General features: G+C 56.3%; 52 protein-coding genes (1 of these 52 only partly in view). 28 read left to right on the forward strand and 24 right to left on the reverse strand.

The genetic code is table 11. The annotated features are described in order from the left end of the window. Window positions 1–915: 915 nt before the first annotated feature. The 3 genes from ACRWA7_RS34605 to ACRWA7_RS34615 all read right to left on the reverse strand — a co-directional run bounded on the left by ACRWA7_RS34605 (window position 916) and on the right by ACRWA7_RS34615 (window position 3,509). Window positions 916–1,188, reverse strand: a complete 273-nt coding sequence (locus tag ACRWA7_RS34605) for a hypothetical protein (RefSeq protein WP_438397369.1) — start codon at window positions 1,186–1,188, stop codon at window positions 916–918. Window positions 1,189–1,566: 378 nt separating this feature from the next. Next, complete coding sequence (locus ACRWA7_RS34610) at window positions 1,567–2,742, reverse strand: NADH:flavin oxidoreductase (RefSeq protein ID WP_438397371.1); 1,176 nt, start codon at window positions 2,740–2,742, stop codon at window positions 1,567–1,569. Between the two features lie 128 nt (window positions 2,743–2,870). Further along, window positions 2,871–3,509: a glutathione S-transferase family protein gene (locus ACRWA7_RS34615; protein ID WP_438397372.1), complete on the reverse strand. Its 639-nt coding sequence runs from the start codon at window positions 3,507–3,509 to the stop codon at window positions 2,871–2,873. A gap of 655 nt (window positions 3,510–4,164) precedes the next feature. On the opposite strand from ACRWA7_RS34615, the gene ACRWA7_RS34620 reads away from it, so the two are divergent. Then, a complete protein-coding gene (locus tag ACRWA7_RS34620; RefSeq protein ID WP_438397373.1) occupies window positions 4,165–5,742 on the forward strand; it encodes an MFS transporter in 1,578 nt (525 codons plus the stop codon). An 89-nt stretch (window positions 5,743–5,831) separates the two neighbouring features. After that, complete coding sequence (locus ACRWA7_RS34625) at window positions 5,832–6,737, forward strand: LysR family transcriptional regulator (protein ID WP_438397374.1); 906 nt, start codon at window positions 5,832–5,834, stop codon at window positions 6,735–6,737. Window positions 6,738–7,017: 280 nt separating this feature from the next. On the opposite strand, the gene ACRWA7_RS34630 is transcribed toward ACRWA7_RS34625, so the two are convergent. The 8 genes from ACRWA7_RS34630 to ACRWA7_RS34665 all read right to left on the reverse strand — a co-directional run bounded on the left by ACRWA7_RS34630 (window position 7,018) and on the right by ACRWA7_RS34665 (window position 17,054). Further along, window positions 7,018–7,239, reverse strand: a complete 222-nt coding sequence (locus ACRWA7_RS34630; RefSeq protein WP_438397375.1) for a hypothetical protein — start codon at window positions 7,237–7,239, stop codon at window positions 7,018–7,020. Between the two features lie 76 nt (window positions 7,240–7,315). Then, complete coding sequence (locus ACRWA7_RS34635; RefSeq protein WP_438397376.1) at window positions 7,316–8,866, reverse strand: efflux transporter outer membrane subunit; 1,551 nt, start codon at window positions 8,864–8,866, stop codon at window positions 7,316–7,318. Between the two features lie 10 nt (window positions 8,867–8,876). Continuing rightward, complete coding sequence (locus ACRWA7_RS34640) at window positions 8,877–12,152, reverse strand: efflux RND transporter permease subunit (RefSeq protein WP_438397377.1); 3,276 nt, start codon at window positions 12,150–12,152, stop codon at window positions 8,877–8,879. 18 nt (window positions 12,153–12,170) lie between these two features. Then, window positions 12,171–13,346 carry an efflux RND transporter periplasmic adaptor subunit gene (locus tag ACRWA7_RS34645; RefSeq protein WP_438397379.1) on the reverse strand — a complete coding sequence of 392 codons (1,176 nt, stop codon included), beginning with the start codon at window positions 13,344–13,346 and terminating at the stop codon, window positions 12,171–12,173. A gap of 188 nt (window positions 13,347–13,534) precedes the next feature. Then, entirely contained in the window at window positions 13,535–14,320 is a 786-nt protein-coding gene (locus ACRWA7_RS34650) for an alpha/beta hydrolase (RefSeq protein ID WP_438397381.1), read from the reverse strand. A gap of 172 nt (window positions 14,321–14,492) precedes the next feature. Continuing rightward, window positions 14,493–15,521, reverse strand: a complete 1,029-nt coding sequence (locus tag ACRWA7_RS34655; RefSeq protein WP_438397382.1) for a LysR substrate-binding domain-containing protein — start codon at window positions 15,519–15,521, stop codon at window positions 14,493–14,495. Window positions 15,522–15,571: 50 nt separating this feature from the next. Beyond that, window positions 15,572–16,300 carry a gamma-glutamylcyclotransferase gene (locus tag ACRWA7_RS34660; protein ID WP_438397383.1) on the reverse strand — a complete coding sequence of 243 codons (729 nt, stop codon included), beginning with the start codon at window positions 16,298–16,300 and terminating at the stop codon, window positions 15,572–15,574. A gap of 175 nt (window positions 16,301–16,475) precedes the next feature. Next, a complete protein-coding gene (locus ACRWA7_RS34665) occupies window positions 16,476–17,054 on the reverse strand; it encodes a DUF3331 domain-containing protein (RefSeq protein WP_438397384.1) in 579 nt (192 codons plus the stop codon). Window positions 17,055–17,701: 647 nt separating this feature from the next. Here ACRWA7_RS34665 and ACRWA7_RS34670 point away from each other — a divergent pair. Both ACRWA7_RS34670 and ACRWA7_RS34675 read left to right on the forward strand, forming a co-directional pair. Further along, the gene (locus ACRWA7_RS34670) at window positions 17,702–19,543 is read left to right on the forward strand and encodes an ATP-binding protein (RefSeq protein WP_438397386.1); all 1,842 of its coding nucleotides are present in this window, start codon (window positions 17,702–17,704) and stop codon (window positions 19,541–19,543) included. Window positions 19,544–19,762: 219 nt separating this feature from the next. Further along, a complete protein-coding gene (locus tag ACRWA7_RS34675) occupies window positions 19,763–20,065 on the forward strand; it encodes a response regulator transcription factor (protein WP_438397387.1) in 303 nt (100 codons plus the stop codon). A 17-nt stretch (window positions 20,066–20,082) separates the two neighbouring features. On the opposite strand, the gene ACRWA7_RS34680 is transcribed toward ACRWA7_RS34675, so the two are convergent. After that, complete coding sequence (locus ACRWA7_RS34680; RefSeq protein WP_438397434.1) at window positions 20,083–20,802, reverse strand: response regulator transcription factor; 720 nt, start codon at window positions 20,800–20,802, stop codon at window positions 20,083–20,085. A 254-nt stretch (window positions 20,803–21,056) separates the two neighbouring features. Between ACRWA7_RS34680 and ACRWA7_RS34685 the strand changes: the two genes are divergently transcribed. The 9 genes from ACRWA7_RS34685 to ACRWA7_RS34725 all read left to right on the forward strand — a co-directional run bounded on the left by ACRWA7_RS34685 (window position 21,057) and on the right by ACRWA7_RS34725 (window position 32,407). After that, the gene (locus ACRWA7_RS34685) at window positions 21,057–22,088 is read left to right on the forward strand and encodes a helix-turn-helix domain-containing protein (RefSeq protein ID WP_438397389.1); all 1,032 of its coding nucleotides are present in this window, start codon (window positions 21,057–21,059) and stop codon (window positions 22,086–22,088) included. Between the two features lie 976 nt (window positions 22,089–23,064). Next, entirely contained in the window at window positions 23,065–23,610 is a 546-nt protein-coding gene (locus ACRWA7_RS34690; protein WP_438397391.1) for a hypothetical protein, read from the forward strand. Continuing rightward, a complete protein-coding gene (locus tag ACRWA7_RS34695; RefSeq protein WP_438397393.1) occupies window positions 23,603–25,123 on the forward strand; it encodes a phage integrase family protein in 1,521 nt (506 codons plus the stop codon). The genes ACRWA7_RS34690 and ACRWA7_RS34695 overlap by 8 nt, the downstream gene beginning before the upstream one ends. Window positions 25,124–25,194: 71 nt before the next feature. After that, the gene (locus ACRWA7_RS34700; protein WP_438397395.1) at window positions 25,195–25,425 is read left to right on the forward strand and encodes a tyrosine-type recombinase/integrase; all 231 of its coding nucleotides are present in this window, start codon (window positions 25,195–25,197) and stop codon (window positions 25,423–25,425) included. A 346-nt stretch (window positions 25,426–25,771) separates the two neighbouring features. Next, window positions 25,772–27,622, forward strand: coding sequence for an SIR2 family protein (locus ACRWA7_RS34705; RefSeq protein WP_438397396.1), 1,851 nt, complete (start codon window positions 25,772–25,774; stop codon window positions 27,620–27,622). Beyond that, window positions 27,622–29,067, forward strand: a complete 1,446-nt coding sequence (locus ACRWA7_RS34710) for an argonaute/piwi family protein (RefSeq protein ID WP_438397398.1) — start codon at window positions 27,622–27,624, stop codon at window positions 29,065–29,067. Before ACRWA7_RS34705 ends, ACRWA7_RS34710 begins: the two co-directional genes overlap by 1 nt. A gap of 61 nt (window positions 29,068–29,128) precedes the next feature. Then, the gene (locus ACRWA7_RS34715; protein WP_438397399.1) at window positions 29,129–30,304 is read left to right on the forward strand and encodes a PP2C family protein-serine/threonine phosphatase; all 1,176 of its coding nucleotides are present in this window, start codon (window positions 29,129–29,131) and stop codon (window positions 30,302–30,304) included. Window positions 30,305–30,338: 34 nt separating this feature from the next. Next, window positions 30,339–31,337, forward strand: a complete 999-nt coding sequence (locus ACRWA7_RS34720; protein WP_438397401.1) for a serine/threonine-protein kinase — start codon at window positions 30,339–30,341, stop codon at window positions 31,335–31,337. After that, window positions 31,334–32,407 (forward strand): serine/threonine-protein kinase, encoded by a 1,074-nt coding sequence (locus ACRWA7_RS34725; protein ID WP_438397403.1) that lies wholly within the window; start codon window positions 31,334–31,336, stop codon window positions 32,405–32,407. The genes ACRWA7_RS34720 and ACRWA7_RS34725 overlap by 4 nt, the downstream gene beginning before the upstream one ends. 368 nt (window positions 32,408–32,775) lie before the next feature. Here ACRWA7_RS34725 and ACRWA7_RS34730 read toward each other — a convergent pair whose 3' ends face one another. Together ACRWA7_RS34730 and ACRWA7_RS34735 are read right to left on the reverse strand one after the other, a co-directional pair. Beyond that, entirely contained in the window at window positions 32,776–33,618 is an 843-nt protein-coding gene (locus tag ACRWA7_RS34730) for a tetratricopeptide repeat protein (protein ID WP_438397405.1), read from the reverse strand. Beyond that, on the reverse strand, window positions 33,615–34,544 hold the full coding sequence (locus ACRWA7_RS34735; protein WP_438397407.1) for a Ku protein: 930 nt from the start codon (window positions 34,542–34,544) through the stop codon (window positions 33,615–33,617). Before ACRWA7_RS34735 ends, ACRWA7_RS34730 begins: the two co-directional genes overlap by 4 nt. Before the next feature lie 200 nt (window positions 34,545–34,744). Here ACRWA7_RS34735 and ligD point away from each other — a divergent pair, with 200 nt between their 5' ends. After that, window positions 34,745–36,712 carry a DNA ligase D gene (gene ligD, locus ACRWA7_RS34740; RefSeq protein WP_438397409.1) on the forward strand — a complete coding sequence of 656 codons (1,968 nt, stop codon included), beginning with the start codon at window positions 34,745–34,747 and terminating at the stop codon, window positions 36,710–36,712. A gap of 39 nt (window positions 36,713–36,751) precedes the next feature. On the opposite strand, the gene ACRWA7_RS34745 is transcribed toward ligD, so the two are convergent. Beyond that, window positions 36,752–37,093 carry a hypothetical protein gene (locus ACRWA7_RS34745; RefSeq protein WP_438397410.1) on the reverse strand — a complete coding sequence of 114 codons (342 nt, stop codon included), beginning with the start codon at window positions 37,091–37,093 and terminating at the stop codon, window positions 36,752–36,754. A gap of 12 nt (window positions 37,094–37,105) precedes the next feature. Further along, window positions 37,106–37,387 carry a hypothetical protein gene (locus ACRWA7_RS34750; RefSeq protein WP_438397412.1) on the reverse strand — a complete coding sequence of 94 codons (282 nt, stop codon included), beginning with the start codon at window positions 37,385–37,387 and terminating at the stop codon, window positions 37,106–37,108. 119 nt (window positions 37,388–37,506) lie between these two features. On the opposite strand from ACRWA7_RS34750, the gene ACRWA7_RS34755 reads away from it, so the two are divergent. The 3 genes from ACRWA7_RS34755 (at window position 37,507) to ACRWA7_RS34765 (ending at window position 40,271) form a co-directional block, all read left to right on the forward strand. Next, window positions 37,507–37,950 (forward strand): LexA family protein, encoded by a 444-nt coding sequence (locus ACRWA7_RS34755; RefSeq protein ID WP_056361248.1) that lies wholly within the window; start codon window positions 37,507–37,509, stop codon window positions 37,948–37,950. Further along, on the forward strand, window positions 37,947–39,218 hold the full coding sequence (locus tag ACRWA7_RS34760; protein WP_438397413.1) for a Y-family DNA polymerase: 1,272 nt from the start codon (window positions 37,947–37,949) through the stop codon (window positions 39,216–39,218). The genes ACRWA7_RS34755 and ACRWA7_RS34760 overlap by 4 nt, the downstream gene beginning before the upstream one ends. A gap of 93 nt (window positions 39,219–39,311) precedes the next feature. Further along, window positions 39,312–40,271, forward strand: coding sequence for an SOS response-associated peptidase family protein (locus tag ACRWA7_RS34765; RefSeq protein ID WP_438397415.1), 960 nt, complete (start codon window positions 39,312–39,314; stop codon window positions 40,269–40,271). Window positions 40,272–40,335: 64 nt separating this feature from the next. On the opposite strand, the gene ACRWA7_RS34770 is transcribed toward ACRWA7_RS34765, so the two are convergent. After that, on the reverse strand, window positions 40,336–40,737 hold the full coding sequence (locus ACRWA7_RS34770; RefSeq protein ID WP_069638450.1) for a hypothetical protein: 402 nt from the start codon (window positions 40,735–40,737) through the stop codon (window positions 40,336–40,338). Window positions 40,738–40,929: 192 nt separating this feature from the next. On the opposite strand from ACRWA7_RS34770, the gene ACRWA7_RS34775 reads away from it, so the two are divergent. Further along, a complete protein-coding gene (locus ACRWA7_RS34775; RefSeq protein WP_438397417.1) occupies window positions 40,930–41,229 on the forward strand; it encodes an H-NS histone family protein in 300 nt (99 codons plus the stop codon). A gap of 138 nt (window positions 41,230–41,367) precedes the next feature. Here the strand turns inward: ACRWA7_RS34775 and ACRWA7_RS34780 are convergent, their stop codons facing one another. Next, window positions 41,368–41,712, reverse strand: coding sequence for a hypothetical protein (locus ACRWA7_RS34780; protein WP_438397419.1), 345 nt, complete (start codon window positions 41,710–41,712; stop codon window positions 41,368–41,370). A gap of 4 nt (window positions 41,713–41,716) precedes the next feature. Beyond that, complete coding sequence (gene imuA, locus ACRWA7_RS34785) at window positions 41,717–42,427, reverse strand: translesion DNA synthesis-associated protein ImuA (protein ID WP_438397421.1); 711 nt, start codon at window positions 42,425–42,427, stop codon at window positions 41,717–41,719. Window positions 42,428–42,900: 473 nt separating this feature from the next. On the opposite strand from imuA, the gene ACRWA7_RS34790 reads away from it, so the two are divergent. The 3 genes from ACRWA7_RS34790 to ACRWA7_RS34800 are packed head-to-tail and all read left to right on the forward strand — an operon-like array spanning window position 42,901 to window position 43,944. Next, entirely contained in the window at window positions 42,901–43,086 is a 186-nt protein-coding gene (locus ACRWA7_RS34790; protein WP_062173992.1) for a hypothetical protein, read from the forward strand. Between the two features lie 30 nt (window positions 43,087–43,116). Then, on the forward strand, window positions 43,117–43,719 hold the full coding sequence (locus ACRWA7_RS34795) for an LPD29 domain-containing protein (protein WP_438397422.1): 603 nt from the start codon (window positions 43,117–43,119) through the stop codon (window positions 43,717–43,719). A 27-nt stretch (window positions 43,720–43,746) separates the two neighbouring features. Continuing rightward, complete coding sequence (locus ACRWA7_RS34800) at window positions 43,747–43,944, forward strand: hypothetical protein (protein WP_438397423.1); 198 nt, start codon at window positions 43,747–43,749, stop codon at window positions 43,942–43,944. Window positions 43,945–43,994: 50 nt separating this feature from the next. Here ACRWA7_RS34800 and ACRWA7_RS34805 read toward each other — a convergent pair whose 3' ends face one another. Then, complete coding sequence (locus ACRWA7_RS34805) at window positions 43,995–44,270, reverse strand: XRE family transcriptional regulator (RefSeq protein WP_438397424.1); 276 nt, start codon at window positions 44,268–44,270, stop codon at window positions 43,995–43,997. A 320-nt stretch (window positions 44,271–44,590) separates the two neighbouring features. Continuing rightward, window positions 44,591–44,812: an antirestriction protein gene (locus ACRWA7_RS34810; protein ID WP_438397425.1), complete on the reverse strand. Its 222-nt coding sequence runs from the start codon at window positions 44,810–44,812 to the stop codon at window positions 44,591–44,593. Window positions 44,813–45,211: 399 nt separating this feature from the next. Between ACRWA7_RS34810 and ACRWA7_RS34815 the strand changes: the two genes are divergently transcribed. The 3 genes from ACRWA7_RS34815 (at window position 45,212) to ACRWA7_RS34825 (ending at window position 48,034) form a co-directional block, all read left to right on the forward strand. Further along, entirely contained in the window at window positions 45,212–47,239 is a 2,028-nt protein-coding gene (locus ACRWA7_RS34815; RefSeq protein WP_438397427.1) for a ParB/RepB/Spo0J family partition protein, read from the forward strand. A gap of 118 nt (window positions 47,240–47,357) precedes the next feature. Then, entirely contained in the window at window positions 47,358–47,714 is a 357-nt protein-coding gene (locus ACRWA7_RS34820; RefSeq protein ID WP_086382371.1) for a type II toxin-antitoxin system RelE/ParE family toxin, read from the forward strand. Further along, window positions 47,711–48,034, forward strand: a complete 324-nt coding sequence (locus ACRWA7_RS34825; protein WP_086382366.1) for a helix-turn-helix domain-containing protein — start codon at window positions 47,711–47,713, stop codon at window positions 48,032–48,034. The genes ACRWA7_RS34820 and ACRWA7_RS34825 overlap by 4 nt, the downstream gene beginning before the upstream one ends. Before the next feature lie 162 nt (window positions 48,035–48,196). Here ACRWA7_RS34825 and ACRWA7_RS34830 read toward each other — a convergent pair whose 3' ends face one another. After that, complete coding sequence (locus ACRWA7_RS34830) at window positions 48,197–48,694, reverse strand: hypothetical protein (protein ID WP_438397430.1); 498 nt, start codon at window positions 48,692–48,694, stop codon at window positions 48,197–48,199. Between the two features lie 2,051 nt (window positions 48,695–50,745). Between ACRWA7_RS34830 and ACRWA7_RS34835 the strand changes: the two genes are divergently transcribed. The 3 genes from ACRWA7_RS34835 to ACRWA7_RS34845 are packed head-to-tail and all read left to right on the forward strand — an operon-like array spanning window position 50,746 to window position 52,709. Continuing rightward, entirely contained in the window at window positions 50,746–51,936 is a 1,191-nt protein-coding gene (locus ACRWA7_RS34835) for a hypothetical protein (protein WP_438397431.1), read from the forward strand. Window positions 51,937–51,963: 27 nt separating this feature from the next. After that, window positions 51,964–52,311 carry a hypothetical protein gene (locus ACRWA7_RS34840; RefSeq protein ID WP_438397174.1) on the forward strand — a complete coding sequence of 116 codons (348 nt, stop codon included), beginning with the start codon at window positions 51,964–51,966 and terminating at the stop codon, window positions 52,309–52,311. Continuing rightward, on the forward strand, window positions 52,260–52,709 hold the full coding sequence (locus ACRWA7_RS34845) for a hypothetical protein (protein WP_438397175.1): 450 nt from the start codon (window positions 52,260–52,262) through the stop codon (window positions 52,707–52,709). Before ACRWA7_RS34840 ends, ACRWA7_RS34845 begins: the two co-directional genes overlap by 52 nt. 506 nt (window positions 52,710–53,215) lie before the next feature. Here ACRWA7_RS34845 and ACRWA7_RS34850 read toward each other — a convergent pair. Continuing rightward, window positions 53,216–53,974: a hypothetical protein gene (locus ACRWA7_RS34850; protein WP_438397177.1), complete on the reverse strand. Its 759-nt coding sequence runs from the start codon at window positions 53,972–53,974 to the stop codon at window positions 53,216–53,218. A gap of 392 nt (window positions 53,975–54,366) precedes the next feature. Further along, window positions 54,367–55,992: a patatin-like phospholipase family protein gene (locus ACRWA7_RS34855; protein WP_438397179.1), complete on the reverse strand. Its 1,626-nt coding sequence runs from the start codon at window positions 55,990–55,992 to the stop codon at window positions 54,367–54,369. 841 nt (window positions 55,993–56,833) lie between these two features. On the opposite strand from ACRWA7_RS34855, the gene ACRWA7_RS34860 reads away from it, so the two are divergent. Continuing rightward, window positions 56,834–57,176 carry the 5' portion of a M15 family metallopeptidase gene (locus ACRWA7_RS34860; RefSeq protein ID WP_438397181.1) on the forward strand. Its footprint extends 257 nt past the window's final position, so the window shows 343 of its 600 coding nt (coding positions 1–343); it begins with the start codon at window positions 56,834–56,836; the stop codon falls past the right edge of the window.

A 57,176-nucleotide genomic window follows, 5' to 3' on the forward strand; every position in this document is an offset into this window, starting at 1 on the left:
GACCTCCAGTTTTTCTTAGCCATTCGCTTGTTCCCGTGCAGTACGTCGAACAGCTTGAGGAGGTTGTGCATATGCGGGGCGCTGAGGCAGTGTCCGGCCATTATCTGTTACTCGCCACCACACTAAGCACGCTCAAACGGCGACTTCGATATCGACACGCTTCTAGCTGCGTGCCGATTGCAAAACCGATCTACGAAGGCTGCGTGAACAAGAGCCGCGCTGCTCGGCGCTCCATCTTTTGATGCTAAAGGGTAAGATCGCGTCTCTGGCGAAGAAGCCGAAATCACCGAAGTATCTGCATCCGAAAGCGGGAGTGACCTGGACGGTGAATAGCGAGCGCCGGCTTGGATTGCTAACGGCAAAGACCGCAGCAAGTTCCTGATTGTTGACGATGCCGAAACGGCTCCTGCAGTGGGTGCAATACCCGTAAGTAAGACGAGGACCGAGGCCAAGAAGACGTCGAAGACAGTCAGCGGCACGGATGCTCACAGGGGACAACGCACGGGTCCGCAGCCCGCGAAATACTGTGACTCTAAAAGCGGCGCAATTTGGAGTGGCAAAGGCCCGCACCAGCCTGGCTAGCCGCCGTGAAAGACCGAAGCAAGTATCCGATTGATGAGGCGAGCTTCATCACACCAAAGACGACCACTGCGAGCGAAGCTAATAAATCGCTGTTTCGGGCAGCGGCGCAATTACACAGAAAGCCGCGACCTAGAAGATGGTGGCAAAGAATGCAAATTCAGCGAAGGTTGCGACAGCCGTAGCTGAGGCCGAGCCGACAATCTGAGCGCTAAAACGGTCGTGTAAGGTGGGGCAGTAACGAAATGCTGGGTCCCTCGGGTTAGCTCAGTGCGTGCCATTCATCGAGTACTGTCCGACGCATCTCAGAGCAGGTTCTTGCGGGCACAATATTCGTCAATTGAGAATTCGATATCGGTTGGTACGGCCGTGCAGCTCTACTGCGATAAGTTTGTGTTTTTTAAGTACATCAATAGCGACTCTTGTTGTGTCAACGCTTTTATCTATAAGCTCAGAAATCTCCTCAAGGGTTCGCGTCGAAGTTGGAGACTCCTTGGTCGCCGCCGCTGCGATAACAGCCAGAACGGCATATGCCGTTACGCCAATCTTTGCTACTAAGCCATCGAGTACGTCTTGAGGGAAAAATTCTCCGCAATGGTCTTTTTCCATAGAAACCTCGAATTTTGCGGTGGATGCCTGACTGTCGCTTGGACGCATCACCCGAGTTATACGCCGGTTTGAACATGGGCACTTGAGGGGAGGTGCAAGGCAAGCAGAACTTTAGGCAATGGCTTGGTTGTAAGCCAAATTGGTAACTCGGATATGTACTCGCGGGCTCAAAACACGAGATGCTCGCCATGATCGAGATGTTCAGCGCTTCGCTAGTGCGTCGCGATGGTAAGCACATGACTACGCTCCGTAGCAGAGCACCCGCATGCTATAGCGATGCAACCACCTGCTAACCAGAAGTCAGCCTGTTTATTGGGATAAAAGGCGGCACGAAAGTCTCACCGTTCCGAAATTGGCACAAACTAACCCGGTATCGCTTTAAATGAGCTCCTTCAGCACTTCCGGATTCCAATTGTTCAACTCGTCGATACGACCTTCGCGGACTTTATTTGCCCAATCTGGGTTCACCAGCATGCCACGACCCACGGCAATCAAGTCAAAGTCGCCACGGTCGACAAGCTGCAGCAGATTATCGAGCGATGCCACGTTGCTACCTTCGCCCATAAGCGTGTGGATATGCTCTCCCGTCATGCCGACGGAGCCCACTGTAATGGTCGGCTTTCCAGAGAGCTTTTTCGTCCACGCTGCCAAGTTCTGGTCAGAGCCGAATTCGATGTCCCAGAACCGACGTGTCGAGCAGTGGAAGACGTCAACGCCCGCGTCCACCATGATGCTCGAGAATTCCGCAAGCTCTTCAGGCGTGGCGAAGTTCTTTGCCTTGAAGTCCTGCACCTTCCACTGCGAGATGCGCAGCGATATCGTGAAGTCCGGTCCAGTCATGCGACGAATCTCAGCGATGGCATCTGCAGCAAGACGAGCTCTATTTGGTAACGAACCACCCCACTTGTCGGTACGCTTGTTGGTACCCGGCCAGAAAAACTGGTCAAGGAGGTAGCCATGCGCCGCATGGAGTTCAACGCCATCGAAGCCAACCATCTTCGCGTTGATAGCAGCCTTCCCATAAGCTTCAACGATGGAATCCAAGTCTGCGGGGAGAGCCGGGTCTCCGTCGAGCGTAGTCGGCTTGCCAATACCCCCGAAAAGACCAGACGGGCCTACACGACGCGGCGGCTTGTAGTCCTCGCCCTTTGCTTCATATAAACCGTCGACAGCGTGCTGCTTCATCTGGCCAACATGCCAAAGTTGCGAAAGAATGGGCGTGTCTTCGGCGTGTACAGCATCCACGACCTTCTTCCAACCAGCGATGGCTTCCACACCATACATGCGAGGAACATCCACCTCGTTGGCCGCCGCGTCATGCGGGACCCACGTTCCTTCTGTGATGATGAGGCCAACGCCGCCCTCAGCGCGTTTGCGGTAGTACTCGGCATTGGCTTCGCCTGGAACACCCGCCGGCGCCATGGTCCGAGTCATCGGTGACATGACGACTCGGTTTTTCAGAGTCAGGTCACCAATTTGGACGGGCTCGAAAAGCTTGGCGGTACGTTCGGCGGCGATGGCTTCTACCGGTTTTTGAGAGACGTGTGCATTCACGTGAACCTCCTGTATCCAAATCAAAATTTTGTGAACAGGCACCGGACTGGGCCGGGGCATACCGGGGTTTTCCGGGGCCGACTGACAGGCGACGATTGCTACCGGGCGGCATGCGGTGTCCGTGTTTGCTATGCAGCCAGTCGCGCCTTGTGAACTGCGACGACTTCAGCTTCGTCCTTCAAAGCCTTCTGCGCCGACGGCCGAGCGTTGACACGGGCGATGTACACAGCAAGATTTTTCAGATGGTCAAGGCTTACGCCCGAACGCTCGTGCCACAGCGTTGCCCAAACGTACGCGTCAGCAACCGTAAATTGGTCGCCCGTCAAATACGCGCGGCCGTCGGACAATTGCTTGTCGAGCACCCCATATGCTGTTTGAAGCTTCATCGTGTGGAATTCGATGCCTTCCGGAGTCATCAGCTTGCGCATTAGAGGGATATGTTTCTGTGCGATTTCAGTCGCGATGAAAGTCAACAACTGGTCCATGCGGGCGCGTTCAATTGTTCCGTGTTTCGGAATCAGTTTCGATTCCGGATGCTGGTCCGCGAGGTAGGACGAGATGATGACGGTTTCGGTCAAGGCCTCTGTCTCGCCGTCGATTACCAGTGCCGGCACATACAGAAGCGAGTTGACGTCCGAGAAGTTGCTGCCGTCCGAAGTGGACTTACCAAACACATCAAAGTGGACCAGCTCCGGCGAAAGGCCCAGTTCATTGGCGATAGTCTGAGCGGCGAGGGAGCAGGTCGCTTCAGCGATGTAGAGTTTCATTTGAGTCTTCCTAAGGAGAAGATGACCGGCGTGGCCAAGTTTCGGGGGAGTGCGTGTGACCCGCACCGTTGGAAAGAAGTATGGGGAAAATGGAGGCCACGATAAACAGCACTTGGAGCGTCACTCTGTCGAATCGAGAGCGACAATCTTCATGTCTGGTTCCCGCCTTGGGAATTGTGTAAAAACCGCGGACAGGGATAGCGTCAGTGAGTCGCCGCACGGAAGAGAAGCCGTGGTGCCGAGTACCGTTGTAGATGCCGCTGCCTTGGCCGCCTATGAGTACGCCGGCGCAGAAGTGCATGCCGCCGGAGTGTCCGCACCCAACCCGGAACGGCTGCCGCGGTCACTACGTCAGGACGATGGACGACGAAGTAGAGCAGGACGGGACCGATGCGAAGATGCGCTGTGAAGCGAAACCATCCTAAGGGAGCGAGCGGATTAAGAAGTGCGATGAAAAACGCAACGCTGGGAAGGAAGACAAATAGCGAATCTGCCGTTCGGTGGAATGGCATTGTCGCTTTCGCGGAGACGCTCTATCTGCTGTGGCGTTATTTATCTTCGGCGATTCGTTGTTCAGAATGACTCGCTTTGAGCGCCTCATCTCACTGAGCGCGTCGACCCGCTTCGCAATCCAATTACTTCCACGGGTTCGTAGATGAATTCTGCAACGTCATCCGGAACAGGCACTAACAAGCTGCTAATTCTTGCAGCCGTTTGTCTGTCCGCGCTAGTTTTGCCACTTGCATTTTCAGGAGGCGCCGTCGCTACGCCGGCAATTGGGAGAGACCTCGGCGGCAGTCCTGCCATGCTGACCTGGGTGACTAACGCGTTCATGCTGAGCTTCGGTAGCCTACTGATGGCCGCTGGTGCGTTGGCTGACCAGTTCGGTCGCAAGCGACTCTTTGTACTCGGACTTGGTGGCTTCATCATCACCTCGTTCGCGATGAGCTTCGCGCCGTCTGTACTATGGCTTGATATTTTGCGTGGCATACAAGGTATCGCCGCTGCGGCGTCACTCTCGAGCGGAGGCGCCTCCCTTGCGCAGGAATTCGACGGTCATGCCCGTACCCGGGCTTTTAGCATGCTCGGTACGAGTTTCGGCATTGGTCTTGCCTTTGGTCCGTTGATGGCTGGTGTCCTCATCGAGCACTTCGGCTGGCGCTCGATTTTCCAGGTCATCGCCGCCATCGGAGTCATCGCATTCATCTTCGGCGTGCCGCGTATGCGCGAGACGCGCGACCCAGGCGCAACAGGTCTCGACTATCCGGGCACCGCGACCTTCACGGCGACGCTCGCTTTCTTTACGTTCGGTGTGATTCAAGCGCCGGAAAGTGGTTGGGGTAGTCCCCTCGTCGTCACCTTTCTCGCAGCGTCGGCATTCTTCCTTGCCGCGTTCATCCTCGTCGAAACGCGCGTAAAACGTCCGATGCTGGAACTGAGCCTCTTTAAATACCCACGCTTTGTCGGCGTACAGATTCTGCCGGTCGGTACGTGCTATTGCTACATCGTGCTCATAGTTATGTTGCCGTTGCGCTTCATTGGCGCTGAAGGGCTGAGTGAAATCGACGCCGGTGTGCTGATGATTGCGCTGTCTGCCCCGATGCTCGTCGTGCCGATGCTGGTCGCTTCATTCACGCGCTGGATGTCTGCGGGCGTGCTCTCGGGCATTGGTTTCCTGATTGCTGCCGCCGGCCTTTACTGGTTGAGCCTTGTCGACTTCAGCGGTTCGAAGGCTGAGCTCATCATGCCGATGCTGGTGATTGGCATTGGTGCAGGTATGCCGTGGGGTTTGATGGACGGCCTGTCGGTCAGCGTGGTCCCAAAGGAGCGCGCAGGTATGGCTTCGGGCATCTTCAGCACAACTCGCGTTGCAGGCGAAGGTATCGCCCTCGCAATCGCGACAGCGATTCTTGGCGCACTGGCGCACACAAGTCTTTCCCGCATCGTTCCTGACAATGGTGGGGACATCTCCACTCGAGTTGCTGAAGCCGCACAGCGTGTGACAGCCGGCGACATGCTGCATGCCGCATCGACCTTGCCGGAAGTAACCCGGTATGCGTTATCGTCGAGCTACGCGGACGCGTTCACGAGCCTTTTGCACGTGCTGATTGTTATAACGTTGTTATCGGCGTTCGCCACCTTCGCGTTCCTAAGCAAGACTCCGGCGCAGGATGACGAGCCGGATGCGAAGCCTGATAGGAAGGAAGTCGCTGAAGAGGCCGTTAGCGCATAGCGTGCGAGCGGCGGTACTAAACTGGCTGTGCCCTGAACTGTAGGCGCCTGATACAGTTCGGTTTCCACCTTGCGCAACGGGGTTAAGAGATGAGCGAGCGGGTAGATGCACCCATAAACGAGATAGCCGTATTTGTCGCGGTTGCCCAAACCGGTAGCTTCACACGTGCAGCCGAGGACATTGGCACCAGCAAGTCCAATGTTGGTAAGGCGGTCCAGCGCCTCGAAGCACGACTCGGCTCGCAGCTCTTCCAGCGCACGACCCGCGCGGTCCGATTGACCGAAGATGGCGAGACATATCTGCTTGCTGCGCAGGACGCGCTCGAAGGGCTTCGTGAAGCGGAGCATCAGCTCGCATCGAGGCGAGCCGAGCCCGCCGGGCGGGTCAGAATTGACCTTCCGGCAGGATTTGGACGTCTGTTGTTGCCGAGTTTCATCCAGCTCCGGGAAAAGTATCCGAAGCTCACAGTGGAGATGGGGCTGACCGACCGGATGTCGGACCCGGTGGGGGAAGGTTGGGACGTTGTGGTTCGTATCGGCGCACTACCGGACGACAGCGAATTTACCGTGCGCAAACTTTGCGAGCTGAGGCTCGGACTCTACGCATCGTCGGAGTACCTCGCGCGCCGCGGCGAAGTAAAGACGCTCTCGGAGCTGGCCGACCACGAGGCTATAGTTTTCCGTGGCCCGGCAGGACGACTACGTTCCTGGACCGTACGAGAGAACAATGCGCTGCGCGAAATCGCGGCGCAACCTGTCCTTGTGCTTGCTGACGGTCAGGCCCTTGTCGAGGCGGCAGTTGCGGGTTTTGGCATCGCGCAGATTCACGACCGTGTCGCACTTCCGCACGTGCGTGCAGGTCGTCTTGTGCATTTGCTGCCTGAAGCGGATGTCGACGGGCCACCCGTGCATGCCATCATCTCGCTCGGTCAGAAGATGACAGCCAAGACCCGGGCCGTGGTGAATCATCTTGCCGAAACTTTGCAGAATGGATAACAAGCAGGCGTACTGTCGGATGTCTGTGCCGAAATCCGTAACGCGTAACGACGTTTGCGTAGGCTGCTCCAGCGGAGCCAACGCGCGCAATTGCGAGCGATAAGATGGGGCTGGTCTAAGTACTTCCGTCCAGTTGGAACTCGGGCGCGGAGGGTCGCTCACACGCCCTTCTCAATCCGTCGTCCTCTTGAGCTATTCGCTCGTCCACTCGCCAAAATCGCACTATCTTCCTGTCGCTCCCTTGGATTTGTGGCGAGCGGCATAGTCGCGCTCCCGTCCCTTAGAAAAACCATATGCCTCGGACTGCGTTCGCGGACGCCAGCACGATTGCCATGCCTATCGCCAGCACCGCGGAGGCGAAATAAAGAAGCGATGCGATGATGGCGATTCGAAGCACCCTTGCTGCAAAGGAGGCTTTGACCGAAAGTATCAGTTTGCAGATGGCACGATGCACCCAGTTCAATGGTGTTCCGAGAATCGTGTGTGTCACGGTAGATTTCATGTCGACGCTCCATAAAGCGATAGGCCCATTTGATACTGCAGATGGGCCTGTGTCACGCATAGCTCAAACCGCTTCGTTATTTCTGTGCGACCACTGTTTGCACCGGAGCTGCGGGCGCTAGCTGTCCGACCGCCGGCTGCGTAGGTTGGGGAGCCACGTCACCCCAGCCACCGCCGAGTGCGCGAATCAGGTTGACTGTGGAGGCCGCCTGCACACCCTGCAGTTGCACAGCTGCTCGGCGAGCCTGCAAGACCGTGCGCTCCGAATCAATGACGTCCAGATAGTTGACTGCGCCTTCGGTGTACTGCGAGCGCGAGAGGTCTGCTGCGCGTTGTGACGCCGTGACCGCTTCGTTCTGCGTCTTTGTTTGGTCTTCTAGGATGCGCATGTCTGACAGGTTGTCTTCGACCTCGCGGAAAGCTACGAGAACCTGCTGCCGGTAGTTCGCAACGTCCTCTTCATAGACCGCGCGAGCGTTCGCGAGGTTGCCCTTGCGGCGACCACCATCAAAAATCGGGATGTTCAACGCCGTACCAGCAAGCGGACCGAGCAGGAACGCCCGGCTGCTCCACTTGAAGAGGTCGCCGATGGTCGCCGATTCGAAACCTCCCGTACCCGTGATAGTGAGTGAGGGGAAGAACGCAGCCCTCGCGATACCGATGCGCGAGTTTGCCGCAGCCATGGAACGTTCTGCAGCAGCGATGTCCGGGCGACGCTCGAGCAGCGAAGATGGTAGACCCGGCGGCACGCGTAGGTTGACTGGCCTAATTGGGTCAGCCGCCATCGAGAACTCCGCCGGCGCCTTGCCGAGCAACACCGCGAGGCTATGCTCGGAGGCCGCTCGAAGACGCTGTACGGTCATCGCATCCGACTGCGCAGTGGCCAGTTCCGCTTTGGCGCGCGAGAGGTCGAGCTCAGTGATTTCGCCTTCCGTGTAGCGACGCTGCACCAACTTTAGCGCCTGCTGACGCAGCTCGACGGCGTTTCTGAACACCTCAGACTCGGCGTCGAGTTCACGAAGCGCAAAGTAGTTCTGCGCGACGTCAGCCTGGAGAGCCAGCATCACCGAGCGAAAAAGTGCCTCGCTGCGCTGCGTGTCGGCGCGCGCCGCGTCAACTGTCGACGCAACACGACCGAACAAGTCCACTTCATACGAAGCGCTCGCCTGTGCGCGCCAGAACGTCTGCTGCGGCACATTTGTGCCATCGGGCTCGAAGAGGGAGGTGGCGGAGACTCGTTGCCTCGTGGGACCAAAGCCGGCGTCCAGCGAGGGGAGAAGACCCGCGCGCGCTGCCTGGTTCATGGCCCGTGCTTCCTTCACGCGAGCTGCCGCCGCTTTGAGGTTCTGGTTCGCATCCAGCGCCTGCTGCTCGAGGCCGTTTAGCTTCGCATCCTCGAACACTTTCCACCACTCACCACGTGCGACGTCTTCCGACGGTTGCGCCATCCTCCAAGTGCCGGCTTCTTCTGGCGACAACGGCTGCTGAGGTGCCTCTTTTAAGGTCGAAATCGTCGATTTCGAAGGCACTTCGTACTTTGGTGCTAGCGAGCAGCCGGCCAGGACCAGGAGGGTGCTCAGAAGCAAGGAGCCGGTAAATCCATTCTTCATCGAGATAATTCTGTTCATGTCGGTCTCCTTAGTCCTGCAGGGCCGGTTCCGGCGCCTTCGAACCGGGCGCAGGTGAAGCTTTTGGGATACCACGACTGTCGCCATGCCCGCTATGCCCGCCATCGTTGTCGTCAGGACCGTGGATGTGCGGGTGGTTGCCATGCTTGTCGGTGAGCTGTTTGCCGCCCGAGAGCTTGCGAAGAAGCACGTAGAACACGGGCGTGAGCGCCAAACCGAAGAAGGTCACACCTAACATGCCGAAGAACACTGCAATGCCCATCGCGCGTCGCATCTCCGAGCCAGCGCCTGTGGACACAACCAGTGGAATCACCCCCATGATGAATGCAATGGACGTCATCAGAATCGGGCGCAGGCGCAGACGGCAGGCTTCGATGGCGGCCTGAACAATCGTACGACCCTGCATTTCCAGCTCACGTGCGAACTCCACAATCAGAATCGCGTTCTTCGCTGACAGCCCTACAAGCACCATCAGACCAATCTGCGTGAAGATGTTGTTGTCGCCGCGAGTGAGCCAGACACCGAACAGTGCGGAGAAAATGCTCATCGGTACAATCAGCAAAATCGCGAGCGGAAGCGTCAGGCTTTCATACATTGCGGCGAGCACCAGGAACACGAGCAATACGCTAATAGGGAACACCCAAAACGCGGCGTTTCCAGTCAGAATTTGCTGGTAGGTCAAGTCCGTCCATTCGAACTTAATACCGCGCGGCAAGGTTTCAGCTGCAATGCGTTCGACCGCGGCCATCGCTTGGCCAGATGAGTATCCCGGCGCGGGTCCGCCGTTGATGTCGGCCGCAAGGAACCCGTTGTAGCGAATCACGGTTTCCGGGCCGAACGTCGGGGTTACCTTGACGAGTGACGACAGAGGCACCATTTCGCCAGCCGCGTTGCGCGTCTTGAGCTGAAGAATGCTTTCAGCGGAGGAGCGGAACGGCGCATCCGCTTGTGCACGCACCTGATACACGCGACCGAATTTGTTGAAGTCGTTCACGTACAGTGAGCCCAGATAAATCTGCATCGTGTCGGAAACGTCTGTCACGCTCACGCCGAGCTGCTTCGCTTTCGCACGGTCAAGTTCAACGTTCAGCTGCGGAACGTTAATCTGGTAGCTTGAGAACGAGGGCCCAAGTTCAGGGGCCTTTGCTGCGGCAGCTAGAAATGCCTGGACAGACTTGTTCAATGCTTCGTAACCTAGCGCGCCACGGTCCTCAATCTGCAGCTTGAACCCACCGATAGTGCCCAGACCCGAGACCGGAGGCGGCGGGAAAGTCGCAATCACTGCATCCTTGATACCGCCGTATTCCCTGTTCAGGTTGCCGACAATCGCATTTGCCGACTCGTCCTTGCTGCGATACTTCGAGGGACTCATGACAGGAAACACCAGCCCGCTACTGGACGAATTCATTAGGCCGGTAACGTTTAGGCCCGGGAACTCCGGCGAGTGCACGACTCCCGGCTGCTTGCGCGCAATGACGCCCATTTCGTGAACGACTTTTTCGGTCCGGTCAAGCGATGCACCCGGCGGCAACTGGAGGATACTTACGAGGTAGTCCTTGTCCTGACCAGGAACAAAGCCGCCGGGCACAATCTTGCCGAGCAGGAACGTGCCGCCCAGCAGAACGCCGTAGACGGCCATCATCACGACCTTGCGATTGATGATGCTGCCGACACCGGTGCCGTACGCTTCTGACCCGCGGTGGAATACACGGTTAAACACGTTGAAGAACGGCCCAAGAATGCGGTCCATTATTCGCGTTAGCCAGTCCTTGGGCGCGTTATGGTCCTTAAGCAGTAATGCCGACAGTGCGGGCGACAACGTGAGCGAATTGAAGGCGGAAATGACGGTCGAAATAGCAATGGTCATCGCGAACTGCTTATAGAACTGACCCGTCAAACCCGACATGAATGCCAAGGGCACGAACACGGCTACGAGAGTCAGCGCAATCGCGATAATCGGCCCACTTACTTGCCGCATTGCTTCGTATGACGCCTCAAGCGGCGTGAGACCGGCCGCGATGTTCCTCTCCACGTTCTCCACCACCACAATCGCATCGTCGACCACAATGCCGATGGCGAGAACCATGCCGAACAGTGACAACGCGTTGATAGTGAAGCCGAATGCCAGCATCAACGAAAAAGTGCCGACAATCGAGACGGGCACCGCGAGCAATGGAATTAGTGATGCGCGCCAGTTCTGCAGGAAGACGATGACAACGATAACGACAAGGACGATAGCTTCAAAGAGCGTGTGGACAACTGCGTCGATACTTTCCCGGACGAACTGTGTCGGGTCATAGACAATCTTTGCTTGAACTCCCTCAGGCATGTCCTTTTGCAGCTCCGCCGTGATTCGACGCACATCGGTCGAAATCTGCAAAGAGTTTGCATTGGGCTGCTGAAAGATGATGAGCTGCACCCCCGGCTTACCGTCGAGACTTGCGCGCAGGGCATATTCCGCTGCGCCCATTTCCACTCGTGCCACGTCGCTCAGATGCGTCACCGCACCGTCCGGAGACGTCTTTAGGATGATGTTTCTGAACTCTTCCTCGGTCTTCAGGCGACCCTGAGCGTTCACGCTCAGTTGCATCGGGACGTTCGTCGTCATCGGCGCCCCGCCGACGATACCTGCTGCCACCTGAACGTTCTGCTCGCGGATTGCCTTGACCACATCGGTCGCCGTCAGGTTCTGGCGGGCGACCTTGGTCGGGTCGAGCCAGACGCGCATGGAATAGTCGCCAGCGCCCCACATCGCAACTTCACCCACACCTGGAACCTGTGCAAGTCGGTCCTTGACGTTGATAAGGGCGTAATTGCGCAAGTAGGTGAGGTCATAGCGTCCGTTCGGGGACACAAGGTTCACACCCATGGTCAGGGTTGGTGAAGACTTGACGGTTGTAACGCCCAGGCGCTGCACGTCCTCGGGCAGGCGCGGCATGGCCTGTGAGACTCGGTTCTGCACCAGCTGTTGGGCCTTGTCGGGGTCCGTGCCGAGCTTGAACGTCACAGTTGTTGTCATCGCGCCGTCGCTGTTGGCTTGCGACTGCATGTACAGCATGTTCTCGACGCCGTTAATCTGCTCTTCGATTGGAGAGGCAACGGTCTCGGCAATGACCTTCGGATTTGCGCCGGGATACTGGGCACGAACCACGACCGACGGGGGCACGACTTCCGGGTATTCGGCCGTTGGCAATTTTGTCAGCGCGATGAAACCTGCCAGCAAAATCACCACCGACAGAACGGCCGCAAAGATAGGCCTGTCGATGAAAAATTTAGAGATGTTCATGGTGACCTTCTCGCGTGGTTACGCATCAGATTTGGCAGCGTCAGCCATGTTGACCATGTGTGGACTGACGGTGTCGCTTGGCTTGGCGTGCATCATCCCGTTGACCACGATGTGTTCGCCAGGCTTAAGACCTGAGGTCACGACACGCAGGTTGTCATGCAAGGAGCCAAGCTGAACCTCGCGGTAGACGACCTTGTTCGCACCGTCCACAACCAGGACGAACTTCTTTGCCTGGTCGGTGCCCACTGCCGCGTCATCAACCAAAATCGCCGGGTGAGGTTCGCCACCGCCTACCTTGATGCGCGCATAGAGACCTGGAACGAGTGCACCGTCTGTGTTGTCGATAGTGGCGCGCACTCGGATAGTCCCCGAGGACGTGTCGAGACGGTTGTCGACCGATGTAATGGCACCCTTGCGCGAGTAGCCATCTTCATTCGCGAGACCAAGCGACACCGGGACCTTCTTGTTGCGGTCGCGGCCAAGGTATTGCAGATATGTCTGTTCGTCGACATCGAACGAGGCGTAAATAGGCGACACCGAAACCAGCGTTGTGAGGAGAGGTGCATTCGCGCCGCTCGATACGACGTTGCCAACAGTCAGCTCAGCGCGTGATACGCGGCCAGTAACAGGGGCAATGACGTTGGTGTAACTCAGATTAACCTGCGCGGCCTCGAGCGCTGCCTCGGCACCCTTTACGCCGGCTGCGGCTTCGCGTGAAGCGTTTTGCTTTTCATCGTAGTCCCGCTTTGCAATGGCGTTGTCGGTTAGCAGCCGGTCAGCACGCGCGGCGTCGGTCGACGTGTATATCGCCCGGGCTTTCGCTGCCGCGACCTGTGCGGCGGCACGGTCAACTTCAGCCTGGTAGGGGCGCGGGTCAATCGTGAAAAGCGGCTCGCCTTTCTTGACCAGCGCACCGTCCTTGAAGTGAACGGCGACAATGGTGCCAGGCACGAGAGGCCGGACCTCGACGTGGTCGATAGCTTCAAGGCGCCCCGAGTAGCTTTGCCAGTCCGTGATGGTCTGCGAGAGAACGGTAGCCACATCAACGGTGGTAGCCGGCGGTGGCGCTTCAGCAGCGTGAGCTGCACCTACGGAAGCTTCGGTGGTCCCGTGGGTGAAGCCGATGCCTGCGACTGCACTGATAATAGCCAGCGCACCGAGCGCGACGGTAAGCTTTTTTTGATTAGTGAGCATGAGTAGTACTCCTGATAGATGCAATGTGGTCTGTCAAAACATCAAAGCTTTGGACTTCAGTTCATAGCCGCCTCGGCTCCGCATCCCGCCTCGGAAATAGCGTTGAGGAAAGTATGGACGCCGTGTTTCTAGTTATAAAGTAGCCAACAGGGGTTTCTTTGTATCCGCACAAGCGACAATTCGGGTCGTTACATAGATGCGAGCCGCTTGCGAAGGAACTCGACGACATCGTCGAGTGCCGGTGCGTGGGAGATGAGTTCGCCGTGGCAGACACCCTGGTAGCGTGTTATCTGCACGGGCACGCCCGCAGTAATAAGCTCCCGCGCATAAGTTTCGCCGTCTCCGCGCACGAGGTCGTGTTCCGCCGTTGCTATCAACGTTGGAGGCAGGGTGCCAAGGCGTCGGGATTCGAGCGGTGCTGCATAAGGGTGTGTGCGCTGGCTCGCGTTGGGAAGATACGCGCGATATGAGCGCGCACAATCTTCTTGAGCAAGGTCGCTCCTCCCGGGCAGCCCGTCAGCCAGTCGGGTCATGCTCGGGTCAAGCATTGGTGCGAGAAGTGCCTGCGCTGACAGGCGGCGCACGCCGCGGTCACGCGCGATGGCGGCAAGTCCCGCGGCAATGTTCCCACCCGCGTCATGTCCGACCACGGCAATCCGGTTCCAGTCCGCACGATACCGGCGAGCGTGCTCGGTAACCCACGCGAGAGCTAGATGGGCGTCTTCGGTAGCAGCTGGGAATGGGAACTCTGGGGCGAGCGAATAACCCACGGCAATGACCCATGCGGGAATTCGCTCTGCAATTAACGAAGCAGGCATGTTGGCTTCTGCCAGTGAACCCTTGACGAAGCCACCGCCATGGAGATAAAGCACGATGGGCATGTCGTTGTGAGCGCATGGAAGGAAGCTGCGCAACTTAATGTCTTGCGCATGCCCTGCAATCGCAATGTCCGAAATGTCCAGCCTGGCTTTCATCAAAGTATCTGCGCTATGCGCCAAAGGTTATTAGGGTTTAGGCAGCCGGGAGTTTGCATACATCTAACGGCCAGATAAACGTCTCTCTTTCGACATGACAATTCGCTCGCAGCGAATTGTCATGTCAAGGTTTGCGTCCCACCTGCGATGCTTCATAGCTTCACCTGCCCGCTTACATTGGCGCCATCTCCCTGCTATGCGCAGCAGGTGCCTTAGCTGAGCCACGCACACGGCCAATCGAGTTTTCGGACCGACGATGCGTGATGTATTGAGCAATTCCGGAAGGGGGTATGTTGTCGGCGCGAAGCAACTGACAGTTCTCGAACAGTTCGGCCACCCATTCAACGAACACTCGAACCTGCGGGGAAAGGTGACGGTTTTGCGGATATACCGCCGAAATTGGAAAGGGGCTGGGACGCCATTTTCCGAGCACTTCAAGTAGTGCACCCGATTGCAGATGTGGCATTGCAAGGAAATGAGGCACTTGAATGAGTCCGAGGCCTTGCAATCCGCACTGCAGGTAAGCATCTCCGTCATTGGCGGCAAGCTTCGAGTGCATGCGGACTTCGACAGGCTTGCCGTCAACAATGAAATCCATTTCCACTATTCGGCCGTTGCGGCTGGAAAAGTAATTCACAGCGGTGTGTGTTTCCAGTTCTTCGAGTGACACGGGTTCGCCATTACGAGCGATGTATTCGGGGCTTGCGACAGTGACGAACTCCGACACGCCGACCCTTCTTGCAACGAGAGTGGAGTCCTGCATTGGCCCCATGCGGATGGCGCAGTCAACGCTGTCCTGAACCAGGTCGACGGCCCTGTCGCCGACCCCGAGCATGAGGTCGATATCCGGGTAACGTGAGTGAAAATCGTCTAGCGCTGGAACAATTAGCAGACGTCCGATTGAACCGGGCATATCGACTTTGAGCTTCCCGCGCGGGGCAGAGGCTCGCGAAAATGAACTCTCCGAGTCCTCGACTTCGGCGAGAATTCGCGAGCAGCGCTCATAGTAAGCGGCTCCATCTGGAGTGAGACTAATGCGGCGAGTCGTGCGGTTGAGCAGGCGTACCTTAAGATACGCCTCGAGAGTCTGGATAATGGTCGTCACCGACGAACGGGTCATGTGAAGAGAGTCAGCTGCGCCGGAAAAACTGTTGGCGTCAACGACCCGTGTGAAGACCTGCATCGCTTGAAGTTTGTCCATGATTCTCACTTAGGCAAATACACTACGCGGCGGAATCTGCGCCGCTGCGGTCACTCGGATAAATCTTTTACGTCGCAGCAGGCTCGCCGCGACAGGCGCTCAACCTCGCTCGCGAGCTCTTCGATATAGGAGTCCTGCAACCCGCACTCGAACAAAGCCTTGCGCAGCTTTAGCAGGTACTCGGTATTGCTTCCGAACTGCCCCGTTGCAGTGCTAATGAGCGGTGCAACGGTTGCCACTGTTGAATCTTGCTCAAACTGTTCAGAACGCTCGTCTGCAACAAAAGTGAGGCCACGCGTTTCGTTGCCGTCTCCCAGTGTTATGGACGCCCACATCGGCCGGTACGACCCAAGTACCATTTCCCGTATCCAAACGAGCTGAAGCTCTTTATCCAGTGTCGCGTCCGACAGTTTCAATGCGACGCCTTTGGTTTGGTCGCCCTGCCGCAGCGCGAGCATGCGCCCTGGGCCATCGGGAGTGCCGCGGCCTGTGACCATCCGCAGGCAAAAGCTTCGATGCCAACCGTGCAACGTTGCAGTCTGCCGTTTCTCGAACTCGACCATCGGGTTCCACATAAGGGAGCCGTAGGCAAAAATCCATGTTTCTGCCAAATCTACTGGCCTTGCCTGCATGGTCTCGGTGAGCGAATTCTGGATTCGCTCGCGGGTCCACAGGTTTGGCTGCGATTCGAAATGCTCGAGGTATGCGCCTGAGTTAATAGCTTCTCTTGTCAACATCGCCATCTTCCTGTCTAGTTTGAAAGCAGTGGGACGTTGCATGACGGCGTTTCATAAGCCGCAGAAAACCCGTCCCATGTTGCGCGACAGTATGATGGCGGTGCACTACCAGATAAACACTCCCGCGGGCGACGCTTTGGCCACTCAAAAGCGACAATCGTTGGCTCCTTTGTGGGGACTAACGGCAACTCCCGTGAGACCCGTAAGCCGATGATGTTCACGCCTCACCGGTCCGCTTTAGAGCTGCGGCGAGAATCATGGCGTCGCCATTTGCGGGAGTTCTCCCTCCGCGAATCTGTGGGCGATACACCGCGTCGCCTCTTGCGATGTGCGCCTCTGAGAGGGCACATTGCCCTGCGCGGCGAGCAAGCGCTGGCGCCCAGACCTGGTCTTCGTAGTTGCACAAAGTAGGGTCGTGCCATGAAAGACATACCCTTGAGTTGGCCATGTGCTCCAAAATCGTCACGGTGAATGTTTTTATCTGCGCCCCATTCGATGCGGTCCGCGAGGGCTTGCGCCGGGAATCGGGACGGCCGACCACGAGCGGCAGCTCTGAAGGGTCCGAGAATTGCCGGAGGGCAGCAAGCGTGCGTGACCAGGGGTCACTTTCGCGGAAGAAGGCAGTGTCGGAAGAGGAATGAGGCCGGCCAACTTGGCCGTGCTTATGGGGCACGCCAACGGGCGGCGCTTCCGCGCTGGTGCATGAATTTGATGGCACGGACTTTAGAGAATCGAATCTATCCGTTTCGGTAGTGGACTTCGAAAGCCCAATTAGTACTTGAGTGTTCAACATCATTTCCTCTCTTGCAGAGTGAATGCCGCTATCGAACAACGAGTAAGAGGCGCCCGTCTACTGTAGGCAGACCTGTCTCAAGTCCACAGTCCGTCTATAGACGTTTCTATTAAGCCAACTGACGAAGGTGTACTCAACGTAGGAATTTGCGCCGATGAATATCCAGTTATGCAGAGCATGCGACATGGTTAATTCCTTCAAGCGGTCATGCAACGGCGAAGGTGAGACGGTCAAGCGCGGCTGCTCGCAAAGATGTATGCCGGCTTGCGTTATCGCGGCTAGCAAAGGAAGGATGATGACTACAAAAAACTTTGCCGCCATCAGACATGCGCTATCGCGATGACCTAAGAGTAAGTGCGTCAGAGGGGCGAATCTATTCTACGGTGAGGTATGGCACTGCCGCGAAGGCGTACTCCCGATATACAGCCGTATAACGCAACGGCTCGCAATAACTCTTGCGTAGACGTTCAAATAAAGGGGAAACGAGTAGCCGAAGCTCCACCGCGCTTATACGTTTGTATATGATAAAGAGCGTGCATGTTTGGATTGAATGAGCCGTTTTCTTTCATTCGCGTAATGAAAATCGAAAGTCTGGACGTTGCTGACGCGGGCCACCAGGCGGTAAGCCGAGGCCCGCCACAGGAGGGGACGTGGGCGGCAAGATAGGTTCGTCGGACAAGAGCAGCCAGTGGAGTTACCTGGTGCGGCTATGGATTGGCGGGAGCGTCGTCCTTTGCGCCATTGCGTGGCTTTGCCTGAACTTTCAGCTCCGGATTGCCACCACCGGCTTCTGCATGCTGATTGTCATCGTGCTGCTGTCTCTTCTGGACAGCTTCGTTTCATCAGCCATTTTCTCAATCGTCGGCGGCCTGCTTCTGAATGTTTTTTTCACGCCGCCCATATATAGCTTTGCAATCGAGAAGCCGCAGGATGTGCTGCCTATTACGGCATTTTTTATCACGTCGATTGCTATTACTTCGCTCGTGCGACGTATCAGAACGGCTGAACGGCTGCAGAGAGAGCAGGCAAGGCTGTTAGACCTGACTCACGATACCGTATTCGTTCGTGACCGGCAGAACATCATCACCTATTGGAACCATGCTGCGGAAGTACTCTACGGGTGGAACAAGTCCGAAGCTATCGGTAAGGTTGCCGACGACCTGCTAAAAACCGTTTTTCCGATGCCACGTGAGGAGGCAGAGTTGGCACTGTCACGCACCGGATACTGGGAAGGCGACCTTGTGCACATAAAGCGGGACGGTTCATCTGTCACCGTGGCGAGCCGTTGGACGGTACAGCACGACAGCCAGGGCCAACCCTGCGCGACACTGGAAACGAACAACGATATAACACAGCGCCGAGAGGCCGAAGAACTTATCAGGAGGAGTCAGGCCCAGTACCTTGCAGAAGCCCAGCAACTCAGCCGCACCGGCAGTTTCGGTTGGAATGTCGCAACCAAAGAACTCTTTTGCTCGGAGGAGGCATTCCGGATTTTTGAATGCGACCCGTCGTCCGAACCAACGCTCGAGATGGTGCGCGGGCGCCTTCATCCTGAAGATGTTCATATTTTTGAACACATGCTTTCCCAGGTAAGCGGAACGGCGAACGATTTTGACATCGAGCACCGGCTACTTTTCCCTGATGGCAGGGTAAAGCACTTGCACGTCGTGGCACACAGCACCCATGCTGCGGACTTAAGCCGTCAGTTCATTGGTGCCGTCATGGACGTGACCGGAACGCGGGAGACGGAGATGCAGCTTCGGCAGACGCAAAACGAACTCGCCCGCGCTAGCCGCATCTCGGCTCTGGGCGAACTGAGCGCCTCAATTGCACATGAAGTCGGACAGCCCCTCGCAGCCATCATCACGAGCGGCGAAGCCTGCCTACGCTGGTTGCATCGCGACCCGCCCAATTTGGAGGAAATCGAAGGCTGCGTGAGTGAGATGACCAGCGAGGGCAATCGGGCAGCCGAAATCGTCCAGCGGGTGAGAAAGTTGATGAAAGGCGCGCCTCCCGAACACGCTCCGGTGCATGTTAATGAGCTGGTCGAGGACGTAGTCGTACTCACAAGAACCGAGATGGAGAGCCATGGCTGCTGCCTTGTCCTGCACCTTGAGCCACGAAGCCTCGTTGTGATGGGGGACCGGGTGCAGCTTCAACAGTTGCTCATCAATATCATTATCAACGGGTTGCAATCGATGGCAGCGGTGCCTGACAAACATCGGCTGACGCTCAGTTCGCTGACCGACGTCGACGGTAACGTGGTGTTTGCGGTGTCCGATAACGGCCCCGGCATCAGCGATGCCAACCTCCCGCGCCTTTTCGATGCCTTCTTTACTACCCGCAGTACCGGTATGGGCATGGGGCTCGCCATCTGCAGCTCAATTATTGAGGCGCATGGCGGCCACATTTCGGCCTCTAACAATCCCGAGGGCGGTGCTACGTTCTATGTCACGCTGCCTTCGGTTCAGGTGCCTATCGTTGCCACGTAACGGACGGGCTTGACCAGCCGCCGTCCGGTACAACCCGCATATACAATCGTATCATCGCGTCGGCCTTGCCTATGAAGTAGCCTGTAAGGAAATAGCCGACGGACGCCGTGACCGTGCCGTCATTCCTTGGGAGAAGGTAGGGACCACGATTTGCGAACAACACCTATAGTATCCATTGTCGATGACGACCCAGCCGTACGTCGCGCGCTTGGCAGTCTGGTGCGCTCACTGGGCTGGGAGGTGCGGCTTTTTGAGTCAGCCGAAGCGTTCCTTGCCTCTGGGGAAGCTTCCGCTACCTCGTGCCTAATTTCAGATATCCGGATGTCCGGCATCTCGGGTGTCGACATGCACGAGCGCCTAGTTGCACAGGGTGTCGCGCCGGCGACCATTTTCATCAGTGCGTATCCAACGCCGACGCTGCACGCGCGAGCCACCGGTAACGGCGCCCTTGTTCTTCTACAGAAGCCCTACCAAGCTTCTGCGATGACCCATTGGCTTTCGGTTGCACTCGGCAACCCGTAGGCGCATTGGTCTTGTGGTTATCGCTGGACATCGCCCGTTCCTCTGCGCCGTACCTGGGATTCTCGCGACTCGTGCGGCTCGAGACCGAGCGCTTCTGCCTTGCGAACAAGGTCCGGCAGGGAGCGCGCATTAAGCTTGCGCATTACCTGGCCACGGTGGACCTTGACAGTAATTTCGCTAATGCTCATTTCCGACGCAATCTGTTTGTTGAGGAGGCCAGCCAGGATGAACGGCAAGACTTCCTTCTCGCGAGGTGACAGGGTTTCATAGGAGGCTTTCAGTCCGGCGGCAATGTGTTCGGATGCAAGTCGCGTGGCGTCCCGGGCAAGCGCTTGGCCGATGGCGTCGAGCATGTCCTGGTCGCGAAATGGCTTTGCAAAGAAGTCCATCGCGCCCGATTTCATTGCCTTGACACTCATCTCGATGTCGCCATGCCCGGTCATGAATAGAACGGGGATACGCAGTCCGCTTTGAACAATTTCCTGCTGGAAGGCTAGACCGTTTTTATTTCGCAGCCGCACATCCAGAATGAGGCAACTTGGCACGGCGGGACGCTCGAATTGCAAAAACTCCTCTGTGGATGCGAAGGTTTCAACACGCATGTCGACCGAACGCATAAGCGTGGACAGTGCGCGGCGTACTGGTGCTTCATCGTCGACGACGTAGACGACCGTGTCGCGCCATTCGGGCGGAGTGGAAGACTTCACGGGCGATAGAAGTGTTAGTCCATTAGACATCTGCCAACTCCGGCTGGAGCTGCTTGATTTGCGCCTTCGCAGGCATTTGTTGCGTCGACGTATTCTTTGCGTTCTGGTGAATGATGTATAGAACGGCAATACGGCCGCTTGTACCGAGCGCCGTTCGTACATTACGAAGAAATTACGTATTTTTGGATGTACCGCCTTATAAAAAAATGTGCTAAACCTGCGAAATTGACGGTGAGGTCGCCCGTGGCGGACGCGGACTCCTCGCTTATTCTCGGGAGGCTGCAATGGCGACGCAGCGAGGAAAGACCGCGTCTTCGGAAACCGGTTCGCATCACGCGGGTTCAGCGCTTGGGGCTGGCAATCCGCCGGCGTCCGTCAGCGTCGAGGGCGCTGTGCGCCTTGAGACTTCGAGGGTTAAAACGGACACCTATGCCCGAGAGTTCGCTCATCTGTTCAACGCAGACACAGCACACACGCTCACCACCACCAGTCTGAAGACGGCGCAGCTGACCGCCACTCATATGTCTTCGTCAGTTCATGGACTAGGTAAGAGCACGCCATTGCCGACGGAGGACGCATACATCCTTTCGTTGCAATTGCAGCACTCGGGCGCAGCGGAGCTTTGGAAGCGAGGACGGCGAGTGCCGACGGAGCCGTACGTCCCGGGTTCGATAATGCTGGGCCATCTTTCCGATGAGCCTGTAGCGAACCTGCCGGACCCGTTTGAGTGCATTCTTTTCCATATCCCGCGGCCCGCTTTTGATGAACTGAGCGGTCTGTCCGCTTTGCCGCCAGTGGGTGACTTGGACGACGTCAACCGGACCATCGACCCCGTTCTACACCATCTGGGCTTAGCACTCGTCCCGGCGATGGCGGACCCGCAACTTGCCGGCAGTCTCTTCTTCGACCATGTCGCGCATGCCATGTACGAACGCCTTGCTAGTACGTACGGGCGCTTCCGAGGACCGTTGGCCCCGCGCGGTCGGGTGCTCTCGAAGACGCAGGAGCGGATAGCCAAGGAATTGCTCGTAGCGGACCTGCTGGTCGAGCCACCGCTTCGCGACATCGCCATTGCGTGCGGACTATCGGTACGCCAATTCGTCGACGCATTCCGCAGTACGACGGGGATGCCGCCATTTCGGTGGCTGCGTGCCTATCGGATAGAGCGCGCCAAGGAGCTTCTTCGTCGCACTTCATTCTCACTGGCGGAAATCGGAGCTGCATGCGGGTTCGCCGACCAGAGCCATTTCACCCGGACTTTCTCGGCTGCAACAGGGACCACCCCGGGTGATTGGCGTCGAGCGTCCAGTGCGTGAATCTCTATTTGAACGAGGGGACATCGGCTCGCACCACTGCTTTGCTGCCAAGTAATTTGGAAGTGCTTGAACTTGGATCGAACGCGATTTCGCTGGTCCAAAAGTCATGTCGTACCCCCTTCGTAAGAACGTAGGTGCCGTTGCGGAAGGGCGGAGTGTGGGCATTCAAAGCTCCGGCGACCTATTAACGATGAAGTCAACTTAGTCGCCAACCCTGAACCTAATTTTCGCGTTCTTTATTCAAGAGAAACGTACGACTGCCGCGAGTTCCACGAGCCCGACCACTAACTTTCTCGCAATATATCCACGCAGCCACTCCGACCTCTCCAAGATTTAGCCTCGCTAACTGCTGGAGGCCAGAGGCGGCCAGCGGGTCAACGGCCTGCATCTTTCGCGATGACCACGACCTACGTTTCGAGGACAGTGGACGGGGTTGGAAACTGAAGTGACTGCGAAACGTCGAATCTATGACGTAGGAACTTTCCGTACTTATTCCCGCTCACCAGCTGCAGTAACGCATATCGGTCTTGAGCAACCGTTCCTTCAATCTCTCAGACTATTTTGAGCAATTTCCTCCGCGAAACTCGTCGGCCGCTAGCCTTGAAGAGAAGCCAATGCGCCTTCTGGCATTCGATTAACGGCAAGTAGCGACTTTTACATCATTTAGATTAACTAGAATCATTGGGACTATCTGCAGATTTTTTGAAGCCAAATAGTAACAATCGGACTCACCCACGCTGCGCGTTGGTTGCTGCAAGTGAAGGGCGCTTTCGTGTAATACATTAACTTAGTGCCCTTACACGTTTAGAACCGTCCCAACTTGCCTTTGACATCCCATAGTGGCAGTCATCTATATTGCTTTTGTAAATCAATTAGTTAGAGTCAAGAAACCTCCTAACTCGTATTATCGGGATTGCGTTTCAGAGGTAAAATACGGCTTTTTCTCACCGCGCCTCTTCGCAAGCCTTGAGTTTCCATGACCCAGCCACCCCCCGCAGCCCCGCCGGATAAGCACGCACCCGTCGATCCGGCAACCGCCCGCATCGTCTTGCGCCTCGACAGCGCGATTTCGGCGTTTCGGGCAGGGCAAGAGACAGGCTTGCAGGCGTTGGATTCGGCCCGCGGACTTATGACCCCTCTTACCGACGAGGAGGTCATGAGCGAGGCAGAGCGCCGAGCAGGACTTGAACCCATCGTGCGACGGCCGGATCGGGTCGAGCTGGCGATCCTCACGGCGCTCGCCGACACGTACGGCAACAAGATTCTGACCAACGCATCGCTTGGCTACGCGCTGCGCCTGGTCGCGCGGCATGGTGGCGTGGCGTTAGTTCAGCGTGTCTTGTGGGGCGAGTCGGCGTCCGATGTGCAGCTGGCCGCAATACTGGACGCCACACGCGCCGCATTCACCCAGATCACGCTCGCCTTCAGCGACGATCTGATGGCCGGCGCGAAAGATGCGCTAGATGGATTCCGACCGCGGCCGCCCGGCGGCCCGAAGTCGACCCGAGGCAAGAGTGGCTGAAAATCTCACGCTCACCTACGGCTACACCGCGAAGGATCTCGCGGCGGTACGCGCGTATGTGCAACGCGTGGCGCCTGCGATCATCGCGCGTACTTACTACGACGTCGATGAGGACAGTTTTGCAGCGACGCCCTCGGCGATGGAGCGGCACCTTCGGACAATGCTCCATGGCCTGGTGAAGGTGGCGATCGAGCACGGGTCGGCCGCGCTTGCGGAACACTTGCGCTCGTCGATCAAGAAACACGGGCAGCCGAAGCTCACCACGGTTACGTTTCGGATGGTCACTGAAGCAGCGGCACTGGCGGCAGCTTCCCCCGCGGCGAACCACGCGATCGGACGATGGTTTCGCCCGCGCACCGCATCGCGCCTGAAAGGGGAGGGGATCACAACGATTGGCGAATTGGTCGCGTTCTGCAATCGGCGCGGCGGCAGCTGGTGGCGCTCGGTGCCGCGCATCGGCGCCGGGCGCGCGACCGTCGTCGTGGCTTGGCTGCGCCGGCACGAATCGAACATCCAATTGCGCGTCGACGCCGATGTGGACACGCGCGATCCGCTGGTCGCTGAGGAAGTCGTCCAGGTGTGGCCGGCCGAACCGGTTCTGACTGATGGGGATGGGGCAGAGCAGTCGGAAAAACCTCAGACGAGGTTGGCGGATCGGCTCACCCTAGCACCGCTCGAACGGATGGCCGTGCCGCACACGCTGTCGGGCGCCGACGGTGAAAACCGCTCGGTTGCCTTCTGTTATATCCAGGCGCGCCACGACCTTGAAGCCGTGCGCGCATATCTGAATAAATACCGCGATCAGCCGAAAACGCTGCGGGCCTACACCAAGGAAGTCGAGCGCTTCTTGTTGTGGTCGGTGGTCGTGCGCGGCAGGGCGATGAGTTCGCTGGTGGTCGATGACTGCGAGGCGTACAAGGATTTCCTCAGAAGTCCGGACCCGCGGTTTGTCGGTGAGCGGTTCAGCCGCAACTCGCCGCGCTGGCGGCCGTTCGCTTCCGACAACCTGTCGCCCGAGTCGCAGCGGTATGCCGTGCACGCGCTGCGTGCGGCTTTCACCTGGCTGATGGATGTGCGCTACCTCGCGGGCAATCCCTGGAAGGCGATCAACGATCCGAAGATCGTTCAGCGTGAGACGGCGATGCAAATCCATCGTGCGTTACCGGCGGACCTGTGGCGGCGCCTTCGCAACGAGCTCGATAAACGGGCCGACGAAAAGAGCGGTGCAAAGCTTGCCGTACAGTGGCGCGTGGTTCGTGCAGCCCTCTTGCTCATGGGCGACTCGGGCCTGCGTCGGGAGGAAGCTGCGGATGCGCAGCGCGGCAAGCTCCGGGTGTTGATCTACGGCACACTCGAGCGGCCGGTGTGGGAGCTGATCGTCATTGGCAAGCGGAAAAAGGAACGGACGGTGCCGGTCAGCGTCGCGACGCTCGAGGCGCTCAAAGCGCATTGGGCCGATCGTGGGCGCGACTATAGCCGGTCACCATCCCACGAACGCCCGCATCACAAGTAAAACATCCGCAGCGCAGCATCGAGGGAGAGCAGGGCTACTCGGCTGACGGCATTAACCGCCTGATCTCACGCATGTTGACTATCATCGTCGAGACCATGGATGATCTGAGCTTGGATGAGCGCGTGATCCTGGGGTCGGTCAACGCACACGCAATGCGGCATACCTTCGGCACCCAGTCGCTCGCCGACGAGGTGCCGGTCGATGTCGTCCAAAAAGTGTTGGGGCACGCGTCGCTGCAGACGACGTCGATCTACGTGCAGGCCGAAAAAAAGCGCGTGCTCGAGGAGGTCGCGGGATACTAGTCGAGGCTCACCGAATCAATATCGGCCCGCAAGCGCGATAGCTGACCGTGCGACAGTTGACCATCTGAGCGATCAGGGCGGCAACTGCAGAGTGATGCTCATCCAAGATTGCGACCGCTCACCAGACGCGCGGTGCATGTTCACGCACCGTCTGTACCGATTTTCGTTCTACTGCGCGGTGATGGCGTGCCCTGCGCACTCTCACAGGTGGCTTTTCGTTACAATTGATTTGCTAGGCTTGCTGGTGGCCATTTCCTTACTCATGGGAATCGTTTCGGTCCACGAGATTGCACGCTTGGCTCTGGTATAAAAACGCCTACAACAAGAAGAGCAAACGGGGGAGGCTATGACCATTGAGACGGTATCGGGGCCGCAGTTCGCAAGGATGTTTTGCCTGCGTCCGATTCAATATGCATGGTTTTTGGGAGCAGGTGCGTCGGCCGCCGCGGGCATTCCCACTGGCTTCGCGATGATCATTGATTTCAAGAAGCGGCTCTTTTGCGAGCTGTCTGGAACCAAGCTTAAGGACGTCGACGCAGACGATCCGCTCTGGATCGGTCGTATCAACGCGTTTCTCGCCTCGCGTTCGGTGCTGCCGCCACCGAACGACCCTGCCGAATATGCAGCCGCTTTCGAGGCTATCTATCGGACGCCGGAAGACCGCCGAAAGTACATTGGGTTGGCAGTGGAAAAGGGAACGCCGTCTTATGCGCATCGAGTATTAGCGTCCCTTATTACTACCCGCCGAGCGGCGTGCGTGTTTTCGACCAATTTCGATACGTTGGTCGAGACGGCCGCGACGCTGACTGACCAGTTCGTTCCGCCGATTGAGCGGGCCAACCTCGCGGTCGCAGGCATTGACAACGCTGAGCGCGCAATGCTCGCGCTGGCCGAGGGCAGGCCCCTGCTGGCAAAAATACACGGCGACTATCAATCGGTGCACTTAAAGAACACCACAGAGGAGTTGCAGCATCAGGACAAGCTGATGCGCAACGTACTCACTGGCGCCTGTGCGCGTTACGGTTTGATCGTGATCGGTTACAGCGGGCGCGATGCATCGGTTATGGCGGCGCTAACAGATGCATTGTCGCAGCCAAGTGCTTATCCGGGTGGGATCCACTGGGTCACGCGCTCTGCGGCAGGACTATTGCCCGGCGTGCAAACTTTCCTAGAAGCGGCGGACGCCGCGGGCGTTCGCACGACCATCGTTGAATGCCAAACATTCGACGAGCTGGCGGCCGATGTTTTGGACGGCTTGGATATGCAGCCCAAATTAGACACACATATCGGGGATTTCAAAGCCCCCGGCGTGTTGCAACCGATGCGTCTACCTACTGGGGATCACAGCGCGTTCCCAGTGCTGCAATGCTCGGCGATTCCCGTCCTTTCGATGCCGACCTCGGCTCGCAGGGTGAGCACGGACAAACCGCTAACCACCGCTGAAGCGCGCCAGATGGTGCGGGACGCTGGAGTGTGGGCCATCGTGGCCAGCACCGGACAAGACATTGCTGCATTCGGCGAGGACGAAGCCCTTCTCCGATCGTTCGAGGCAGTGGGCGGGCGGATCGCCGGCAGTGTCATCTTGTCTCCCAATGAAGACAGTTGGGCGATGGGTCTGCTGTACGACGCAGTTACGCGCGCGGTGTGCCGCCACCGACCGATCAAGGCAAGGATGCGCCGCCATGGTCATGCCGTGATGGCACGCAGCGATTCAAATAAAGAGAGCGACGAGGCCCGGACGGTACGCATGTCGAAGCAAGAGAGACTGCGGCAAGCCTATTCCGGCGCGTTGTATGGCAAAACTCCGCATGGTTACACCTTCCACGAAGGGATTCAGCTTCGGCTGGAAGAGGCGGCGGACCGTTGGTGGTTGACGTTCGAGCCTACAACGTTCGTGGATTTGCCATACGTCGAGCAGGCGGATGACGGGCCCGACGCGGACGGCAACATCGAACACAAACGTCGAGTTGATCCAACCATCGACTGGCGCCGTGAAAGGTGGGCAAAGCGCTACAACGACACATGGGCCGCGATCATCAATGCTTGGGCCAACATGTTGGCCGGTAACGGCGACGGCGTCTTGCGAGCCACGGGGGTGACGGAAGAGCAGGGTGTTGATGCTGTCTTCCAGGTATCCCCCGTGACTGCTTGGAGCCGTCCGAGCCATGACCATGCCTACTTTCATCGGGGTCATTGATGGACTACAAGTCGTCTAAAGCGCCACCGTTTATCTTGCTCGACGAGCCGGAATTGACGTTCAATAGTGACGACATCGCGCTGGATACAAACCCTTTGCGTGGACTCCTGCGGTTCGGGGCATACAACGCTTCCACGTTTGCCGGCTACACGCCGGCGTTGCGCGTGGCGATCGTCGCGCCAGCTTCGGGCTGGCGGAAATTAGGCGAGCTGGTTGAGACAATTAGAGCAAGCCATGAGGCGAGGGATCGCATCAACTACGTTCCGAGCTACCCCGGATTCGAGCAGATCTTTAAAGTGCCGATTGTCGCCGCGCCGAAGGACGTCCACATCAAGTGGCCGGACAATCTTATGGCGCTGGGTCGGGGTGGGGCACCTCACGAACGGCTACTCTGCGCGATGACAGATGCTATGGCCCGCCTGGATGCATTTCACGATCAGTTCGACGTAGCGATGGTGCATCTGCCGGACCAGTGGGCGCTAGCGTTCAATGCCGCCGGCTTCGACGCGCATGACGCGCTTAAAGCCTTGGGCGCCCGATACGCGATTCCAACGCAGGTGGTCAACGATCGGGTATTCAAGTTCAACCTCAAGGCATCGTTAGCGTGGCGGCTGTCGATCGCACTCTTCGTCAAGGCGGGCGGGGTGCCGTGGAAGTTGGCACCGCTGCTCGGTGTGCCGGAGGGAACCGCGTACATTGGACTTGCCTACGCTTTGCGTGGCGACCCAAAGGCAGCCCGATTTGTGACTTGTTGTTCGCAGGTGTTCGATGCTGATGGTGGCGGCATGCAGTTCGTTGCGTTCGAGGCCCGAGATTCAATCGCGAACTCTCAGGAAGCCAGACATAACCCTTTTCTCAGCCGCGCCGACATGCGAGCGGTGATGGCCCGCAGTCTGAAACTGTACCTCACGCGCAACGGGGGCCGTTTACCGCGTCGGCTGGTGATCCACAAGACCACGTCATTCAAGCAGGAGGAACTCCGAGGCGTTTTCGATGCATTGGGCACGGTGCCTGAGGTTGAGTGCATCGAGATCGGCAGTAGCGCAACGTGGCGGGGGGTTTGGCTCAAGGAAAGTCGAAAGACTGGGGTGAAGAGTGAACCTGACCGAGCACCGGTTCCGCGCGGCACTGTATTAGTCAGGACCGGCAACTCAGCGTTAGTTTGGGCATCGGGAAATGCACCAGTTGCGGGGTTGGGAGGGAAGCTTTTATATCAGGGGGGCAAAAGCATTCCACGGCCGATAAACCTAATCCGCCACGCCGGCAATGGACCGCTGGAGATTGCAGCCCTCGAGACCATAGCGCTCACAAAAATGGACTGGAACAACGACGCTTTGTATGACCCGGTTCCGGTGACGATCCGCTATTCGCAGAAGCTTGCTCGTACAATCGCCAACGTACCCGAATTGCCCGGCAACACTTACCCCTATCGCCTGTTTATGTGACGTCAGCTATATTCGGACTCGCCAATGTAAAGCAGGTTGTCGTTTCGCTGTGGAAAACGAAATGAACCTAGTGAAACTAGTGGAAAGCTGGCGGGCATCTCCTGAACAGAATAATCTCCTACCGAGACTGGCAGACACTCTCAAAATGTTGAAAGAAACGCTTATACATTGGTTCTCTCGCTCGACGCTCGACCGAGCGACGAACGTGAACGCTCTGCTGCCATTTGCGTTGGCTACAGATGTAGGGGCGACGAGAGAAGAGAATCAAGACCGAATCGCCGCTATACGAGTTTTTCCGACATCGCAACTCATCGATCCCTTCATCACTATTGCTGTAGCCGATGGCATGGGAGGTATGCGAGACGGGGCTGCGTGTGCTAGTAACGCGCTTGCGGTGTTCTTTTCCAATATGGCAAGCAGCGAAGTTGCTGATCCCGTGGAACGTATAGAGCTCGCAGCGCGCGAAGCTAATACGGCAGTTTTTGACTTATATGGTGGACACGGCGGGGCAACTCTCTCGGCTGTCTGTATCGGGCTGACCGGCAATTCTGTACTAGCGAATGTTGGCGACAGTCGTATCTACAGCACTTCCGGGGACGATAAGCCTACGGTGCAACGACTTACTGTAGATGATTCTCTCGCCGAAGCCGTCGGCGGGCACGGTCGTGAACTATTGCAATTTGTCGGCATGGGCGAGGGCTTAAAAACGCACATCTCGACAATCAATCAAGATACGGAACGAGTTTTGATTACTTCGGATGGGGTACATTACGTCAATCACGAAGCGCTTTGTGAAATTTTTCGAAATGCGCCAGACATCTACAGAACCGTAGAGAGGTTGCTTGCTCTTTCCCGCTGGTGTGGGAGCCCAGACAATGCTTCCTTGGCGGCAATTGATCTCAAGCGCCTGCGCGACGAATTCGGAAGCTCTGCTGATGCAGGCATTACTGTTTGGGACCCATTCAGTTCGACGGAATTCTTTACACTAAAAGCTACAGAGCGACGTGCTCAGCCCGACCTGCTTTCGAAAGTTGGTGCGGCCCCGACCGCGACTATTACAGATGCTGCAGATAAGCATACGCAACCTGAACCATTACCAAAGAAGCCTAGAAAGCGAGGACCAAAAAGCAAAGCTGACAAGAAAGCAAAAGACAATAATGGGCCACAACTCGTAATTCAAATTGATAGTGAACAAGAATCAACAGCTTCGGAGAAAAGCGGTGAAGATTCCGAGTAGATATGAGTTGTCCGGGGGTAGCGGCGGCGGAGGCATGGGCGATATCTTTTTCTGTATCGACAAGCACCTACAGCGTGACGTCGTATTCAAGTTGCTGAAGGACGGCGAAGAAGAGCGCAGACTACTCGATGAACAGAGAGCTCTGATCAGGTTACGTTCTAAGCACGTTGTCCAGCTGTTTGATGTGGTGACAGTCAATGACGGTCGCAATAAAACCGCATTAGTCTTGGAGTTTATTAACGGCGACGACTTGAAAGTGGGGGGATCTATTCCAGGTGACGCGTATCTGCGAATTCTCTGGCAGATCGCGTGTGGGCTGGCTGACATCCACGCGGCAAACGTCATTCATAGAGATATAAAGCCGGGTAACATACGCGTCGACGGAAGTGGTGTTGTCAAGATCCTTGATTTTGGATTAGCGCGACGTGCTGGCGATGACGCACAAACGCTAAACATAATAGGCACGGTTGGATATATGGCACCGGAGCTCTGGGACGGCGCGACTATCAGCTTCGATGCTTCCATCGACGTGTACGCCTTTGGCGTAACGGCTCTCGCGCTTCTAGGTGCAAAGCCACCCAAGGAAATCCTAGAACGGCCGCCGAAACCCGTCGCTGCCAACGCACTGGCGTACTTGGCCGGGGACGTGCCCTCTGCTCTTTCAACAATGTTGGAACAATGCTTGAGCTACGTAGCTACGCAACGACCATCAATGCGAGCGATCGAAGAAACGCTTCGTCAACATTTATTAAAAGATAAGCACCGCGCTTTGGTGGTGATGGGTGGTGTAACTCACGAGCTCCATGCTACAAAACGAACCATGAAATTGACGTATGGAGTAATAGGCGTCGTTCAGATTGGATACAACGGCTTCCGATTTTCGGTACTTGCATTCGATGGGGTTGTATCGATTAACAACCAACCAGTATCAGTCGGACACGTACTACCGGACTGTTGTGTTATCACTTTTGGCGCAGGTGCGGCAAGAGCCTTCGTTACGTTCGATGTGTCAAATCCAGAGGTAATGTCGTGATCGATTCAGGGAAGTTGATTGGTGAACGATATACCGTCGCTGAGCATGTTGGGAGCGGCGGTATGCAGGATGTCTACCGAGCTCGCGACGGGCTTTTGAATATTGATGTCGCGTTGAAAACCCCGCAGGTAGGGCAAGCAGTCAAGCGATTCGCCAACAGCGCTGTAATAGCCGCACGGGTGAACCATCACAACGTGGCAAAGACACTTGATTATTTCGTCGACGACGTAGCATATCTGGTTGAGGAGTTTGTTGAGGGCGAGTCCCTAGAGCAAAAACTCACGCATTTTGGAGTGCTCGATCCGCACTTGGGCGCTCGTTTACTTCATCATCTCGCAAAAGGAGTCGCAGCTTCGCATCGAGCCGGTGTCATCCATCGCGACTTGAAGCCAAGCAATATCATGGCGTCAGCTGGCGTCAATCTTCAGAATTTAAAAATCACCGATTTCGGTATTGCCACATTGACGGAAGAGGTCTTCGATGAAGCAGCGAAAGCTGGCGACCTGACCCGCTCGACCTCTGGAACGGTCAGAGGCGCTCTCCCGTTTATGGCTCCTGAGATGATGTTCCGAAAACCCGGTGAGTCTCCAGGCCCCGAGATCGACATCTGGTCAGTCGGCGCGATGATGTTCAGATTGCTAACTGGGGAGTATCCATTTGGTGTCTACCTTGATGCTGCGGTGAATGTGAAGAATCGCGACCGAAAGCCGTGGCCTGCTTTTATGACTTCGAATATTCAGTTTGCTCCGTTGGCGAGAGAACTTCAGGCTATTGTTGACCAATGCTTATCTTACGAGGCTTCTGATCGGCCGACGGCCGATAACATCGTCAGCCAGTGTCAAAACCTTTGCTATTTGGCGGTAAATCGAGAGGTCGGAAGAGTGGAAAAGTTTATTCAGAACGGCAGCAGCGGATTCATCGATGGCGACAGCGATACCGTCTTTTTTAGCATAGAAAGCGTGTACGGTACCTCACGGCCTAATCTCGGAGACAACCAGGTTGTATGTTATTCCAGTTTTCCCGGAGCACCACGGAGGCGCGCGCATCCCATACTGGTGCTCAAGGCCTAATCACATGCCTCGATATTTTGGCACGCAAATCGTGCGGCGCGCTGGGTAAACGTTGCCACCCTGACGACTTGTATTCGCGCGTACGCTTTACTGGGGCGTTGCATCAATTCCTACATTTGATTGTTTCATTGTGGGCGGCTCCAGTATATCTGCAAGGTGCAGAACCGCTCAGCGTTCCATTCCTTCGTTCATGCTCAGGGTTGCGATTCGCTGCTTGAGTGATTAGGGATTAGGGTTGCATGGCGTCTGCCTGTGGCAGATGCTTTGCGTTGCCATCGCCACAGACTCCTTCTTAACGACTAGCGCCGCGGCGAACCCCCTTGTGCTGAAAATTGCGGTCAACGATTGCCTGCTTTCCCAGCAGCGAGTCACCCACCAAGTCTGCGATAAGCATTTAGGTGTCTTACGAGACCCCGCTTGTCCCCGCGTATCTCGCTCAGGCGCGCAAGATTAAAATGTGCGTCGGCGTGCGTGTCGTCCAGCGCAAGGCTTTTCTCATATGCAGTTGTCGCAGCGTCATACCGTTTTAGCTCCTCAAGTACAACGGCGCGATTGAAATGAAGCAGTGCGTCGCTGGGGAAATTTTGCAAAGCTTCATCGAATACGGACAGCGCGTCCTCGCAACGAGTCTCGGCTTCGCACAGCAAGACACCCAGGTTGATATAGGCGAGGTAGTGCGGTTCCGGAGACAGTGCCAATGCTTTGCGATATGCCTGCTCAGCGCCGAGAACGTCGGTGCTTGTCAGTTGTTCCGCAAGCGCTACCCACTCGTCAGCCTGCTGTGCCCGGCTCTTTAAAGTTCGCGGCGTTGTGTCGAGAAACGCTACGTCGCCTTTGACAGGTGCGACCTCGAAATCTAGAAGATGTTGTCCCGATGTCGCATCCCATTGATCGTCGCCGGTTTTGACAGCGACAGCGTCACCGACCGCAGTAATACGAATCCCCGACAACGGGAGCTCGGCTGGCAACTCTGCCTTCAATTTGCCAAGCGCGCGCAAAATTTTCCGCGATGGAATCTTCGATGATTGCAGCTGAAAAGCCGTGCGCAACAGCACTACGTCCTGAAACGTAAATCGGAGTTCGTTGCGTTTGCCGCGCGTGGGCTGAACGAAGCCGGCGTCGATCAATCCGGACAACACGCGTCTCGAGACGCCAAGGATCGATTGCAGGCTGCGTAGCGTGTAGTCATGACCGGCATTGCGTTTAATCACTTGCGAGCCCGCACCTTTGCTGGAGTCGCTTCTTCGAGCTTGGGTGCTGCCCGCTTGACCGGCCGGCGAGGTTTAGCTGCCAACGATTCCACTTCGGCAGGAAGCGCTCTGCGTGCAGTGGATGGTTTCGCCGGTGGAGTTTTCTTGGATTTGTTCGCAGTGAGACTCGCGCGAAGCGCTTCCATGAGGTCGATCACCTGTCCACCCGACTGTCCTGCAGGCGCCTCGGGCGACACAATCTGTTTGCCGGCAATCTTTTGATCGATGGCCTCGAGGATCCGCTTTTTCTCCTCGTCCTCGTAGGCGGTCGGGTCGTACGCGTCTTCTGAGACCTGATCGATAATTTGCAGCGCGAGCTGCAGCTCTTTGTCCGTGACCGCCTCATCTTCGATATGCAAATCGCTCAGTGCGCGCACTTCGTCGGCAAACAGCAGCTGCTGAAAAACCATACCGTCTTCAGCGGGGCGGACTTGCACCACTCGGGTTTTCCCCTTATACGACCATTTGGCGAGCGCACACCGCCCGCTTTCACGCATGGCTTGTCGCAGGAGGCTGTACGGTTTACCGCCGCGTTTGTCCGGGGCAATGAAATACGCCTTGTCGTAAAAAAGCGGGTCGACTGATTTTTCGGGAACGAAGGAGACAATTTCCACCACGTGAGTGGCGCCTTCCTCGAGCGCCTTCAGCTCTTCGGGCGCGAAGACCACGAAGTTGCCTTTTTCAAACTCGTAGCCTTTTTTCATGTCCGCACGAGCGACAACCTCGCCGGTCGCCTCGGAAATGTATTGCTGCTTGACTCTGCCGCCTTCCGGCGTCAGGAGGTTAAAGCCGACCCCGGAGGCGCTCTCGGTTGCCGAATACAGCCTGACCGGGATGGAAACCAGGCCGAAAGAAAGCGTCAACGAAGCAATCGAGCGCGCTGCCATGGTTTTTTCTCCTGGTCGCCGGCGTCAGGGCGCGCGGCTGCGGCGTACGAAGGACGGGCGAGCGGCCGAGCCCGTTGGCTGTTTAGTTTCGATTTTCTTGATTATTAGCCGCAACCTGAGAGCATGCAATATGCCCGGCACTGGTCCTGCGCCCTGACGGGCACGGACTGTGCACTTCCCCTGGACCGAGGAGAGCCGCCATGCCACGACGATGGAGCACGACGCAAAAGCGCGAACGCCCGGTCGCAAACGATCCGCCTGGCGCGATGCCTTCGATGATTGAACCGGAGCTCGCGACACTGGCGAGTCGTCCGCCGGCATCCGGTGACTGGTCCTACGAAATTAAGTACGACGGATATCGGATGTTAATTCGCATCGAAGGCGGTTCCGTCAAACTCTTCACCCGGAACGGACACGACTGGACCGATCGGATGCCGAAGCTACGGGCGGCAGTCGAATCGTTACCTGTTGAAAACGCGTGGCTCGACGGAGAGGCGGTGGTTTTGAACGCGAGCGGAATGCCCGACTTCAGTGCGCTGCAAAACGCGTTCGACCGCAGAAGCACAGCAAAAATCGTCATCTTCCTCTTCGACATCCTTTGGCTTAATGGGGAAGATGTTCGCAGCGAGCCTTTGCGCGCAAGGCGCCAGTTACTCCACGACCTGCTCGATGAGGTTCACGATCCGCTTATCCGATACTCCGCGGACTTCGCTGAGGATCCGCAGTCGCTGGTCGCCTCCGCCTGCAAAATGAACCTTGAAGGAATCATCGGCAAGCGCGGCGATGCGCCGTATCGCTCTGGACGCTCAACGAACTGGGTCAAACTCAAATGCAATCTTCGCCAGGAGTTTGTGATCGCTGGCATCTCGCGCAACAAAGGCGCGAAATCCGGGGTCCGCTCGCTTTTGCTGGGTGTCTATGACGCCAGTGGTGTGCTTCATTACGCGGGCAACGTCGCGCCTTCAGTCAAAGCATCACGCAACGACGCAATCTCCAAGCGTATCGAGCCGTTAAAGCAGAAGAAGGCAGCATTTTCCGTTGCTCCCGAGCCCGACCAAGACCGTGACTATATATGGTTGAAGCCTGAGCTCGTTTGCGAGGTATCGTTTCTGGAATGGACCCCAAGCGGCGAGATCCGGCACGCGGCTTTCTATGCAATGCGCGAGGACAAACCTGCTTGCGCTGTCGTGAAAGAGCAGGGCGCGGTGATACCCGGCGAAGAAGCTCCCGACGACGTGAGATCGTCTCGAGAGCGGGCGGGGCCGAGAGGAGCCGTCTTCATCGCAGAGATCAAAGTAACGAACCCCGCCCGAGTTGTCGACGGCACGTCCGGCAAAACAAAGGTCGAGCTTGCTCGATACTACGACGACATCTCAGAGTGGGCGCTACCCTATCTTCACAACCGGCCACTCACATTGGTACGGGCGCCCGACGGCATCAATGGCGAGCTGTTCTTCCAAAAACATTCCGAGCGCGTGCGCATACCGGGAGTCGAAGAACTTCCAGTTGAGCTTCATCCTCGCCATCCGCCGCTGCTCGTTGCAAACAATGCGGAATCGCTTGTGGGACTTGCTCAAATGAGCGTCGTCGAGCTGCATTCTTGGAACGCCGTCGCGCCAGACTTAATCCATCCGGATCGCGTCATCTTCGATCTGGATCCTGACCCGTCGCTGCCCTGGTCGGCGATGCTCGACGCGGCCTCGCTCACCAAGCTCGTGCTTGACGAGATCGGACTCAAGTCGTTCGCCAAGACGAGCGGCGGCAAAGGGTTTCATATTGTCGTTCCGCTCACACGTAAGCAGAGCTGGGCGGAAGTTAAGGGGTTCTCGCAAGCGCTTGCGCAACACATGGCGAAGGTCTTGCCCGATCACTTCTCAGCAGTCTTGGGGCCGCGAAACCGGGTTGGCAAAATCTTCATCGACTATCTGCGAAACAGCCGCGGCGCAAGTACCGTTGCGCCGTTCTCTGTTCGCGCGCGGCCCGGTCTGGCGGTGTCGATGCCCATTGCCTGGGACGAGTTAAAAGACGTCACTGGTGGCGATCAATGGTCGATCAGTTCGGCACTTGCCCGGCAACGCTCGCTCAACAGCGATCCGTGGGAAGGCTATTGGCGAACCCGTCAGGGCGTCACGGTAGCGATGCGCCGCGCCATTGGCATGCAGCGTTGATGTGTTTGGTCACACTCTTCGGTAAGCAGTTGCGTACGGTTACGAGCGCTGCGCGATCGCGTTCGCGCAGATTGCCAAGACGCGCTGAACCATGGTGCTTGATAGGTTCAACGCCATATCGCCCGTGAATAACGCTTGAACGTGCGCCTGCCGGATCACGACCTTGGCTTTAAACAGGTCGCGTCTCGCGAGTCGCAACGCGAGCTGCCCCAGGTTGACTCGCTCAAGCCACGGCATCTTTACAGCATTTCGTCGGAGCCAGAGCCGGCAACTCTCAACCACGTGGTCGACCCGCCATTCACTGGTCAAGCTATGCGACGCTGCAGCGGTCACGACCAGGAAGCACAACAATTCGGCGCGCCGTTCATTCTTTACAAACATGCAACTCCTCGTCTAGCGTTTCTGTTGGCCTTGCATCGGTTGGGTCATGCGCTGACTGCACCTGATCGCGGTGCCAATGCAACTTCCGTCACACCCGTGGCAATAGTGACGATCGCGCACGTCCTCGGACGCCCTCCACACGTTGTAGTGGTCGCTTGGCGGCGTTCCGACCGTGCGCCCATTTTCGCGCGCGTAAAACGTCGGCTCGCCGCTCTTCCCGCGAGACACCGCTTCGTCCACCGAGTCGCCAAAGGCCGCTCGCAGCTCCGCGACGAAGGCCGCCATCTCCGGCATTGGATGCTTTCGTCGAGCAAGCACATCCACAACAGCCTCCGCAATCGACTAAAAAGGGGCAATTCAGCGTTTCAAAACCCGTTATAGAATACTGTACATCCATACAGTATTGTCTGTCCATGAGCCGCCCGATCCCGATTACCGCCGACGCAGCAGGATCATTTCTCATCGAAGTGCTGGCGAAGGTGCCCGCAGGGTTTCCGAGTCCGGCGCAGGACCATACGCAAAAGCGTATTGATCTTAATGACGTGCTGGTGCTCAACCCGATCGCGACGTTTCTGTTCCAGGTTGAAGGGGACTCGATGATTGATGCAAGGATCTTTGACGGCGACCGTTTGATCGTTGACCGCTCGATTGAGCCGGTCCATGGTCGTGTGGTCCTTGCCTGCGTCGATGACGAGTTCACGGTCAAGCGCTTATACAAACGCTCAGGTGTCGTCCGTTTGCATGCGGCGAACCCGCTCTATCCGCCAATCACGTTCGTCGAAGGGCAGGAGATGAGCGTGTGGGGCGTGGTCACGTGGAATTTGCGTCAGCTGCTGCACCCGCAGAAACGTCGATGACCACTTTCGCCCTCATCGACGGCAACAACTTTTATGTCTCCTGCGAGCGATGTTTCAAGCCGTCGCTCGTCGGCAAGCCTGTCGTCGTACTCAGCAACAATGATGGGTGCGCAGTCGCGAGATCACAAGAAGCCAAAGATCTGAAAGTGGGAATGGGGCAGCCGTATTTCCAGATTCGCGACCTCGAGCGCACCAACGGCCTTATCGCACTCAGCTCAAATTACGCCCTGTATGCTGATCTCAGCGACCGCATGATGTCATTGATCGGCCAGTGTTCGCCGGTCCAGGAGATCTACTCGATCGATGAATGTTTTCTCGACCTGGGCGGACTTCGCTGCGACCTGACAACCTATGGCCTTCAGATACGTGCGCAGGTGCTGCAGTGGATCGGTATTCCCACGTGCATTGGCATCGGCCCTACGAAGACGCTCGCCAAGATGGCGAACCACATTGCCAAGAAGAATGTGGGGCGTTTATGGCATGGTGTTTGTGACATCGGAATACTGACAGCAGAAGAGCGCGACAGTATCTTTGCGAGCGTGGACGTCGGCGAAGTCTGGGGCGTCGGCCGCAAGATCGGCGCGCGTCTGCATGAGATGGGTGTCGAAACGGTGCTGCAATTCAAACGCGTGAGTCCCTCGTTCATTCGCAAGCAGTTTTCCGTGGTTCTCGAGCGGACTTTGCTCGAGCTCAACGGCATCGCGTGCTATGGATTTGAAGATGCGGGGCAGCCGCAAAAGCAAGTGCTTTGCTCGCGCAGCTTCGGCCATGTCGTCTATACACTCGATGAGCTGACGCAGGCGGTCACACAATTTGTTGCGACAGCGGCCGAGCGATTGCGTCGTCAAGCGTTGCACGCCAATCAGGTCCAGGTCTTCATCCGAACAAGCCCGTTTAAGCGCGACGACCCGCAATACAGCCGTGCCATCAATGTTCCGCTCGTTTCACCGACGTCGGACACCCTGACGCTGGTCGACTCGGCGTTGTTCGGATTGCGTCAGATCTATCGGGAAGGCTTCCGGTACGCCAAGGCAGGTGTACTGCTCCATGAGTTGCAATCAACGTCGATTGAGCAAGGCGAGCTCTTCGGTCGTGATGCCAGCCGGCAGGCGAAGATGATGGTGGCGCTCGATGCGATCAACGACAAGTACGGACGCGGGACATTGAAGGTCGGCGCTGTTGAGCAGCGCAGAACATGGCACATGAATCAGGACAGGCGCAGTCCCGCGTACACGTCCGACTGGGCAGCACTTCCTATTGTGCGATAGGACTGGTCGGTGGAAGGGTGATCACCCCCTCTTCGACCAGCGCTGGCCACGCGGGTATCATGGTTCACGAACAGGAGACGGAGAGCATTCGTCATGTGTTACTCGGCTCAGATCACCGCGGACTATCGCAAATACGTGCACGTCTATGGCGCAGACATTGACATCGATGAATTCTTTCGACTGTTCTGGGACCGCCGCAGTGGCAGCAAATCGAAAATCCCGAAGGCCATGGAAGCGCCGTTCCTGCTGCCGCAAAACGATGCAGAGGCGCGCATCAAAGAAGCGATCGTCGAGTTTTCGGCCGGCCAAACGGCGAAGCTCGAAGAGGACCTGTTCAAACAGCGCACGCGGCTGTCCGATGCCGAGCGTACGCTGCTGACAAAGACCACCAAAGCAGCGACCGAAAGCCAGCGGATTGCGACCGATAAGATCGCTTGGATCCGCAGCAAGCTGGAAGACTTCAACCGCACCGAACCGAAGGACCGTGACTCACGGATATTTCCCGGTCAATACGCGCCGGTGATGGTCGTCGAAAATGGTCAGCTTGTGGTGAAGCCAATGCGATATCAATGTCGACCCGCCGGCAAGCCGGCGTTCTACGACACAAAATATCCAGGGACCTACAACGCAAGGCGAGACAACCTCGAAGGGTTCTGGAAGGGGCTCTTCGGATACACACATGGCGTGATGCTGGTGAGCGCGTTTTATGAAAACGTACCGCGTCACCGCGTCGAGGCTCGTGAGTTGGCTGAAGGCGAGAAAGAAGAAAACCTCGTCCTTGAATTCAAGCCAAATCCGCCGCAGGACATGTTGATCGCGTGCCTGTGGTCGAAGTGGACAGGCAAGGGTGAGCCGGACCTGTTGTCGTTTGCGGCCGTCACCGACGATCCCCCTGCGGAAATCGCGCTCGCCGGTCACGACCGCTGTATCGTGCCGATCAAGCCCGAGAACATTAACGCCTGGCTCAATCCAGACCCTGCCGATCTGGCGGCTCAATACGCCATTCTCGATGATCGTCATCAGCCGTATTACGAGTATCGCCTCGCAGCTTGAGCCGAGGACAGTCGCGAACACGTTCGGCGAGTGAGGCAACAAGCAGCGTGGCTGCGGGATAAGTTCAAGAACGAGCGCGTCTGATTGCTTCCACTGCCGTCGCGCTGGCGAGGTCCGCGTAGAGTTCGGCCCACTTGCCAAGGAGCGATGAATCGTCGGTGAGGAACAGGGGGTGTTCAGCCCATACACTGACCATTGGTCCCTTCCAACCCAGTTCGAAAATACGAAGGTCTTCGTCGTCGCTCACGCCCGAATCGACCAGGTCGACGAAGGACGCGAGGTTGTACAGATAGACTTCGAGCGGCTCGATGTCAAAGAGCGCCGCAAGTACCGATGTCGCCCGCTTGGACGCAGCTTCTCGGCTGCCGGCCATCAGGAAGACGATGCGTTCGTCGTTACTGTTGGGCTTACCGAATATCACGCGGTATAGGGATGTCCTGCACCGATTGCTTAGTTGCGTGCTCATTTTAATTTTTGTCCTGACCTAATGTCGAATCGTCCAAGGGTCGATTGCGCTTCGCCGTAGCACGGCCTGGTCAAAGTACAATCGGCACAGAGTGGCGCACGTAAAGGCTTTGCCATATCTTCGTTTTTGGAACGGCCGGAGCCATAATCGGTCGAACTCACATCACTAATCATAGAAGAAAACACGACCCAAATGACGGACACTGGATACCGCGCCCTGCTTGCGCAACGTGAAGCACTGGAAAAGCAGATCGAAGAACTCAGAAACGCCGAGCGGGGTGACGCGATCGAATGGATCCGCGAGCAAATGGCCCTATACGAAGTTAAGTCCGAAGACCTCGAGCCACGCAGTAGTCGCGGCCCGCGGAAGCAATCGGCGCCTGTCGCTGCGAAATACCGTGACCCCGCATCAGGCGCGACCTGGAGCGGTCGCGGCAAGCCCCCTCGCTGGATCGCGGACCAGGATCGCGACACGTTCGCTATCACTGACTGATCCTCGCCACGATATCGAGCCCACGATGTTGTCCACACAATTTGTGGACAGCGTTGTGGACAACATCACTTGAAAGCCCATAAGTCGTTGTAGTTCCAACATTTATCGAACCCGCCTCGATGTGCGTCATGGGCCCCGTCAATCGACCAACGCAGCTTCGGGCTCGGGTGGCTCAGATGGCTTCGTTCCCTTGGGCGCTGGCTTGATCTCGGCGAGGACGGTCTGGCGCAGGTGCTGCTTGACCAACAAAAGCCGCAATTTTTCGATCGCGACCAATTCGCCGAGATTTTCCTGCCGCCATGTGCGATGAATGATCTTGAAGTAGTTGTCGATTTCGTTGATCACATTCCGGTTGAACTGAACCTCCAACACGAGTCGCTCGATATCTTCGTTCCCTCGGTACTTCTTCCAAAGCGAACGCAGTTCCTTCAGGCTCAGTGGCGCAAACTCAGGGAGGGCTTTGGCCATGGCATCGATCCCCATCGCGTTATTCAGTGACCGCGGCGTGCTCGACCGCAGGCACGGGCAGTTCGACCGTGCGCCGCTGGACGCGACGATGCTCGCTGATCAAGTTGGGCGACGGAGAGAGTTTGACCATAATCGGCGCCGGCGCAGCGGGGCCTTTCCGCTTAATCAGTTCGACGGCGATGCCTTCAGCGACGCCCCGAACAGCAAGTCTAAGGGGCGCCGGCGACGAGTCCTGGGCACGCGCCAGCGGTCGCATGACGACAAACAGCATCTCGGAACTCTGTGCCGCCAGCAGCAGGCGCCTGAGCGACTCGGCGCGAATATGTTGCTGCCAGAGCACGAGGGCGCCGCAGCTGCCTGCTCTCAGGATCTGCTCCGCGCTCCACAGCGCATCGGATGACTTAGCAGCCTTAAGCCACATGAGCTTGCTCGGATTTATGCCCATAAAGGCGTAACAGTGCGCATTCGGAATCTGCTGCGGCGCGATCAATGCGATCGAGCGCTTATCCGATAACGCCGCCATGGCGGGACCCAGCAGGCGCATTTCGCCGATCCCCTGCTGCTGTAAAAGCAGCTCGGTCATGGTTCCCAGCGGCCAGCCGCCGCCAGGCAGCTCGGCTGATAGCGCTGCGTAACCCGTGTCCACGGTACGCCCATGGGCACGCGCCAATTGCGTCCCTCGCCAAAGACTTGGGTGTAGCGACTCGATGTCTTTCGGCAGGGCGTTCATAGCGAGCACTGTATATCCATACAGTATCGTACACTGGATTTCGGTTGCGGGAGCCGGAACTTGGCAATCCCGAAAAATGGGCTGACGCCTGACCGATCCAGTTACAAACCAATCGCTTTCCGCTCACCCACCCTTGAACAGTGGCGCGATGCGCCAAGTGTGCGAGAGCCTTGCGGCTCCCGCGCGTGAGGTCGCATGTGTGGGAACCACGTCGACGCGCTCCATCCTTTGCCTGTCGTTCAAAGCGCGTTCCATCTGCTCTTCAAAGCCGCCTCTTAATCGACGCATAGCACGAAGCGGATTCGGCACAAGGGTTCGCTGCGCCATGTCCTCACCCGTTCGATGCTCGCCTGCGGCTGCGCTTCGCTGCGGCCTCCGGGCATGCCCTTGTGCCGAATCCGCCCCGTGCAAAACATGCGTCGAGGCGGCTCCGAAGAGCAGATGAAACAGAACGACAGGCAAAGGACGGATTTATGAGCGCAACGACCACCCACACAAGCAACCTCACCAACGAAGCGGGATTTCCTCCCGCGCCCTCCGAGGCCCACCAAAAAGCATATGCCAAAGGCGATGTCCAAGAGGTCCTTTTAAATGGCACGCGCATTCGCATGGTGTTCGACGGCGCGCCGTGGTGGAACGTCAGCGTCACACGGATCTAGGTTTTCAACTCAATATTAAGGAGAACTACGATGACTAAATATTTTACTTGTGCCGAAACCGCCAAGCTTATTCGCCAATCGCTAAAGGAAGCCTTTCCGGGGGTTAAGTTTTCCGTGCGTAGCAGCACGTACAGCGGTGGCGCATCGATAGATGTGAGCTGGACCGATGGCCCGAACGCGGCGCAACTCGAATCGATCACGAAGGGATTCAAAGCAGCCTATTTCGATGGCTCGATCGACTATCAAGGCTCGATCCACCACATGATGGACGGCGAGCAAGTCCGGTTCGGCGCCGACTACATCACGTCAAGCCGCCGCTATTCGGACGCTGCGGTGGAGCGCGCCATTGCAAGCGTGAGCCGCCGCTACGGCGGCAACTTCAGAAAGGCCGGAGTCACACGTCTCACCGTTCAACAGTTCCGGTCCGGGGACCTGTACCGCATCCAATTGCCTGAGCTTCATTGGGACGGCGCGAGCAGCGTTCAAACCATGATTCACCAGGCACTGGCAAAACACGCGGACCGCCTCAAGGTGAACCCGAGCAAGACGGCCGCAAGGAAGTTCATCACCCACGACGACGGCTACAGTCTCAGTATTGGAGCCGGATATTCTGCGGTTTCTGTCGACGTATGAGCCGCTCGTCCATGCAAGGAATAAGCGATGAAACCGCTCGCATTGTCGTCGGATATAACGCTACCGCCACATACTCTATGCTCGGTTACGCCCGGAACCTTCACGGGCAATGGATTTGTGGGTTCAGATCTGCGCCACTATGACGGGATTATGCAAATTGGGGCTTTTGAACTGGGCAACGCGAAATACGCGGAATTCGTTGCATATTACGACTATGCGATTTAACGCGGACAGCGCCGCACCAGCCGCGCGCGTTTGGCACGTCCTCTTGATGCTCAAACCGGTTCACTTACCCAAATAAGGCCCAGACCCGCAGCGTGGCATAGCAACGCCCACGCGGAATAGGGGATGCGCGCGTCCTCAGCGATCCACTTACGGATCTGGCGGCAGCCGCCCGTCTCTTGTGTGGCTATGCCCAAATACTTCCCGGCTTTGCTTCCTGTGAAACCGGCGCGTTCGATAACCTCACGAATCTCGGGACCGGTCGGTTGCAACCAGCCGTCAGCTGCTGGGCGCAGGCATTCCGGTCTGATTGTAGTTGCTTGATCCATCGTCTCTTCCTAAAAAAGTTAAGTTGCGCTGCGTGAGAAACGCCTTTTGGCATCCAGCCCCGCTAAAGCGGGGGATACACCGTGGCCTTTGGCCACTGGACGACCCCGAACCGTGGTCCGCTACGGCCCAGCTGTCGCGCCCCTTCGCTTCGCTTCGGGTCCGCGGCTCTCCCCGCGCTACTAGCGCGGGTCCCCGTGCCGCTCGCTCCAGGCGCGACGGTGCGCGCGATAGTTTAGCGGTCGGCTTACCCCCAGTCTGCAAGAAGGGGGCGTGCCGAGGCCAGCGAGTTACCCGGCCTCTCGACCGGGTCCTCCGGTGACTAGTCGATGGCCCTCATGATCAAATTAGATTCCGCATGTTGAATCGCGAAATCGCGAAGCCAATGATACTGATTGATGAGTTTATCGTTGCCGTATCGATTGGCCAAATCGCATTGGGCAAATAGCGATGCCACAATACCTGCGGCATCGGCGCTCATTTCGCCTGAGAAGTAATTTCCCGATACGTCGATTATAAATCGTTTCTCGTCGCACGGAGCCATATAAAACCACCGTTTGACAAGTCATAGAAGTTCCAAAGCCCTCCACCATAGTCTTTTGACAGCTTCTCTAGCCATCCGTACACCAGAAACTCCCCTTTCAGCATGAGACCTCCCAGATGCCTAGGAAGAAAGTGGTGTCGAAGGTTTTCCGGAATTTGATTCGCGGATATTGCAGATACATCAGAAGGGTTCGACATCTCATTTCCTTAAAACGGGCCTTAGCAATATGCTCGGCCACCTCAATATAATAAGGAATTGGCGATCAATGGTAAAGGTATTATTTCAATAAAACGTGTAACTTCTAGTTTACAATTAAAGACTTTTTAAATAGGCATAAAGGGCCTATGATGTAATCAGTGGTCGAGCACATCGCTAAGACCAAAATCGGAGAAGCAAATTATGGATGATCGTTCAGTTGATGTTGCAGTGGCAGAGAATGCGAACGGGTCGGGTGTAATCGGAGCGGTGCTAGAAACAAGTTTTGCTGAAGCGTTGATAGAGTCTATTCCCTTGTCCCGCTTAAGCGTCTCGCCGCTCAATGTGCGCCGTAAAGCATTAACAGGTATTGAGGGGCTCGCCGACAGCATTTTGGCCAAAGGCTTATTCCAGAACTTGGTGGCCCACCCGGCGAAAAGCTCACGCGGCAAGAACCCGAAGCTGTGCGTTTGCGCCGGTCAGCGTCGCCTTGCCGCGCTGCAGTTATTAGCGGATCAAGGCAAGATCAACCCCGACATGAACATCCCCGTCAACGTGCTGACTGAAGCCGAAGCCGTGGCCGCTTCGCTGATCGAGAACGAGTCCCGCGAACCGATGCACGCGGCAGACCAAGCGATTGCTTTTCGTTTGTTGCTCGAAGAAGGGCGCAGCATCGATTATGTGGCGGCTCTGTTTTCCATCCCGGCACTTGCTGTTCAGCGCCGCCTGAAGATCGCCAACGTATCGCCTAAGATATTAGACGTGTACCGAGACGATGGCATGACCACCGAGCAGATTCAGGCGCTTGCTCTGTGTGACGACCACGGCAAGCAAGAAAGCCTCTGGTTCGATGCGGCGCAATCATGGTTACGCGATCCGTATCACCTGCGTGAGGCCATTGTTGAAGAAGAAATCAACGTCAGCGAAAATCCATTAGTCGCGTTTGTGACGCTCGACGCATACATCGCCGCTGGCGGATATGTGCGCCGCGACCTGTTCAGCGAGTCCGCAAACGCCGGATACATCACGGATATGGCGTTGCTTCAACAACTGGCCACTGAGCGCCTTCTGGTCATCGCGCAAGACGTATCAGCCGAAGGATGGAGCTTTGTTGAAACACGGGTGAAGCGCGACTTTAGTGAGCTTTCCGCGTACACCCATATCACGCCGCAAGCGCGCGATATGACCAAGAAGGAAGCCGCGCAATATGCCAAGCTTGAAAAGGCGCGGGACAAGGCAAGCAGCGCCCTCGACGCCTATTACAGCGACGAAACCATCGAAGAGGATGACGACACGCGCGATGCGCTTGAGGACGCCGCACGCGACGCGCAGCATGCATGTGAGCAGTTCGTGGAAGCACTGGAAGCGTGGGCGCCCGAGCAACTCGCAAGCGCCGGAGCGTTCGTCTTGCTGAATCACGCCGGTAAGGTTGTGGTCGAGCGCGGATATGTGAAGCGAGGCATAGCGACAAGCCCGGCCCATGATGGCGATGGACAAGATCAACCGAAGAAGGCCAAGCCCATTCATAGCGACAAGCTTTGCCGTCGCCTGACGGCTCACCGCACCGCCGCCGTTCAGGTTGAACTTGCAGCCAAACCCACTATCGCGTTAGCCGTCCTCATGCAACGGTTGATCCCTACGGTGTTTTCAAGTCTCCACTACTACGGCGAGGAAACCGGCGTACATGTATCGGCCACGTGTTCACACGACAAGCTGCTTCGCGAGGCCGACGACATGGAAGCAAGCGCCGCGTGGCAGGAGATCGATGCCGAGCGTAGCAAGTGGGCCGCGATGTTGCCCAAACAGCGCTCGAATCTGCTCCCTTGGTTGATTGAGCAAAGCGACGATGTCATGGCGAACCTCTTCGCTTTCTGCGTGGCCTCGACGCTTGATAGTGTCACTGGCACCGATGCCGCGCACCCCGTCAATGCACTGGCTGACTTACTCGAAGTCGATATGACCAAGTACTGGACGCCGACGCAGAATAGTTATCTGAACCACGTATCGAAGGCACGAATTGCGGAAGTCGTATCGACAGCGGTTTCCCCCGAAGCCGCTGCGCCGCTCGCTGCGATGAAGAAGGGCGATGCCGCAGCGACCGCCGAGCTTCGCCTTGCCGGTACCGCCTGGCTTCCGGAGGTGCTGGCAAAGCGGGATGCGTCGGACAGTGTTGCCGACGTGTACCGGAGCGATGAAATAACGGACCCGGAAGACAAAGAAATTCCGTATTGATCGGATAGTCCACGCGTAGGGATCACGGGCGCATCTGGAGAAGTTCAGGTGCGCCTTTTTTGATCAGCCAAGCGCAGATGAACTTGCGCATTATACCCATTTGTATATAATCAACAGTATGGAAAACATCAAGACTCTGCGCTGGATAGCGTCTTCCAAGAAAGACCTGAAAGCGATGCCCGAGGTCGTACAAGACACTTTCGGATTCGCGCTGCATCAGGCCCAGATAGGTCTCAAACACGTGGATGCGAAGGCGCTCAAGGGATTTGGTTCTGCGGGAGTGCTTGAAGTGGTCGAATCGGCGGAAGGCGGGACCTACCGGGCGGTCTACACGGTGCGTTTTGCCGACGCGGTGTATGTGCTGCATTGCTTTCAAAAGAAATCGACCCACGGAATCGCGACACCGAAGCCGGATATGGACCTGATCAGGGATAGACTCAAGATCGCGGAAGAACTTGCCAAGGAAAGGAAATGACCGACTACGAAGAAAGCAGCGGCAACGTCTATGCAGACTTAGGATTGGCCGATGCGGAGGAAATGCTAGTCAAGGCGCAACTCGCCTCAAAGATTGGCGAGATCATCAAGGGCCGCCGATGGACGCAACAGCAAGCAGCGGAGGTGCTGGGCATGACACAACCCAAACTGTCCAATTTGCTGCGAGGTCAATTCCGCGGGGTCAGTGAAGCGAAGATGCTCGAATGCCTCGCTAAACTTGGGCGCGACGTAAAAATCGTTGTCGGCCCGGCACGCCGTTCGACCAAACCGGGCCATGTTGAAGTGGTGTTTGCTGCGTAGCATTAGCTTAACGCTGCAAGTGAATGCAACAAATAGCGCTGAACCACGAATGGGTCAGCGCTTTTTTAATTGGCAAAAGATTTAAATCTATACTCCAGGTTTATACAAGCATCGATTGCAGACTGCTTTTTAGCGTAGTTATGTGCGCACTGCAACGATGAATTAAGAATCGCCAGCGTTTGGCTTAAATCGATTTGGAAAAAATTGTGCAGTTTCAGCGTCGATTTTCGCTCTACTTTGTTTAGGCGAGAGCAGACGAAACTGAGCAGGCGTCAACTTAGCGGTCATCCAGTCCTCCGGTAGCGTTTCAACGCTAGTTTTTGTTTGGCGAAGCGAAGCGTCGCTTTGTTCTTGCGATGTCACAAGAGCCATGCCTTTTAATTTCGACTTCCCGGTAGCGGTGTATGGAGGAATAGCATCTTTCTTCTCCGTCGGATTAGCGGCCCGTTTTTTTCGAAGTCGGTAAAGGATGTTATCGAAATTTTTTAGGCTTAACGCAATGCCGTAACGGGTTAACGTTTCGAGCACGGCGGTTCTCTGAACGCCTGCGCTCAGGGCTCCCTCAATTTCAGCGAAATGCTCGGCCACACGCGCGGTGACGGAGCGCTTATCCGACTCGCGCGAGAGTGCAAGGAGAGCGGTTTTCAGGTCGTATGTCATATCGGCTCTGGATGTTGTCGTTTTGAAGCACGAGATAGCGTTATTGCGGTAATTTTGCAGTACTTTTGAGGGTAAGAAAAGCAGATGCGCCGTATTTTGAAGGACTTTGAAGTGTTAGTGCGGAATTATGAGTATTAGTTGAGATTTTAGGATCGACGGAGGCACGATGCATGTGTAAACAAAAAATGCTCCGCACTTTTTCTTTACACATGGTGCCCAAAGGGAGAACCCTTTGGAAACCCCGACGGCTACGCCGCCAGGAGCGCGCCCACTGGTCGCTTCGATGGGCGCATCGGTGTTCTGCAGAACGGCAGCAGACGGCGAGACGGCTACACGATTGCGATCGCGAACGATCACATCTAAGGCATCTGATTTAAGGAGAGTGGGCAATTTTCTTCGGCCGCATTAGGCTCTGTTCGGCTAACATGCGACATTCGCTCGGGCTGGTTGTCCCGACGCTTGAACGACGCCTCCACCTCGCCAACGGTCATATACTCGACAGCGTAGCGGACGTCTGATTGGCCTTTGTGGTCGGTCAGTTGTCGGGGTCGGTCAACCGACCAGACACCCAAGCATAGTCGTGACTTCCTTCGTGCATTCGAAACAGGTAGTGCGTTTGACGCGCGTCTGGTGCGTCTAGTGTTGAAAACCTCTGTACAGGGTAGTGAGTAACCTCCGAGGAGAGACCGGCGGCCTTTAAGGTCGCCAGGGCTGCGTCCTCCGATTGCGGAGGAAACAAAAAGGAAGGCTCCATAGGATGACCAATGACAAAGCGAGGATCTAGCCGAAGTTTCAGCCCGACATATCGAGCACAGTAGTTTTGCGCCAGGTTGCCCGCTCCCCCTAAAAGCCCGCAGGACTGCCGTTGTGGGCGCAACGCTACGGTGCCGGGCAGAATCGAGCTGAGTTCAAGGAACGGGTGGGCTCCGTTGACCAAAGGGAATACGAAAATTGTTGGCCAAGTACTTTTCTATGACAGAGGTAAGCTCGCAGAAATAAGACGCACGGAGCGCTTGTTCTTCATGAAGAGACTTAAACTTACTCAATCTAGCCGACTTAATCGACCGAGATCTCGCGTCCCGAATATTTTCTTTCCAAGATTCGATTGTTGTTTGAATCATCGAAAGCGTTATATTAGTAAGGTTTTGATCCGGCGGAAATTTTTAGTGGTCTGAAAAAATCCGTGCTAATGACTCATGCTGTAGCCCTTTGTTGGTTTGTGATGTCAGTGACGCGTCCTGCCTTGCCCCTCTTTGTAGCTCCCTGTCGTGCTGCGGGCATTGTATTTGATATGGTGCGGCGAGCTTCAACACACGATGAAAAACAGATATGGCCGCTATATGTAGTTAGCTGTCTGCGCTACATTGGCTTCGTGACACCTCGGGAGGGGTAAAGCGACATCCGTAAACCAAGTAGTTTTGCGTTTCCACACGGCCGCGGTCGACTTCTGCCCAACGCAGCTCCGTTGACCCGATCTCTTTTCTCCGACTTATCGTCGGACCGGGTCCGGCCGATTCCAGCCATTCGCGAACTTTCGCACGGACATTCGAACGGCGGCTTGGTCTCAAACAATGGACCTTCGGGCGCCGCCCATGTTCGTAGATCGTTAAGCGTTTGCGAGTCGCCTACCGGGGATATGTCTTCCTAGCATTCGCAATGTATGGTGTCACCTGCCACGCTTAAAGGTGGTCGCTTCATTCGCAAGCCTGTCGCAGGTCCTAGACTGTCGCTCAAGCGCTACTATATTTTCCGGAAGAACAGCATACCGAGATACCACCACCGCCTCGCAGTCGAGAGTAGAGGCATGATAAGTCCTGTCGCTTCGTCTTTTCACTTGGATTCCACGTTGTTCCTATAAGGCTAATGCACAATCCCGTCTAGATCGCAGTGGGCGGCCGTCAAACTTGCGACTTTTTATTTCACTGCTTTCGGGCTATCGTGTTAACTGTGGCGTGCATACTTGCCCGTAACCGATATTGAATACGAACATGAATATAAATATGGCGGTGATGTGCAACACGTGTAACGTCCAGACGAACATGCGCGTTGGCATGTCCAATCGCGCAGTACAGCCGTTCCGCTTTTGCTGTCAGGCTTGCGGATCTCCAATTAACTTTACAATTGGAGAGTACGAGGGCCAGGGCAAAGACTTCACGGGGGCACGCGAAATTCGGGCTCATAGCCCTTTTGATGACAAGACGAATTTTGTGGACCTTCACCTCGATTTTCCGGTTAAGTTCGGCAAGTATGTAATGGGCCATACTCCCTTTATGATGGCAGTCAAACAGATTGGGCACGAGCGGTACGCTATGCACAACTATCGACTAAATCAGTTAAACGAAATCTACCAACAGCAGGACGAAATTCGAAACCTGATCAGGCTGTATTCTGGGCGTGACAAGCAACTTTTCAAGCTCAAGGTCGAGAAGTTTCTCAAAACGAAGCTGAAATCGAGTAAGCCGCAAGATATCAATGCCGGGCTCTACCTGCTGGTATCGAAAGTGTTTGAGCCGTTCATCAGTGTCCACAGCGTGAAGGAGACGGCCGAGGGTTATCCGGACTTCTTCGTCGGGCTGGCAAACAAAGACAAAACCAAGCTAGACGAGTTTTTCGACCATCTTTCGGACACACGCTTTTTGCGCAACGTTCAACTCGACGGACTAGAGCTTTACCCCGCTATTCTCGACGCTGAATTGCCACTGCGCCCAGCGCTGTTCCTCGACTTTGACGACAAGTACGAAGGTGGTGGACTGGCGGCGGCCCGCGTTTCAACGGACAATTTCAATACGTTCAAAGACTTGTATAAGGACATCACCGAGGTCCTCAACCGAAAGCTAGTAATCGTTGCTGGGATAAACAATTTGATACACCGGGGCGACTACAATGCGTTTCCAGACTTGGGCCGAAAAAATCCGCCTAAATCACTTAACGATTTTGCGGACGTGTCCTTAGGTTCGAAGGCCGACTGGCTCGATAACTGCTGGTTCTTTATTGATAAGGACGCTGTCGATAACCAGCTTCGTAACGCCATTGCACATTTCAAGGCCGAGTATGACGACTCGACCCAACTGATTACCTACTTTCCGAAACTCGAAGGAATGCAGCGGGAGAAGGCTCAAACAATGTACTTCCTCGACTTCATGCGCAAGCTGCTCATCAGCTTCAGGGAAATGCACTACCTGCATCACCTCGTCAAGTCGATCTACTACTACCGCCTATTGATCCAGAAGAAAGACGATTAGCCAAAGCTCGCCAACGTGAGAACCAGCATGAATGATCTGTTTCGCCTGCACGACACAGCGCACGCCATGATCGAGATGTTCGAGGATGCAGTGAGCAATGCCGAGGTGCCCCCCGACACGGAATGGGCGGAGTTTGCAGCATGTCTCACGCTCACTACGTTCGAGCGGTTCCACGCGGCCCTGCATCTGATCGACGCCAAGCTTGCGAGTCACGCGGCGGGTCCAGTACGCTCGATGCTTGAGGGCGTGGCAGACCTGCTAAACCTGTGTGCCGATCCCGAATACTTGCAGACAATGCGCTATAACAGCGCGCGTGAAAAAACGTGGCGCTGTTCGAGGAGTTCAAAAAGTCTACTGGCGTGCCGGACGAGATGAAGCAGATGCTTGCCGAATGGGATGTACACGACAGACCCACTCCTGACGAATTTAAACCGGAAATGAAAAGACGCGGTGACAATGATCTGAAGCTGGCGTACAAACTCAAACGCGTCGAACTGTCGAACGTCTATGCGATGTACCGCGTGCTGTGTGCATTCGTGCACCCGAACCTGATGAGTCTCAAGGCCCGTCATCGAACTGGCGAAATGTCGTCCAGTACCGCCGAGACGCAGCCGCACGTGGTCGTAATGCTGTACCGCATTGCTGTTGATCTCCTTTGCCGATGCATAAGCGAGATGTACAAGCTTACGAACCTGAGCCAGAGTGATGTCGATGCAATCACGGCAAAAGGCCGTTGCGACATGGCAGAGGTTGACCCCGACTGCAAGGAATGACTCAGCACGGGAAGTCATCACGCCCGCCTCTGTCCATTGGTTCTTTGATAGATTGAGTAGCGAAGTAGTGGACTGAAAAGCAGCCGTTAGCTTAGCTAAGCAATGTCCACAAAAACCGTTCCGGGTCGGTAGGGAGCGTTCAACCGACACGAGCGACGATTGCGGGGGCTGGTGAATCCAGGGCGGGCGCTGCTTGCAGGGGCCGCTAAAGGCCCTCAGCCTTCATTCCGAATACCCGACTCGAATTAGCCCGAGCTGCGAAATAGCCGGCCACCTAGATCCGATCAGGCGATTGACTTATCGCAACGCGTATTATATTGCCCGTCGTTTTTGGCCGGTCTCTAGGCGCGTTATTGACAGCGGTCGGCATGATGGCCAGCGGCGCCAGACAGACAAACACAGCCCTATTTTCACGCCGAGGCGGACCGTCAATCGCGATGCCACATTACGAGGCACGAGCCGCAATGTAAACGCAGCCTTCATTGCTTGCATTTACTCGTTTTCCGTCAATGTGGCCTGTCGTTAGTCACCGGTGGCTTGGCTCTGATCCACGGTTGACGTGACGAGCTCTGGCAGGAGGCGTCTGGGATCAAAGGATGCGTAATCAAAACGCTCACTGCATTACGTTGAAGTTGCTGCTGCCTCTGCTTTAATTGCGTGTATCCGCTCTTCACACATGCACCAATCTTGTCCGGGTAGTTCAAGCCAGTGACAGTGTTTCCCCATTCAGTGGTGTACGCAGAGGTATCTCGGTCAGAAGGCTTCCACATGCCTATAACTGCTTTGTAGGCTTCAGTCTGCGCGATCGCCTCCTTAAATACTTGAGGCATTTCGTTTCCAATAACGAGTTGCGAATTCTCAACAATGACAGTTTCGACCTTTATGTTTAGAGGTTGAAAAACTGTGCTCATCCAATTGCGCCATTGATCTACATCGGAAGGCCTAAGTTTATGTCTCGGGTCGAAAAAATATCTGTCGTCTCCAGCGGGCCAATGCATGTTGTGAAATTGATCCCACGCGACGCTGGACGCTTCAGTCAGCGCGTATAATGGGCCATAAAGTTTTTCGATTTGCAGGTTCACATAGTCGAGTTCTGTACTTCTTATTTTGTCGATAAACGATGCCGCGTAGGTCCAGACACCAGGTGCGAGTGTTAAAAGTAAGGCGGCTATGCCAGTGCTCCTCGCATTCAGCTTCGTCGGTAATTTGGACGTTCGTTGTGACGAATATTTATTGCTAGGTCGATTTATTTTAAAAAAAAGCATGTTGCTATCCTCGCTTGCACTCGGGTGTATCGGGAACCGTGTCGCTCGTTCGTTGATGTAACTGTTCAGAATTAAAAAAAGGAAGCGCGGATCGTTTGTCCACTCGCCACGACTTATCGTGTGTTTTGGTATAACCTTAAGTGGATTTGGTCCGCTTTTCCTCAGGAGACAATTCTTGTCAATTTGTGTGGAGTTCCTGTAGGCTGGTGGCGAAATTCCCGATTCGCTGCGCTCTTAGAATCAATGTGCAATCCCTGTGCGACCCGGGCAGTCGGCGGTGATTGTCGTACCGTCGTATCTTGCGAACAAACTTGAGACAGGTCGTCCATCGTGTGGCAAGGGTGTGATCGCTTACGTTATTGTGTTGGGCAAGCTGAGGACAGGATTTCGCGTTACCGCACTCGAGGCAGGTTTCGCTTTGCGAGATCGTTGAGCACCTTGTCCATCGCGTAACTTAGAAGCTTCTTACGGAGCAGCGTAATTCCTACGCGAGCGGCCGTGCGCTCGATCCATGAAACCTTCAGCATATCGAGAGCACTGCCAGCCACAGCGATCACACGGGCTTCGAGCAATTCGCGTAGCGGCCCAAGCTCGACGGGCTGCGTTGGCCACTTTGGCAATCCGATTTCTTCGCGCAGCTTTCCAGTGAGCGGAATGATCGGCAATTCGTTGATTGAAGTGCGCCAGGCATTCTTGACAGTATCGCTCCAGTTGTCGAAAAGAGGATTGCCAGGCGGCATGCTGAAATGTTGTGCGAGAAACTGCTGACAGTTGCGTCGTCCGAGAAGATAGTCGTGACGCCGGAACTCTTCGCTCAAAAATCCACCGAATCCGCCGAGACATCCGCTCGCTAGATCAAAGCCGTTAGTTTCGGTGCGCGGGTCCGTCAGAGATATACGGCGACTCGGCGCGATCAGATAGCGGCTGTACACGTCGTCCATGAATGCAAGAGCGAGATCAGCGGGGTCGAAACGCGCCTGGTTTTTCCACGCACCAATAAGGCCGAAGCTTGAACTGAACAGATCGCCGCGCTCGCCCGCATTCGTATTGTTCACTTCGGCGAGCGTATCTGGAAACGGATCGATCATGATGATGCCACGAATCGCTTCATTGCCGCCGCGCGGATTTTGCTCGATTTGGCCGGCCATTTCGGTCCGGGCAAAGTCGAGCGGTTCATTGTCCATCGTGCCGCCATCGACGACGAAGCCTTTAAAACGCTCAGGCATGGTTATCGTGCTGCCTTGCGCTTTCCACGCGGGAACAAGGCAGTCAAATTTCTGCTTTTGGCTCTTCGGATCGATATACGTGAAGAAGTGGAAATCGAGATCGCTGATGTTGCGGTCTTCCTCGCGCGCAGCAAGTCCAACGGGAAACGCGCCCGAGCCGAGCGCTGCGTTGCCGAGCATCTTCCAGACTGGATGAATTGAACTGTTTTGCGTGGGAAGGATGGCGTCGTCGGGTCGCGCTTTCGGCGCGGCGCCCGTGTAGCTAGCTGCGAAACTGCGATAGCTTTTATGCATCCACATGCCCAGCCCTGCGCTGTAGGTGCTCTTGATCGGCAGGTAGTACGGCACGCCGCGCAAGCTCGCCTGCGCGAAAATGAAGCGCGTGCGTTCACGCAAATACGCGCGCGATTTCGGAGTGCCTGTGTAGTCGAGCGCTCGGTCGGTGATCTTTCCGAGCACAGTCGAATCGAGAAGTGAAACGAGGGTGTTTTGGCTGCTGAGGTCGTCGGATTTGAGCAGTGCTCGAATGTCGATGTCTTGCACCCACGCGCGATAAAACGGATTTGCGCTTTCGGCTTTTGTCGCTGCAGCGATCGCGTCGACATGTGGGAAGTCATACTTCAGCGCGACCGCGGCGATAGCTGCGGTCATACTGCCAGCTGATGCACCAGCAAATACCCGCAAGATCACGTCGTGTGGCGGCACACTCCATTCGCTTTGATGTTTGCCTGCTTTTCGCTCAGATTCCTTGGCGGCTTCCCAGGAATCTAGGGCTTCGATTAGAAAATCCATCACGCCCGAAGTATATGCGCCAGCGGAAATCGCGCCTGCCAAAACCAATCCTATTTCGAAGGTGCCTGCAGCGGGCGCTGGTTCTTTGTCTAGATAGTTACAGATATTCGTAGGTGCCGTACCTAATTGGGTTGACTCGCTTTGGCTACGATCTTCGGGCATAGGATTTCCTGGCATGAACAAACACTTTTTTCTTTATACGTCTTACGGAATACTAAGCGTACAGTATGTAATTTAGTCGTTTATTCCACATTTTCAAGCCGATCTGCAAGGCGATATCCGCCGATCTGCCGACGCACTCTTCTGAGTGAACCGCCGTTGTACTTTGGAAGCCGCCACTAAGGTCGCGCCAACTCGACGGTCCCTTCAGGGTCGAGCTGCGCCGGTCACGAAGCGATATGCCGCAGGCCGCACCGCGGTTCAGTGTTTGCCCGCAGTCGGCCACGAACCGCTACCCGCTGACAGTGTGGCTCGACCACTCGCGCGTCTGTTCTAAATTATCAAGCAGACATTCGAGCGGCAGCAGTCCGGGGTTCGGTGTTTTATCTTTTGCACTCGATGCGGTATCTCGTCCAACCACATTTACCGCCTACTTGCTCGGAAACTGGGATCAGGAAGAGTCCCCATCATCGCGCCTGACGGAGAACGTTGAGCACAACAACGTGCGCCATCGCACATATTCCTTTGGCGATGGGTAGCGAAATTCCCGACGGCTATCTATAACGCTTACATCCAGTTTCATGGCGGTTACCGCAGCACAGCCCCTTACCTGCTTCAATTTTCGACACCAGCAGTCGCGGTGACCAAGCCGAACCAGGCCTAAATATTTGGAGGACTAAGTATGAACTTCACGACATCCATCGAAACAATCCAGAAACAATTAGGGGTGACGGTCGACGGAAAGGCTGGTCCCGAGACCTGGAACGCCATCATCCAGAAAGTAAGCGGCGCAGTGGCGGCGCCTGCTGCCAGCGACCGCGTCGACGATCGCAGCGAGCACAATATCGCGACGCTCCTGCTACCGGTTCAACCATATGCCCGAGCCCTCGTCCATGCGGCACAAGCCGTCGGTATCGAGATCAAAGTCATCAGCGGCACGCGCTCCTATGCAGAGCAGGACGCGCTGTACGCAAAAGGAAGGACAATCCCTAACACCGACAAGGTCACAAACGCAAAGGGCGGTT

This window comes from Caballeronia sp. DA-9 (genome assembly GCF_051615025.1).
GTDB lineage: Bacteria > Pseudomonadota > Gammaproteobacteria > Burkholderiales > Burkholderiaceae > Caballeronia > Caballeronia sordidicola.

Coding starts and splice junctions, on each gene's coding strand:
- ACRWA7_RS34735 (WP_438397407.1), bottom strand. CDS start 34,544: ATGGCAGCGCGCTCGATTGCTTCGTTGACGCTTTCTTTCGGCCTGGTT.
- ACRWA7_RS34765 (WP_438397415.1), top strand. CDS start 39,312: ATGTGTTACTCGGCTCAGATCACCGCGGACTATCGCAAATACGTGCAC.
- ACRWA7_RS34630 (WP_438397375.1), bottom strand. CDS start 7,239: ATGAAATCTACCGTGACACACACGATTCTCGGAACACCATTGAACTGG.
- ACRWA7_RS34770 (WP_069638450.1), bottom strand. CDS start 40,737: ATGAGCACGCAACTAAGCAATCGGTGCAGGACATCCCTATACCGCGTG.
- ACRWA7_RS34805 (WP_438397424.1), bottom strand. CDS start 44,270: ATGGATCAAGCAACTACAATCAGACCGGAATGCCTGCGCCCAGCAGCT.
- ACRWA7_RS34750 (WP_438397412.1), bottom strand. CDS start 37,387: ATGCCGGAGATGGCGGCCTTCGTCGCGGAGCTGCGAGCGGCCTTTGGC.
- ACRWA7_RS34615 (WP_438397372.1), bottom strand. CDS start 3,509: ATGAAACTCTACATCGCTGAAGCGACCTGCTCCCTCGCCGCTCAGACT.
- ACRWA7_RS34790 (WP_062173992.1), top strand. CDS start 42,901: ATGAGCGCAACGACCACCCACACAAGCAACCTCACCAACGAAGCGGGA.
- ACRWA7_RS34825 (WP_086382366.1), top strand. CDS start 47,711: ATGACCGACTACGAAGAAAGCAGCGGCAACGTCTATGCAGACTTAGGA.
- ACRWA7_RS34830 (WP_438397430.1), bottom strand. CDS start 48,694: ATGACATACGACCTGAAAACCGCTCTCCTTGCACTCTCGCGCGAGTCG.
- ACRWA7_RS34755 (WP_056361248.1), top strand. CDS start 37,507: ATGAGCCGCCCGATCCCGATTACCGCCGACGCAGCAGGATCATTTCTC.
- ACRWA7_RS34605 (WP_438397369.1), bottom strand. CDS start 1,188: ATGGAAAAAGACCATTGCGGAGAATTTTTCCCTCAAGACGTACTCGAT.
- ACRWA7_RS34840 (WP_438397174.1), top strand. CDS start 51,964: ATGAATGATCTGTTTCGCCTGCACGACACAGCGCACGCCATGATCGAG.
- ACRWA7_RS34775 (WP_438397417.1), top strand. CDS start 40,930: ATGACGGACACTGGATACCGCGCCCTGCTTGCGCAACGTGAAGCACTG.
- ACRWA7_RS34850 (WP_438397177.1), bottom strand. CDS start 53,974: ATGCTTTTTTTTAAAATAAATCGACCTAGCAATAAATATTCGTCACAA.
- ACRWA7_RS34625 (WP_438397374.1), top strand. CDS start 5,832: ATGAGCGAGCGGGTAGATGCACCCATAAACGAGATAGCCGTATTTGTC.
- ACRWA7_RS34620 (WP_438397373.1), top strand. CDS start 4,165: ATGAATTCTGCAACGTCATCCGGAACAGGCACTAACAAGCTGCTAATT.
- ACRWA7_RS34705 (WP_438397396.1), top strand. CDS start 25,772: ATGACCATTGAGACGGTATCGGGGCCGCAGTTCGCAAGGATGTTTTGC.
- ACRWA7_RS34660 (WP_438397383.1), bottom strand. CDS start 16,300: ATGCAACGTCCCACTGCTTTCAAACTAGACAGGAAGATGGCGATGTTG.
- ACRWA7_RS34690 (WP_438397391.1), top strand. CDS start 23,065: ATGACCCAGCCACCCCCCGCAGCCCCGCCGGATAAGCACGCACCCGTC.
- ACRWA7_RS34815 (WP_438397427.1), top strand. CDS start 45,212: ATGGATGATCGTTCAGTTGATGTTGCAGTGGCAGAGAATGCGAACGGG.
- ACRWA7_RS34760 (WP_438397413.1), top strand. CDS start 37,947: ATGACCACTTTCGCCCTCATCGACGGCAACAACTTTTATGTCTCCTGC.
- ACRWA7_RS34820 (WP_086382371.1), top strand. CDS start 47,358: ATGGAAAACATCAAGACTCTGCGCTGGATAGCGTCTTCCAAGAAAGAC.
- ACRWA7_RS34655 (WP_438397382.1), bottom strand. CDS start 15,521: ATGGACAAACTTCAAGCGATGCAGGTCTTCACACGGGTCGTTGACGCC.
- ACRWA7_RS34855 (WP_438397179.1), bottom strand. CDS start 55,992: ATGGATTTTCTAATCGAAGCCCTAGATTCCTGGGAAGCCGCCAAGGAA.
- ACRWA7_RS34715 (WP_438397399.1), top strand. CDS start 29,129: ATGAACCTAGTGAAACTAGTGGAAAGCTGGCGGGCATCTCCTGAACAG.
- ACRWA7_RS34650 (WP_438397381.1), bottom strand. CDS start 14,320: ATGAAAGCCAGGCTGGACATTTCGGACATTGCGATTGCAGGGCATGCG.
- ACRWA7_RS34680 (WP_438397434.1), bottom strand. CDS start 20,802: ATGTCTAATGGACTAACACTTCTATCGCCCGTGAAGTCTTCCACTCCG.
- ACRWA7_RS34745 (WP_438397410.1), bottom strand. CDS start 37,093: ATGTTTGTAAAGAATGAACGGCGCGCCGAATTGTTGTGCTTCCTGGTC.
- ACRWA7_RS34720 (WP_438397401.1), top strand. CDS start 30,339: ATGGGCGATATCTTTTTCTGTATCGACAAGCACCTACAGCGTGACGTC.
- ACRWA7_RS34700 (WP_438397395.1), top strand. CDS start 25,195: ATGTTGACTATCATCGTCGAGACCATGGATGATCTGAGCTTGGATGAG.
- ACRWA7_RS34685 (WP_438397389.1), top strand. CDS start 21,057: ATGGCGACGCAGCGAGGAAAGACCGCGTCTTCGGAAACCGGTTCGCAT.
- ACRWA7_RS34800 (WP_438397423.1), top strand. CDS start 43,747: ATGAAACCGCTCGCATTGTCGTCGGATATAACGCTACCGCCACATACT.
- ACRWA7_RS34710 (WP_438397398.1), top strand. CDS start 27,622: ATGGACTACAAGTCGTCTAAAGCGCCACCGTTTATCTTGCTCGACGAG.
- ACRWA7_RS34780 (WP_438397419.1), bottom strand. CDS start 41,712: ATGGGGATCGATGCCATGGCCAAAGCCCTCCCTGAGTTTGCGCCACTG.
- ACRWA7_RS34810 (WP_438397425.1), bottom strand. CDS start 44,812: ATGGCTCCGTGCGACGAGAAACGATTTATAATCGACGTATCGGGAAAT.
- ligD (WP_438397409.1), top strand. CDS start 34,745: ATGCCACGACGATGGAGCACGACGCAAAAGCGCGAACGCCCGGTCGCA.
- ACRWA7_RS34835 (WP_438397431.1), top strand. CDS start 50,746: ATGTCCAATCGCGCAGTACAGCCGTTCCGCTTTTGCTGTCAGGCTTGC.
- ACRWA7_RS34645 (WP_438397379.1), bottom strand. CDS start 13,346: ATGCTCACTAATCAAAAAAAGCTTACCGTCGCGCTCGGTGCGCTGGCT.
- ACRWA7_RS34665 (WP_438397384.1), bottom strand. CDS start 17,054: ATGATGTTGAACACTCAAGTACTAATTGGGCTTTCGAAGTCCACTACC.
- imuA (WP_438397421.1), bottom strand. CDS start 42,427: ATGAACGCCCTGCCGAAAGACATCGAGTCGCTACACCCAAGTCTTTGG.
- ACRWA7_RS34635 (WP_438397376.1), bottom strand. CDS start 8,866: ATGAACAGAATTATCTCGATGAAGAATGGATTTACCGGCTCCTTGCTT.
- ACRWA7_RS34640 (WP_438397377.1), bottom strand. CDS start 12,152: ATGAACATCTCTAAATTTTTCATCGACAGGCCTATCTTTGCGGCCGTT.
- ACRWA7_RS34795 (WP_438397422.1), top strand. CDS start 43,117: ATGACTAAATATTTTACTTGTGCCGAAACCGCCAAGCTTATTCGCCAA.